43 protein-coding genes are annotated in these 41,201 nt (G+C 49.0%); 31 read left to right on the forward strand and 12 right to left on the reverse strand.

Translation table 11 applies throughout. The annotated features are described in order from the left end of the window. The first annotated feature begins 481 nt into the window (after positions 1 to 481). Positions 482 to 1,171 (forward strand): aquaporin Z, encoded by a 690-nt coding sequence (gene aqpZ / locus ABEA14_RS16420; protein ID WP_345341474.1) that lies wholly within the window; start codon positions 482 to 484, stop codon positions 1,169 to 1,171. A gap of 80 nt (positions 1,172 to 1,251) precedes the next feature. Here aqpZ and ABEA14_RS16425 read toward each other — a convergent pair whose 3' ends face one another. Both ABEA14_RS16425 and ABEA14_RS16430 read right to left on the reverse strand, forming a co-directional pair. Next, a complete protein-coding gene (locus ABEA14_RS16425; protein ID WP_345341476.1) occupies positions 1,252 to 2,511 on the reverse strand; it encodes a Kelch repeat-containing protein in 1,260 nt (419 codons plus the stop codon). Positions 2,512 to 2,869: 358 nt separating this feature from the next. Next, complete coding sequence (locus ABEA14_RS16430) at positions 2,870 to 3,781, reverse strand: DUF1684 domain-containing protein (protein WP_345341478.1); 912 nt, start codon at positions 3,779 to 3,781, stop codon at positions 2,870 to 2,872. A 137-nt stretch (positions 3,782 to 3,918) separates the two neighbouring features. Between ABEA14_RS16430 and ABEA14_RS16435 the strand changes: the two genes are divergently transcribed. Further along, entirely contained in the window at positions 3,919 to 4,284 is a 366-nt protein-coding gene (locus ABEA14_RS16435; RefSeq protein WP_345341480.1) for a cupin domain-containing protein, read from the forward strand. A gap of 19 nt (positions 4,285 to 4,303) precedes the next feature. On the opposite strand, the gene maiA is transcribed toward ABEA14_RS16435, so the two are convergent. Genes maiA through hppD form a run of 4 tightly spaced genes read right to left on the reverse strand, consistent with a single transcriptional unit; the run spans position 4,304 to position 8,251 of the window. Beyond that, complete coding sequence (gene maiA / locus ABEA14_RS16440; protein ID WP_345341557.1) at positions 4,304 to 4,957, reverse strand: maleylacetoacetate isomerase; 654 nt, start codon at positions 4,955 to 4,957, stop codon at positions 4,304 to 4,306. Between the two features lie 44 nt (positions 4,958 to 5,001). Continuing rightward, a complete protein-coding gene (locus ABEA14_RS16445; RefSeq protein WP_345341482.1) occupies positions 5,002 to 5,991 on the reverse strand; it encodes a fumarylacetoacetate hydrolase family protein in 990 nt (329 codons plus the stop codon). A 15-nt stretch (positions 5,992 to 6,006) separates the two neighbouring features. Further along, a complete protein-coding gene (locus ABEA14_RS16450) occupies positions 6,007 to 7,152 on the reverse strand; it encodes a homogentisate 1,2-dioxygenase (RefSeq protein ID WP_345341484.1) in 1,146 nt (381 codons plus the stop codon). Positions 7,153 to 7,156: 4 nt separating this feature from the next. After that, positions 7,157 to 8,251, reverse strand: coding sequence for a 4-hydroxyphenylpyruvate dioxygenase (hppD, locus tag ABEA14_RS16455; RefSeq protein ID WP_345341486.1), 1,095 nt, complete (start codon positions 8,249 to 8,251; stop codon positions 7,157 to 7,159). 443 nt (positions 8,252 to 8,694) lie between these two features. Between hppD and ABEA14_RS16460 the strand changes: the two genes are divergently transcribed. The 4 genes from ABEA14_RS16460 (at position 8,695) to ABEA14_RS16475 (ending at position 13,175) form a co-directional block, all read left to right on the forward strand. Further along, positions 8,695 to 9,054 (forward strand): hypothetical protein, encoded by a 360-nt coding sequence (locus ABEA14_RS16460; protein WP_345341488.1) that lies wholly within the window; start codon positions 8,695 to 8,697, stop codon positions 9,052 to 9,054. Positions 9,055 to 9,078: 24 nt separating this feature from the next. Next, positions 9,079 to 9,429 (forward strand): hypothetical protein, encoded by a 351-nt coding sequence (locus ABEA14_RS16465; protein ID WP_345341490.1) that lies wholly within the window; start codon positions 9,079 to 9,081, stop codon positions 9,427 to 9,429. A gap of 310 nt (positions 9,430 to 9,739) precedes the next feature. Continuing rightward, positions 9,740 to 10,384: a PEP-CTERM sorting domain-containing protein gene (locus tag ABEA14_RS16470; RefSeq protein WP_345341492.1), complete on the forward strand. Its 645-nt coding sequence runs from the start codon at positions 9,740 to 9,742 to the stop codon at positions 10,382 to 10,384. Between the two features lie 217 nt (positions 10,385 to 10,601). Beyond that, positions 10,602 to 13,175, forward strand: coding sequence for a TIM-barrel domain-containing protein (locus ABEA14_RS16475; protein WP_345341494.1), 2,574 nt, complete (start codon positions 10,602 to 10,604; stop codon positions 13,173 to 13,175). 70 nt (positions 13,176 to 13,245) lie between these two features. Here the strand turns inward: ABEA14_RS16475 and ABEA14_RS16480 are convergent, their stop codons facing one another. The 4 genes from ABEA14_RS16480 to phhA form a co-directional block, all read right to left on the reverse strand. Beyond that, a complete protein-coding gene (locus ABEA14_RS16480) occupies positions 13,246 to 14,460 on the reverse strand; it encodes a sensor domain-containing diguanylate cyclase (RefSeq protein ID WP_345341496.1) in 1,215 nt (404 codons plus the stop codon). A gap of 187 nt (positions 14,461 to 14,647) precedes the next feature. Continuing rightward, the gene (locus ABEA14_RS16485) at positions 14,648 to 15,169 is read right to left on the reverse strand and encodes a MerR family transcriptional regulator (RefSeq protein ID WP_345341498.1); all 522 of its coding nucleotides are present in this window, start codon (positions 15,167 to 15,169) and stop codon (positions 14,648 to 14,650) included. Positions 15,170 to 15,303: 134 nt separating this feature from the next. Then, the gene (locus ABEA14_RS16490) at positions 15,304 to 15,645 is read right to left on the reverse strand and encodes a 4a-hydroxytetrahydrobiopterin dehydratase (protein ID WP_345341500.1); all 342 of its coding nucleotides are present in this window, start codon (positions 15,643 to 15,645) and stop codon (positions 15,304 to 15,306) included. Between the two features lie 48 nt (positions 15,646 to 15,693). Further along, the gene (gene phhA / locus ABEA14_RS16495) at positions 15,694 to 16,482 is read right to left on the reverse strand and encodes a phenylalanine 4-monooxygenase (protein WP_345341502.1); all 789 of its coding nucleotides are present in this window, start codon (positions 16,480 to 16,482) and stop codon (positions 15,694 to 15,696) included. Positions 16,483 to 16,716: 234 nt separating this feature from the next. Between phhA and ABEA14_RS16500 the strand changes: the two genes are divergently transcribed. The 12 genes from ABEA14_RS16500 to ABEA14_RS16555 all read left to right on the forward strand — a co-directional run bounded on the left by ABEA14_RS16500 (position 16,717) and on the right by ABEA14_RS16555 (position 27,872). After that, on the forward strand, positions 16,717 to 17,910 hold the full coding sequence (locus tag ABEA14_RS16500; protein WP_345341504.1) for a pyridoxal-phosphate-dependent aminotransferase family protein: 1,194 nt from the start codon (positions 16,717 to 16,719) through the stop codon (positions 17,908 to 17,910). 122 nt (positions 17,911 to 18,032) lie between these two features. Next, the gene (locus ABEA14_RS16505) at positions 18,033 to 18,197 is read left to right on the forward strand and encodes a hypothetical protein (protein WP_345341506.1); all 165 of its coding nucleotides are present in this window, start codon (positions 18,033 to 18,035) and stop codon (positions 18,195 to 18,197) included. Positions 18,198 to 18,327: 130 nt separating this feature from the next. Then, positions 18,328 to 18,729 (forward strand): SMI1/KNR4 family protein, encoded by a 402-nt coding sequence (locus ABEA14_RS16510; protein ID WP_345341508.1) that lies wholly within the window; start codon positions 18,328 to 18,330, stop codon positions 18,727 to 18,729. A gap of 270 nt (positions 18,730 to 18,999) precedes the next feature. Further along, positions 19,000 to 19,362, forward strand: coding sequence for a hypothetical protein (locus ABEA14_RS16515; RefSeq protein ID WP_345341510.1), 363 nt, complete (start codon positions 19,000 to 19,002; stop codon positions 19,360 to 19,362). 80 nt (positions 19,363 to 19,442) lie between these two features. Continuing rightward, positions 19,443 to 20,135: a GntR family transcriptional regulator gene (locus tag ABEA14_RS16520; RefSeq protein WP_345341512.1), complete on the forward strand. Its 693-nt coding sequence runs from the start codon at positions 19,443 to 19,445 to the stop codon at positions 20,133 to 20,135. Next, entirely contained in the window at positions 20,132 to 21,016 is an 885-nt protein-coding gene (prpB, locus tag ABEA14_RS16525; RefSeq protein WP_345341514.1) for a methylisocitrate lyase, read from the forward strand. Before ABEA14_RS16520 ends, prpB begins: the two co-directional genes overlap by 4 nt. A 183-nt stretch (positions 21,017 to 21,199) precedes the next feature. Then, entirely contained in the window at positions 21,200 to 22,345 is a 1,146-nt protein-coding gene (gene prpC, locus ABEA14_RS16530; RefSeq protein WP_345341516.1) for a bifunctional 2-methylcitrate synthase/citrate synthase, read from the forward strand. A gap of 28 nt (positions 22,346 to 22,373) precedes the next feature. Further along, entirely contained in the window at positions 22,374 to 23,822 is a 1,449-nt protein-coding gene (locus tag ABEA14_RS16535) for a bifunctional 2-methylcitrate dehydratase/aconitate hydratase (protein ID WP_345341518.1), read from the forward strand. Positions 23,823 to 24,015: 193 nt separating this feature from the next. Continuing rightward, positions 24,016 to 24,201 (forward strand): hypothetical protein, encoded by a 186-nt coding sequence (locus ABEA14_RS16540; protein ID WP_345341520.1) that lies wholly within the window; start codon positions 24,016 to 24,018, stop codon positions 24,199 to 24,201. Positions 24,202 to 24,363: 162 nt separating this feature from the next. After that, on the forward strand, positions 24,364 to 24,669 hold the full coding sequence (locus tag ABEA14_RS16545; RefSeq protein WP_345341522.1) for a high-potential iron-sulfur protein: 306 nt from the start codon (positions 24,364 to 24,366) through the stop codon (positions 24,667 to 24,669). 185 nt (positions 24,670 to 24,854) lie between these two features. After that, positions 24,855 to 27,275, forward strand: a complete 2,421-nt coding sequence (locus ABEA14_RS16550; RefSeq protein WP_345341524.1) for a penicillin acylase family protein — start codon at positions 24,855 to 24,857, stop codon at positions 27,273 to 27,275. Positions 27,276 to 27,380: 105 nt separating this feature from the next. Further along, complete coding sequence (locus tag ABEA14_RS16555; protein WP_345341526.1) at positions 27,381 to 27,872, forward strand: FKBP-type peptidyl-prolyl cis-trans isomerase; 492 nt, start codon at positions 27,381 to 27,383, stop codon at positions 27,870 to 27,872. A gap of 51 nt (positions 27,873 to 27,923) precedes the next feature. On the opposite strand, the gene ABEA14_RS16560 is transcribed toward ABEA14_RS16555, so the two are convergent. Both ABEA14_RS16560 and ABEA14_RS16565 read right to left on the reverse strand, forming a co-directional pair. After that, positions 27,924 to 28,739 carry a mechanosensitive ion channel family protein gene (locus ABEA14_RS16560; RefSeq protein WP_345341528.1) on the reverse strand — a complete coding sequence of 272 codons (816 nt, stop codon included), beginning with the start codon at positions 28,737 to 28,739 and terminating at the stop codon, positions 27,924 to 27,926. Between the two features lie 210 nt (positions 28,740 to 28,949). Beyond that, positions 28,950 to 29,696, reverse strand: coding sequence for a hypothetical protein (locus ABEA14_RS16565; protein ID WP_345341530.1), 747 nt, complete (start codon positions 29,694 to 29,696; stop codon positions 28,950 to 28,952). A gap of 526 nt (positions 29,697 to 30,222) precedes the next feature. Between ABEA14_RS16565 and ABEA14_RS16570 the strand changes: the two genes are divergently transcribed. From ABEA14_RS16570 to ABEA14_RS16630, 13 genes are all read left to right on the forward strand, one after another. Then, positions 30,223 to 31,245 carry a DMT family transporter gene (locus ABEA14_RS16570; RefSeq protein WP_345341531.1) on the forward strand — a complete coding sequence of 341 codons (1,023 nt, stop codon included), beginning with the start codon at positions 30,223 to 30,225 and terminating at the stop codon, positions 31,243 to 31,245. A 45-nt stretch (positions 31,246 to 31,290) separates the two neighbouring features. After that, positions 31,291 to 32,562, forward strand: coding sequence for a pepsin-like aspartic protease (locus ABEA14_RS16575; protein WP_345341533.1), 1,272 nt, complete (start codon positions 31,291 to 31,293; stop codon positions 32,560 to 32,562). 131 nt (positions 32,563 to 32,693) lie between these two features. Then, positions 32,694 to 33,200 (forward strand): GNAT family N-acetyltransferase, encoded by a 507-nt coding sequence (locus tag ABEA14_RS16580; RefSeq protein ID WP_345341535.1) that lies wholly within the window; start codon positions 32,694 to 32,696, stop codon positions 33,198 to 33,200. Continuing rightward, positions 33,187 to 33,981 carry an SAM-dependent methyltransferase gene (locus ABEA14_RS16585; RefSeq protein ID WP_345341537.1) on the forward strand — a complete coding sequence of 265 codons (795 nt, stop codon included), beginning with the start codon at positions 33,187 to 33,189 and terminating at the stop codon, positions 33,979 to 33,981. Before ABEA14_RS16580 ends, ABEA14_RS16585 begins: the two co-directional genes overlap by 14 nt. An 85-nt stretch (positions 33,982 to 34,066) precedes the next feature. After that, positions 34,067 to 34,336, forward strand: a complete 270-nt coding sequence (locus ABEA14_RS16590; RefSeq protein WP_345341539.1) for a hypothetical protein — start codon at positions 34,067 to 34,069, stop codon at positions 34,334 to 34,336. Next, positions 34,336 to 36,108 (forward strand): tetratricopeptide repeat-containing diguanylate cyclase, encoded by a 1,773-nt coding sequence (locus ABEA14_RS16595; RefSeq protein ID WP_345341541.1) that lies wholly within the window; start codon positions 34,336 to 34,338, stop codon positions 36,106 to 36,108. Before ABEA14_RS16590 ends, ABEA14_RS16595 begins: the two co-directional genes overlap by 1 nt. Positions 36,109 to 36,226: 118 nt before the next feature. Beyond that, the gene (locus ABEA14_RS16600) at positions 36,227 to 37,213 is read left to right on the forward strand and encodes an acetylxylan esterase (RefSeq protein WP_345341543.1); all 987 of its coding nucleotides are present in this window, start codon (positions 36,227 to 36,229) and stop codon (positions 37,211 to 37,213) included. A gap of 122 nt (positions 37,214 to 37,335) precedes the next feature. Beyond that, positions 37,336 to 38,064, forward strand: coding sequence for an esterase family protein (locus tag ABEA14_RS16605; protein WP_345341545.1), 729 nt, complete (start codon positions 37,336 to 37,338; stop codon positions 38,062 to 38,064). 83 nt (positions 38,065 to 38,147) lie between these two features. Continuing rightward, complete coding sequence (locus ABEA14_RS16610; RefSeq protein ID WP_345341547.1) at positions 38,148 to 38,747, forward strand: DJ-1/PfpI family protein; 600 nt, start codon at positions 38,148 to 38,150, stop codon at positions 38,745 to 38,747. 31 nt (positions 38,748 to 38,778) lie between these two features. Then, complete coding sequence (locus ABEA14_RS16615) at positions 38,779 to 38,973, forward strand: YwbE family protein (RefSeq protein WP_345341549.1); 195 nt, start codon at positions 38,779 to 38,781, stop codon at positions 38,971 to 38,973. 165 nt (positions 38,974 to 39,138) lie between these two features. Then, positions 39,139 to 40,137 (forward strand): oxygen-dependent tRNA uridine(34) hydroxylase TrhO, encoded by a 999-nt coding sequence (gene trhO, locus ABEA14_RS16620; protein WP_345341551.1) that lies wholly within the window; start codon positions 39,139 to 39,141, stop codon positions 40,135 to 40,137. Between the two features lie 45 nt (positions 40,138 to 40,182). Beyond that, the gene (locus ABEA14_RS16625; protein WP_345341553.1) at positions 40,183 to 40,659 is read left to right on the forward strand and encodes a YchJ family protein; all 477 of its coding nucleotides are present in this window, start codon (positions 40,183 to 40,185) and stop codon (positions 40,657 to 40,659) included. Positions 40,660 to 40,699: 40 nt separating this feature from the next. Then, positions 40,700 to 40,978 (forward strand): polyhydroxyalkanoic acid system family protein, encoded by a 279-nt coding sequence (locus ABEA14_RS16630; RefSeq protein ID WP_345341555.1) that lies wholly within the window; start codon positions 40,700 to 40,702, stop codon positions 40,976 to 40,978. The last annotated feature ends 223 nt before the right edge of the window (positions 40,979 to 41,201 follow it).

Below are 41,201 nucleotides of genomic sequence, written 5' to 3' on the forward strand. Positions count from 1 at the left end.
ATACTCCACTTGAATACGGTCAGGAGCACTTCTAATGCATGTTTTAAGTAATCAGTCACCTTAAAAACCTGTATACACATAACAGTACTATTAGAGGGAAAGTTTCCTCCGATGTCAGGACGAAATTTTCCTTCTATCACTAATCCTTGATTTCACCTTATCAGCTAATTAGTTATCAAAACAGGTGGCTAGGTCACTACTTCAGCAAGTGGTTACCTTCTTAACCGGGAAACTTTCCTCCTATTTCTGAAAAAAAGAAAAACAAGCCTTTTTTGTACGGACGTACAGCAGTTGAGCCGGTTGTTTCACTTTGTTGTTACCTGAACCCGTTTGTCGGGTGAGGGCCGTTTGGTGATACGGCCTGATGAAGGGTATTTGCAAATAACTCCCTGAATTAACGAATCAAAAACTTCATTGCCATCTACACTAATGGCAGTGGCGCAGCAGTACGCGCATCTGCAACTAGCGTAGGGTTTTAAGGATGAAAAAGTATATTGCGGAACTGTTTGGTACTTTCTGGTTAGTGCTTGGCGGCTGTGGCAGCGCGGTACTGGCGGCAGCGTTTCCAGACGTGGGTATTGGCCTGTTAGGGGTATCGCTGGCATTTGGCCTAACCGTATTAACTATGGCGTATGCGATTGGCCATATATCTGGGTGTCACTTGAACCCGGCTGTGTCGATAGGTTTGTTTGTTGGCGGCCGTTTTCCAGCCAATGAATTGCTGCCTTACATTATTGCCCAAGTGGCTGGCGGCTTAATTGCAGGCGGTGTCTTGTTTGTGATTGCCAGTGGCGCGGCTGGGTTTGATGTGTCGGCTGGCTTTGCCTCCAATGGCTTTGGTGCCCATTCGCCCGGTGGATACTCTTTGGTTGCGGCCTTGGTTTGCGAAGTAGTGATGACCATGATGTTTCTGTTGGTGATCATGGGTTCAACCGATAAGCGTGCACCTGCTGGTATGGCGCCCATTGCTATTGGCTTGTGTCTGACCCTAATCCACTTAATCTCTATTCCTGTCACCAATACATCTGTTAACCCGGCCCGTAGCACAGGTGTGGCTCTGTATGTCGGTGATTGGGCGGTTAGTCAGCTATGGCTGTTCTGGGTTGCGCCAATTATCGGTGCTGCGCTGGGTGCATTTATCTATAAATTTATTGCTGACGAGGATAGTTGATCTGCTTTGATTTAGATCGGCGAGGCATCCAAAGAACCAATATAAAGGGCTCTAATTGAGCCCTTTATACTGTGTGTTAATTATTTAAAATAGCTGTAGCGCCAGACATCGTTGTCTACCCGCAGGTAGTTGTTGGGGTCACTGAAATCGAAGGTTTCTCGGTCTCCGCCAAAGGTATACAGGCTTTGGCGCTGTCCCCAATAGCCCTGTTTGTCGACGAGTACGTCAAAGTCGTATTTTATCTCATCGCCTGAAAGGGCGTTCCACGGCGTATCGTCTACTTGCTTCCAATCAGCCCCGTTGCGGCTAACCCAGATATCGTTTGGATTTTGTGGCAGGCCGAAACCGCCGAAACAAACAATGTGGTCATAAAGCACAGCACATTGATGACCAGGACGGGCAGACCATCCGGCATTAGCGGTCACCTGTTCCCAGTCTGTGCCGTTGCGGGTTCGCCATACATCGTTGTAGTAGGGCGGTTCACAGAAAGGCTGCGGTTGGCACAGGAATCCATCTTCACCGCCGAGCAGATAGATATAGCCATTTTTCACCAGGGCAACGGCACCGGAGCGAGGCGACCAAGGCGCGTCTTCTGTATGAAGTTTCCAGTGTTTACCGTTCTTTGAACTCCATACGTCATTGAAATAGATGCGTTGTGGGCCATTGGGTCCAACGATGGCTGAGTCATCGTTTTTAGAGCCAGCAAACACCCAGATACGGTTTCTAAATACCACGGCACTGAGCCCTGCACGGCCTTCCCATGGCGCGGCGTCGGTCATCTTTTTCCAGTTGATGCCGTCCTTGCTGCGCCAGACGTCGTTAAAGAATTCAGAGTTTGGAACTGGACCTTCGCATTCAGGTACAAAGGGAGGACAAGGTTCGAGCTTGAAGTTCTGGCCTCCCATCAGGTAGATGTAACGGTTTTTGGTGACGGCCTGAAAATAGGCGCGTGCTGGCCAGTGTTCCTGATCATTGGTGCCAAGTAGTTGATCCCAGGTAACGCCTTTGTTGTGACTGACCCAAACATCACCCCAGATCACGCTGTCGCCGGGAATAGGCGAGTTGTTCGGTGTTCGGCCGCCCATGATGTAGAAGCGCCGGCCAAGTTGAACAGCCTGTAATCCAGCCCTGGGTGACCAGCGAGCAGCGGCATTCACCTGACGCCAATGATACCGTTCAAAGGTAAGAATGGTTTGGTGGCCTTGTTTAACGATATGAGAAACGAGTTGAATAAGCAGGGCATTTGCGGCGGTTTGGTCGCCTTGCGCCTGGGCGGGTGCGCTGATGAGAGAAGATCCCACAAGCGCGAGAACGGACACTAGCGTGCGCAGAGAAGCCATAATTCAATACCTATCGTTTAGGCACTTCCCTATGACGGTAACTACATCTTGTTGTAGCTATGTCCCTGTAATTAAGACCCTGTAATCAGGGGTAAGGTTGCGTCTGGCTGTTCGGGGTCAACAGACCCGAGTACTGCTTCAAACAGTGTGGCTTTAATTAGGTTAAAAAATAGACAGGTAAAACTGAGATTGCCAGTAACCGAATGAAAAAATGCGCTTTTAATTGATATGGAAGGTGGCCGCTTATCGATACAGCTTGTGGCCGCAGTTTTACTGATGTTATTCGAGACTGTTTAAAGCCACTGTTTATCTGAGCCAGCTACTGTGTGGGCAGTAGCTGGCTGACCATTGATTTGGGTTAGGAGTCGTAACCATGGGGAAGCTTTTCTCCCGCTTCGATGGCGACGTCCAGTGACGGATCCCAGATGATAGGGCAGTTCCAGAAGGTACTGTGGGCACAGTTCAGATTGAAGGTGCGGTTGAAATCGACAACAAAGGTTTTGCTGCCATCTTTTGGCAGGTTCACGACCAACTCGCGACCCCCGCCGTAGGTGGTATCACCGTTGGTTTTGTCTTTAAACAGAAACAGCAGGTAATCCATCGGGGCTTTACCGTCACCATGATAGGCACTGAGTGACATCTCATCACCTTGGTATTCGAAAGTGACCTTACCGACTTTGACCAGGGTATTGGTCAGGCCCTGTACAGTTTGAAATGAAACCGTCTTGTGTTCTTTGGCAGGAATAAACTCACCCTCGACACGGGCGTCAAAGTTGTATTCGTAATAGTTGTGGCCTGCAAAGTTAACCACCTTTGCATGATTGGGATCGCGAATAAATGCGCGCAAGCCATTGTCATGCAGTTGGCCGGTCGTTACGAACAGGCTGTCATTTGGCAGGGGGTATTTTTGGTCACTGCTGAAAGGCGTGTATTTGCCTAAAGCTGAGATAAGTACGTTTTCGCCATCAAAGCTAAGCTGCAGGCGATCGTTAGGCGCGATCTGATACTCATCGTCCTGTTTGTACCAACGGATACTCTCTGACAGCGCGCTTAGGTCCAGCACTGCGTTGTCACCCGGACGCATATAAACCGCGTCGAGAATGTTAAGAAATGAGCGCTCCGGATCCCGGGTTTGTGCGTTCTCTGCTTCTACCCAAGCGGCCCATTCGTCGGCAGCTTTCAGTTGTTCTTCGGTAATGGTGGGCGAGCACGCGCTGATACTGATTACCGCCGAAAGGGAAGCTAACACTGCAACACTGCGATTCAACATCGTTTATCCGTTTCTAATATTTGTTTTATTTAAGCTAAATCATATTTTTAACGCTGACCAGTTAGAGAACCGCGCACTGTGATCTGATTTCAGTCCTATGCTTAAGGAGTGTATTGGTTGGATGTAGGTGTACCGTTATGAAATCGCACGATTTGAATGCGGTGATGAAAAAACAGGCGGACTGGGTCAGCGAAGATGGCGACGCTGAGTTCTGGATCCTTGACTCCATTGATGACGGCCGAGTTTGGATGGGTAGGTTCAAAGGAACATCGCCTTGGACATGCCACCCCGATGCTGACGCATTGATCCATCAGCTGGAAGGGGAGAGCGTGTTAACCGTGCGTGTTGCTGATACCAATACTCAGCAGGTCCTTAAACCTGGACAGATATTTGTAGTGCGCCGCCACCTCTGGTATCGGGTGGAATCAGGCGACTTGAGCCTTCAGTACGGCACCAGCCGCGGCGAAACCCTGCATTCAAAATTGCCAGAGCGCACACATTAAAGGCCAATATGCCTAAGTTTTAAGTCAGTAGCTTTGGATCGGCATCGGTCTGTTGCTCTGGGGCTGCTGATTTAAATGCATCCAGCTCGTTACATCGAGACCAGATCTCTTCAATGCGCGGGAATTTATCCAGCGGCACATGAAAACGCTTGGCGTTGTATACCTGCGGTATCAGGCAGATATCAGCCAGGGTAGGCGTATCGCCAACGGCAAACACACCACCCGTTTCGGCAATTTGATGCTCGATCGGCAAAAATCCCAAATGCATCCAGTGGGTCATCCACGCCAACTTTTTATCTGCATCAGCGTGATACTCACGGGTTAGATATTGCTGCACCCGCAGGTTGTTTAGTGGATGTGTCTCACAGCAAATATCCATCGCCAAGGCCCGACTTTGTGCGCGGTGAATAGGATCGGTCGGTAGTAGCGGCGGGTTGGGCGCTACCTCATCCAGGTATTCCATAATCGCCATCGATTGGCGCAGCACGCCGTCGGGGGTGGCTAGGGTTGGCACCAGCGAACTGGGGTTCAGATGCTGATACTGAGGTTTATGTTGCTGACCGCCATCTTTGACCAGGTGGATCGCCTCGGTGTGATAACTCAACCCCTTGAGGTTTAGCGCAATACGCACGCGATATGCAGCTGATGAGCGCCAATAGGAGTACAGTGTCAGTTCCATATTAATTACCTCTTTCTTTACTGCCGTACGTACCTACTTTATGCACCGGGGTATTGCTTAACGGTTTGCTCGATAGCACCGAACAGTGACTTGCCCTGTGGGTCGAACATTTCAATACGTACTTTGTCACCAAACGCCATAAACGGTGTGCTGGGTTTACCGTCGGCGATGGTTTCCAGCATGCGCTTTTCGGCAAGACAACTGGAGCCTGCACTGCGGTCATAGTTGCTGACGGTGCCTGAGCCAATAATAGTGCCTGAACCTAAAGGCCGACTTTTAGCTGCGTGTTCGACCAGTTGAGCGAAATCGAAAGTCATATCGACTCCCGCATTGGGTTGACCAAACAAGGTATTGTTAAGGTGGGTGGTCAGTGGCAGATGGACCTTGTTGTCGTGCCACGATTCACCGAGCTCATCGGGCGTAATAGCCACCGGTGAAAACGCACTCGAGGGTTTGCTTTGATAAAACCCAAATCCTTTTGCCAGCTCGCCGGGGATCAGGTTTCTAAGCGACACGTCGTTAACCAGCATCAGCAGCTTGATATGCTGACCGGCATCCTCACTGGTAATGCCCATTGCGACATCGTCAGTGATCACCGCTATCTCTGATTCAAAATCGATACCCCATTCGGTGCTGGCCATCGGAATATCATCTCGAGGGCCGATAAACTGGTCCGAGCCGCCCTGGTACATCAGCGGATCTGTCCAAAAGCTATCCGGCATCTCAGCGCCGCGGGCTTTGCGTACCAGCTCAACATGATTGACATAGGCGCTGCCATCGGCCCAGTGATAAGCTCGAGGCAGCGGCGATTCACAGGCGTTTTCAACAAAACTGAACGCCTCTGGCAGTTGCTTGTCGTTGAGTTGTTGGTAGACCTGTTGTAGCTCAGGTTCAGCGATCGCCCAGTTATCCAGTGCCTGCTGCATTGTCATGGCGATGTTTGTTACTGTGACGGCTTGCGTCAGATCCCGGCTAACAACCACCAGCTGGCCATCTCGGGTACCGTTTTTAAGTGTTGCTAGTTTCATTCAGTTCTCCCGCGTCTAGCCCAGTTCGTTGTGGTTGCGCCAGCTGTAGACATAATCAGGATTCTCCAACTCACAGGCTTTTGGTGAAACCTCCAGTGCGTCACGGGTGTCCACCATGACTGCGACTTCGTCGGTGAACTTGCGAGTGTATTCCTGACCCGCTTTATAGGCCTTAGGGTGGGGCCCATGTGGGAAGCCTGCCGGGTGCAGTGTTACCATGCCCTGGCCAATATTGTCCCTGCTGAAAAAGTCGCCTGCGTGATAGAACAAGACTTCATCAAAGTCGTCATTGCTGTGATAGAAGGGCACTTTTAAAGCGCCTGGGTCGCTCTCAATTGGGCGAGGCACAAAGGTGCAAACGACAAAACGCTTAGTCATAAAGGTGGTGTGTGCCGACGGGGGCAGGTGATAGCGATGACTCATCAGTGGGCGAATATCTCGCCAATTGAGTTTCACCACACTTAGATCACCGTGCCAGCCGACTGCATCCAGTGGGTTAAATGGGTAGGTGATCACCGAGATCTGCTGATGACGCTTGATATGCACTTGCCAGCGCTCTTCGTCCTGTTGTTCGAGGAACGCCTGGTCTATCTCCGGGGCTTTCAGTACGGCCGGGTCGAAGATTGCGTGACGGCCCACCATGCCTTTGTCAGGTAGCTGGTAGCTATCATCCGTGGCTTCAATCATCAGCAGGCGCATGGGGCGGCTGGGTGCCAGTCGCCACATGGTGCCGCGTGGGATCACCACGTAATCGCCTTCGGTAAGGCTCAAGTGGCCATAATCGCAGAACAGATCACCGTCGCCTTCATGCACGAAGAGTAGGTCGTCACCATCTGCATTACGTACCAGATTAACCATCGGCTGGGAGCAATCCCATAAGCGATATCGGCAATGGGCGTTATGCAACAGCGTCGGGGTTCGCCATGGACATGAAGGGGCGATATTGGTCAACTTTTGGAAGTTAAATGCACGAGGGCGTAGTGGGCCCTCCCAGGCCAGCCAGCCGGTAGGCGGGTGGCGATGGTTAATGTGACTTGCAGGACCGAAGAAACCATCTCTGCCTACTTCGCGTTCGTACAGGCCCTCTTCGGGGAAGTCAGCATGTGCCTGGTTAGAGCAATTGCCTTCAGTCCTTGGAAAGGTAATGGGCTTACTGGCCATCTTACTACTCCTCTTCGATCACGCCGCGGCGGATCTGATCCTCTTCAATGGATTCAAACAGCGCCTGGAAATTACCCTCGCCGAAACCTTCATTTCCTTTGCGCTGGATGATTTCGAAAAACACCGGACCGATGACGGTATCGGTAAAGATCTGCAGCAAAATGCCATCTTTTTCCGGTGCGCCGTCAATCAGAATGCGCAGCTGACGTAGGTGCTCTACATCCTCGCCGTGGCCAGGAACACGCTTGTCGACCTTTTCATAATAGGTATCTGGCGTGAACATGAAGTTGAGGCCACGATCCTTCAGGGTTTGCACTGTTTGATAGATATCATCTGTGGTCATGGCGATATGCTGAATGCCTTCGCCGTGATACTCGCGGATGAACTCTTCGATCTGAGATTTTTCATCCGATGATTCATTGATAGGGATGCGAATTTTGCCGCAAGGGGCGGTCATGGCGCGGCTTTTAAGCCCCGTGAGTTTGCCTTCGATATCGAAATAGCGGATCTCACGGAAGTTACCGATGTTTTCGTAGAAACCTGCCCATTTGTCCATATTGCCGCGCATGACGTTATGGGTCAGATGGTCCAGCTCATACAGACCAACCTGATGACCATCCATTCTGGTTTGCCAGTCAGGGTAGAAGTTGAAGTCGATATCGTAGATGGTGCTGTCGCCATAGCGGTCAACGAAATACAGCGTGCTTTTACCAATGCCATAGACCGCTGGGATCTTGAGCTCCATGGCGCCCAGATTACCAACATATTCGGTTGCGCCATTGTCCAGCGCGCGCTTAAGTGCGGCGCCTGCATCAGCCACACGAAACGCCATGCCACAAACACTGGGGCCGTGAATACGCGCAAACTGCTCAGCCTGAGAGCCCGGCTCGGCGTTAACGATAAAATTCAGATCGCCCTGTTTGTAGAGCCAGACCTCTTTCGATCTGTGTTTGGCAACTTCGGTAAAACCAAGGGACACAAACAACTTCTTTAATGAGTCTATGCCGTTGGCATCAGCGGCGGTGTATTCAACAAATTCAAAGCCGTCGGTGCCCAGCGGGTTGATGTTGGAATCGAGTACAGGGTTTACGTGGTTCATGGGAACTTCACCTCTAATTATTCGGGTGTTTTATTTTTCTGTTGATATAACAGTTAGAACCTAAGTTACGGTCATTTACGCCGTTACGTCCTGCGATTTGCTGAGAAGCTGAAGAAGGTGTTGTTGGTTAAATGGTAAACAATTCGTTACGTTAGATTTAAGTGGGTAAAGAGGCTTAATATCAGGGGGTTAGTAATCAATTCTTGTCAACATATACGGACAATGTGGCAAGCCAGCCTTTAAAATTGCGTGTCAGCATCTTGTCGGTATCACTCGCAAAGACAACTTAACTTCAAAGTTACGATGTGTTGGTTTGAACTGTCTGGGCGCAAAACTGTGAGTTTTGTTTAGGGGCAATGGCAAATGAGCGGTTGTGATGTTGATAAAGTGAGTTAGCATTGAAGGTGACGTAAGGAGTCATTTGATACTAAAGGGAATTTATTATGAAGTTTTATCCATACAATCATGTTTCTACCGATAACTTTAAGTGGTTACTCCTATTTGCTCGCGTGATCTGCGTGCTGGGTGTCACAGGGATTCTCATCCAACTCTTCTTCTCTACCTACACAGCATTTTTCGCGCCGACAGATTACCTGGTTACAGGTGATGCTAATAACCTGAACATGCAGCCCAGAGGCCATGGTCATGGTTTGAAAGCTTATCTTCAGAATCTGGGGTTTGTATTTTCCTGTATCTCGTTGATCTTCATCAGTGGTGTTATTGCGACGCTTGTTTCAATTGAGAGCAAGGTTTCAGGTTTCTCGCAAAAAAACATCGAAACATCAGATACATGTTATTTGTAAGTTAGGCTATTAGAAAGGATCTCTATGAAATCTAAAATTATGCTGTCGACTTTCGTATTGGTGGTTTTCCTGTTTGGTCTGGCTGGCGGCTTTTATGCTGGGGTCGTTGGTGGAGCGGCCAGCACGAGTGGCCAGTTGTACGCAGGTGCAAAAGAGATGCAGGTCGTTGCAAAGCTAATCGATAAGGCTGAATACGCCAAGGCTAAGGATGTGCTTTGTACTTCCTTAAAATTCCGCATTCAAGCATTAGCGCTTGTATCGCCCATTCAGCAGGCCTCGGAAAAACAAGAAATTGATAGGTTGGTAGCCTCTGTATTTGGTCTGCCATCGGAGCAAGCGACTGATGGACCCCCTCTTTGCGGCGATGCATTGTAAGTGTTGCTTAATTGCAAAAATATCCAGCGTAGAAGGGCTCTTAAGAAAAGAGCCCTTTATTACGTTTTCTTATCCATAAAACATAATAAATCATAGGGATAACATGCCTGTTTTGTGTAGGCAAAGTTTACACATCGATAAGACTAAACGGATTTTCTCCCTTTCAGATGTTTTTAACCCCTTTTAAAACAATAACTAAACTAGGCTGGTGTGGTTCCTGCTTATCCCTCAGCAGAGAAAGCCACGTTCCAATAAGAGGACAGGAAGTTTGAAATCACAACTCATTAAAAATATAGCTTTGGGAGCGGCCTTGACGCTTAGCGCTGCAAATGTATCAGCAGCGGTAATCTACGGAGACAGAGGCGTTTTCGAATCTCAACTGGGTGCTTTGATCACTGATGATTATTCGGCAGCGGGATATCTTGCTGGCGATAGTTTGGATTTAGCGACTTTCGATATCCATACCGATGGAAACATCAGTGCAGTATTGGGTGAAACTGATTACACCAGCACAGGCTTTGACGATAACAACCTGATCGTAAACCAAAGAGATGGTGATCCAGCGTATTGTGCTGGCTGCAACGGATCTTACGAACTGGGCTTTACCACGACCTCGATAGGTAATGCCGACGGCGTTTTTGGCGTCGGTCTTGATTTATTAGGCACGACTGAAGGCGTATTCGGTACAACCGCATTTGTTACCTTTGGTGATGGCTCAACAGCAAACTATGGATTGCCTGATCGTGTCGATACCTTTTGGGGTATCACTTCTGATCTGTTGATCAGCTCTATTCACTTTGGTCTTTTAGACGGTGCTGTAAACACTGATAACAGTGTGCAGCGCATGGGCCACGACAATCTGACAATAGGTGCAAAAGCGAGCGTGCCTGCTCCAGCTACGGTTGTGTTGTTAGGTTTGGCACTGATTGGATTGGCGTATCGCCGCCAGCGTTAACCCCGTCAAAAGTGGTTATGCAGAGCCCGGTAAAGCTAAAGGCTAACACCGGGCTTTTTTATAGTTGAAACTCAGCTGCCCCGATCTCAATTTAGTGTTTCCCGGTAAAAAATGTCAGATTTTTGAATGACGTAACGATCTGACAAAATCTTACGTTTTTTAATTTTTACTCATGCTAGCTTGATTCAAATTTCTCCGAAGCAATGGATAAATGCCCATGTCTGGTTTGAAGTCGATTACCCGGTTCACGCTATGTTTGTCTTTTGCCTCTGCCGTTGCGGCCCTAACAGGTTGCTCCAGCGGAAGCTCCGGTGGTACGTCGCAACCTATTTCTCAGGTGCAATACCTGCCATCTGAACAGCCACAGCTTCTGATCTCTTCAGAAGCAGGTGATGTCATGGTGACCCTGCTGGATGACGATATGGTGCATATTGCCTATCACGACGAACTCACCGCAGGACAACTCTTTTTCTCGCCTATGGTTGCGACCAGCGACTTCGGAGGCCCCGAAAGTTACCAATATGATGAATCTACTCAAACGCTGAGTTCAGCTTCGGTAAGTGTATCGATTGTTGACGGGTGTCTGCGCACAGTGGATTTAAGTGGCGATGAGCCTTTGACCTTAACTCAACTCTGTTTGCTGGAGCGAGGAGAGTCTCTGCAGGTTTCCATGTCGCAGGAGAGCTTCACACAGCTTTATGGTCTGGGGCAAAAGCTGGATTCATCGAATGAATATGCCAGCTGGATAGGTGAAGAGCGTTTTCCGGCCACACGCACGGGCAACGCGATGACTTACTCAGATATTGCGGCCTCTGGCGATACCCAGATCCCGGTCGGTTATGTATTGGGTGAGGGCACCGATAACTATGCTTTCTTCGTAGATACTCACTATCCATTAACCTTCGATTTCTCTGAGCCACAATGGACGATTTCAAGCAGTGATCCCTCTTTAGGTATGTTCCTTTTCACAGGCGACAACCTGAAACAACTGCGTAGCAAATACCTTGAGTTGACTGGGAAGCCACCGGTACCGCCACTTAAAGCGTTTGGCCTCTGGGTGTCTGAGTACGGTTATGACAACTGGGCGGAACTGGACAGCAAACTGGATACGTTAAAAGCTGCAGACTTTCCCATCGATGGTTTTGTGCTCGACCTGCAGTGGTTTGGTGGCATCAACAGTGGCTCTGAAAACACACAGATGGGTTCGCTGACCTGGGACCGAGCTGCGTTTCCAAATCCAGAGCAAAAGATGGCAGAACTCGCTGGTCAGAATATTGGCTTGGTACACATAGAAGAAAGCTATGTGGGTGCTGCATTGCCTGAGTTTCGTCAGTTAGCTGAAAAGCGCCAGTTGGCTATGGATTGTGAAGCGCCATGTATTGAAGCCAGTGTGTTGAGTTCCAACCCCTGGTGGGGGATTGGTGGCATGATCGACTGGACATCGGAATCAGCAAGGAAGGATTGGCATAACGACAAACGTGCGCCACTGATTGAAGATGGCTTTTTGGGGCATTGGACCGATCTGGGCGAGCCAGAACTATATGATTACAACAGCATTTATGCAGGTGTAACTTGGTATGGTGAGCAGCAAACCAGCCACCGCAGTGTCCACAACCTGCTTAACTTTTATTGGAGCCAGGGCATAGCTGACCATACGGCCGTATCTCACCCTGATCGTCGCCCATGGATCTTGAGTCGTTCTGGTACCGCAGGCAGTCAGCGTTTTGGTGTAGCTATGTGGTCAGGGGATGTAGCCAGCCGCTTCCTGTCATTGGAAGCCCAGATGCCGGCACAGACCAATATGAGTCTGTCCGGCTTTGACTATTACGGCTCTGATATTGGTGGTTTTCACCGTAACGGATTGCGCGGCTCCCGATTTGACGAGTTGTATACTCGCTGGTTTGCTACTGCAATCCTGATGGAAGTGCCGCTGCGTCCACACACTCAGAATTTATGTAACTGTGGCGAAACGGCGCCGGATAGGGCAGGAGACAGCAATAGTAATCTGGCTAACTTGCGTACGCGCTACAGCCTGACCCCTTATCTGTATAGCTTGGCACATCAGGCTTACACCGCAGGTGAAGCCATGTTCCCGCCTCTGGTTTATCACTTCCAGGAAGATGCGACTGCACGCAATGAAGATCGAACCAAGATGATAGGCGAGAGCCTGCTTTACACCGCCATCATTGATGATGAAGATCAGGTTTCGAGCTATCTGCCAGTGGGTCAGTGGGTTAACTACTATGACCGAAACGAAGTGGTTCAATCTAACGGTGCTGTTTATGACCGCGCGGTAGAAGTGGATGGCATTGTTCGCGCACCGTTATTCCTGAGAGCGGGCGCTATTGTACCAACGCTTGCCAATGACGTAGATAATCTGGGAGCCTTGCAAAGCGGGGATATCCAGTGGTTCGACGCACTCAATATTCTGGCGGTTGCGGATGAGCAAACACATGCCTTTACCTTGGTTGAAGACGACGGTTTGAGCCGTGGTTACGAACAGGGTCAAAAGGCCGAAACTAAGATTGAAACCCGCGTAGTAGCGAACGGTTATCAACTGCAGGTGATACCAAATTCAGTGGCTGCAGCGTCCTCTGCGACTCGTCAGTTAACGCTGACATTGGTATCGCCGGGTGCTACTTACAGCCAGGTAAGTGTTAATGGCAGTCTATTGTCACAAATTGCTCCTGAGAGCAGTGGTGCTGGTTGGTATTTGGAAGCCGGTGCCGTTGTGGTCAATGTGGGGTCTGTGGCGGTTGCTGACCAGCAAACCATCACTTTTGTCCGATAACTAATGTGAGATTAAAAAAGGCGAGCCATGGCTCGCCTTTTTTGTATTCAGGGCTTGCCTGTAGTGAGAGTTAGATGTCGATAGACAGAATCACGCGATTTCTACCACTGCGTTTAGCGTTGTAGAGTGCTTTGTCTGCCTCGTTTAACAGAGCATCTTCGCTTTTATCCGTTTTGCTGAAATCGACCGTTGCAATGCCCATGCTGGTCGTTGCGTGAATCGTGCCGGATTCAATCTGAACTTCTATGGATTCAATTTTTTGGCGGAGTCGTTCAGCAACAAACTGCGCAGTTTTAGCATCTGTATCGTCCAGTACAATCAAAAACTCTTCGCCGCCGTATCGTCCGATAGAGTCGCAGCCTCGTAACTGCTGTTGAATTTCATTGGCGACCGTTTTTAGCACCTTATCTCCGGCAGGGTGGCCGTAGGTGTCATTGATCTGTTTGAAGTGATCAAGGTCTGCCATCACAACAGAAACAGGGTGCTTTTGACGTTTCGCTGCACTGAGGCGCTGCTGCAGAAACTCCATCACCGCGCCTCGGTGGAAGATGCCAGTCAACGCGTCACGGCATGACTGGTCTTTAAGCTGCTGCATGGCATCAACCAACTGATCATTGAGGTCGCAGATATGTTGGTAAAGCCGGCCTTTTTCGATAAGTACGGAGATCTGTCTGGCGATGCTTAGAAAGATAGTTTGATGCACATCTTTGTAGGTGTTGACCTGCTTGCTGGAGAAAAAGATAAAGCCAATCGGTTTCCCTTCAACAATTAGAGGGCAGGTCAGACTCGAAAGAACACCCTCGGCAAGAATAAGCCGGGTGGAAGAAGATTTTGGATGCTTTTTTAAATGCTCTTTTAGGTCATTGATGATGCGTGGTTGCTTCGACTTAAGAATGTTTTCCAGGCTGCTTCCCGCAAGGTTAGCTGAATAGCCGTGGCAGATCTTAACGCGCTCAGGGTAATTAGTTTTTGCCCACTGCGCAGTCACTTTTTGGGTATCTTCATCGATAAGTGCACAGCCAATGCGATCGTATGGGATCAGGGAGTGGAAACTATCGAAGATGCGGTCCAGTACGTCACCAAGCAGGTTGCCTCTGCTGATATCTTCTGTGATCGCCTGTAACTTGCCGAACTCATCAAATCGACGCTCAAGCCAGTTTGCCAGGCCAAGCAATTCCTGGTCGAATTCGTTGAGAGGGTCGCCTTCTTCTCTTTCTGGCAATGTCAGTGTGAAGTCACCCAGCTTTAACTGCTGAATAGCACTGAGGTATCGAGTTAGATCCATTCCATCGGGCATAACTAAGCGTACTTACTATTTGTTAACAGCAGCAAGCATGTTATCGCATTACGCTTATATTATGCATGGTTAATATGTGTTTAGATTTTTGACCAAGTGTTGTTTTCGTGACCTATAGATAAGAAGTCAGGCAAGTGATTAAAGGGCAAGACAACTTGCTTGCCCTTTAGGGTGTTTAACCTTTGGACCATTTCCGGATCTTTTCGATTTCGGTGGCGTTGATACTCAACGACTCCAAAAACTCCTGGTGGGCTTGCGGCTCCATCGCTTCAAACTGTTTGTGCCAGTTATGCATATCTGTGTCATTCAGACCTGCGGCTCTCATAATCTCAACCCAGCGATCTTTGTTAATCATGGTTTGCTCCAGTAACTTGGGATGTTTAAGTAACAACACGATGGCTTCTTGCTGTTGACGCAGCTTTTGCACCTCTCGTTCGAGCGCGTAAAACTGCTCTCGCAATATCTGCTCCTGTGTTGTGTCGTCTGCGCGGTTAAGAAGGGAACCTATGGTTGCTATCGGCACGCCAGAGGCGCGAAAGCTCAATATGCTTTCCAAACGGCGAATCTCATCTCCGCCATACAGGCGATAGCCACTTGCAGACCGGCTTTTAGGTTCAAGTAACCCAGCGCGTTCGTAATAAAGCAGCGTCGTTCGTGAGATTTTGAATCGTTTGGCCAGTTGGCTAACCGTCAGCATAAGGTACTCCTTCAATCAAGCGCAGGCACATCCTCAGCCCTGCACCTGTAGACAGGTCAACGATTATATTTACAAATTTCTGCAGATATTAAAAAGCCGCCCAAAAGGCGGCCCAGATTAACACGACTGTCGATTTAACTTGTCGGAATCAGATCAGTTTTTGCCGCCATGATAAAATCGTTTTTGTGCAGGCCGCGGATTTTGTGGGTCCACCAGGTTACGGTGACTTTGCCCCATTCAGTGAGGATAGCAGGGTGGTGGCCGTACTCTTCAGCAAGGTTGCCGACCAGGTTACTGAACGCCATCGCTTTCTTAAAATTGCTGAAACTGTACTCCCGGCGAAGCATCAAAATGCCATCTTCCGACACCGCCGCCCAATCAGGGATCTCTTTTATCAGTGCAGCCAACTCGTCGTCAGTGACTTTTGGCGCATCGGCTCTACAGGCTTCGCATTGGCCTTTGGCTAGTTCAGTCATGCGGTGTCCTCTAAATGTTTAGTTGTTATCGTTTCAGTTGAAAATAGGCTAAAGCGCCTTGGCTTCGAATTTTGCTGGGAATAGCCCTAGTTGCTGCGACCGGGTCACCTTAGCCAGCAGATCCATTTCTGCAATATCAAGCAGTTCATCTATGTCATCAAGTATGTAGTAGATAGGTTGCATGATGTCTATACGGTACGGCGTGCGCATTGCGTCCAATATTTTTAATGGCAGTCTCTCGCACTCTTCACTTTCCAATGCGCGTCGGGTTTCACCCGGGGAGGAGAGTATGCCGCCACCATAGATACGTAAGCCGTTGTCGGTATTAACCAACCCAAACTCGACGGTGAACCAATAAAGCCTTGCTAAAAACACCCGTTGCTTTGGATCTGCAGCTAAACCCAGTTGGCCGTACCTGTGTGTGAAATGCGCAAAAGCAGGGTTGGTTAGGAGAGGGCAGTGGCCAACGATCTCGTGAAAGATATCGGGCTCCTGGAGGTAATCAAACTCGTCTCGGCAACGAATAAAGGTTGCGACAGGAAACTGCTTGTTAGCCAGCAGTCGAAAAAACTCATCAAATGGAATCAGTGCGGGTACCTGAGCAACCTGCCAGCCAGTGGCTTCCTTGAGCACTGCATTTACTTCTTCGAGCTGCGGTACCCGGTCTAATGGCAGCGCCAGCTCTTCCATACCTTTGAGGTACTCGTCGCAGGCGCGACCGGGCATCACCTTTTGCTGTCTCTCCAGAAGGTCTTTCCAGATAAGATTTTCGTCATCGCTCCATGCGATATGGCCGTTTTTGTCCGGCAATTTCGATACATAGCGACTCGTTTTCATCGCTTCCCCCTGAGTTGCGCTTTTCAACCGAATCGATGAATTTGGTCGGCAGCGCTTATATTTTTTGACTTAATCTAGGCAGTTTGGTTTGAAAGCCCAAGCCCGCGTATCAATGGAAAGCGTGTCAACTTGTACCTTTTTGTTTACTCATAGCCCCGAAAGCCGGATATTATGGGGGGATTGGCCCACTGAAAGTGTCGCAACCCAGGTTTGCGGTTGCACCGAGGATGTAACGTGTTAGTTCAAGCACCCACAGATATCGTATCGCTCGACAATATTTTGCCCGAAGAACCCCTATTGATGATGGGAGCAGGTCCTGTGCCTATTCCTGCACGAGTGGCGGCGGCAAATTCGATCGTTATCAACCACTTGGGTGACACCATGGCGCATATCATCGAACAGGTGAAGTCGATGTCGCGGTATGTGTTTCAGACTGAATCGCGGCATATTCTTGGTGTTGCTGGGCCAGGCTCCGCGGCGATGGAAATGGCGGTGGTAAACCTGATCGCGCCGGGCGACAACGTGCTAAGTATCTGTAACGGATTCTTCAGTCACCGACTGTCAGAAATGGCTGAGCGTAATGAAGCTCACGTGTCTCGCTATGTGGTGCCAGACGGCGAAAGTGCGGACCCTGAAAAAGTTGCCCAGTTGCTGGAAGAGTTAAAACCCAGCGCACTGACCATTGTCCAGGGCGAAACCTCCAATACCGTATACAACAGCCGTCTTCCTGAGATCTGCGCCTTGGCTAAGCAGCATAACTGCCTGGTGATTACAGATGCGGTATGTACGCTCAGCACCATGCCGTTGGCGATGGATGAGTGGGGTGTGGATGCGGTAATTACAGGTGGCCAAAAAGGCTTGTCATCGATTCCTGGCGTATCGCTGGTGGCATTTTCTGAGCGTGCCTGGGAGGTGATTGAATCTCGTCAGGGGCATCTACGTCATTGGTGCCTGGATGCCAAGCTGGCAGATCAATTCTGGTATAAAAAATCCTATCACTACACGGCGCCAGTCTCTGGGATTTTGGCAATGCATGAAGCGTTGCGTCTGATCTGCAGCGAGACACTTCAAGGCCGTTTTGACCGTCATGAGCGCTGCTCATTGGCGCTGCAGGGTGCAATTGAAGCCCTCGGTCTCAGTCTTTATGTCGCGCCTGAGAGCCGTTTGAATTCAGTGGTAGGCATTAACGTGCCTGATGGCGTGACAGGTCCGGAAATTCTCGCTTTGATGTCGGGTAAACACCGCGTCGAGATTTCAGGTTCGTTTGGTCCCAATATTGTCCGTATTGGTCAAATGGGGGAGCAATGTCGCACTCACCACTTGTTCCGAACCGTGCATGCCTTGGGTGCAAGCGTCAGGGAGCTTGGCGTGAACGTAGACTTGCCCACGGGCGTGGCTGAGCTCGAAAAGCGTTTACAGGTGTCCTGATCACCGGCCATAAAAGAATGTTAAACCAGTCATAAGTTTGTCATCTGTCTCTGTTGGAATGCTCGCGCATTCAAAAGTGACCCAAAAAATTCAGGGGTTACTGTTTCAGAGATAGGTGATTTATGACTGGCCGTGCATTCTTCCGACTTCTTCGTCAGTACGGGATCAGCATCGCGCAGTTTGCGGCGCACTGTAAAACCAAAGTCGACAATATCTACAAGTTGCAGAAGGTAGACCAGGTACCTGAGTACTATGAACGGCAGCTACAGCTTTTGACTGACTCATAACACCCCAGCGCCTCCGAGGCCTTTCCAATACAACACACTTGAATACAATGTTCGGACGGCGCACAATCCGCGTCGTCTGGATTCTGTCATGGCTGTGATCAGCCGATGACGTAAGGTGTTGGAGAGCAAAATGCAGGAAACAATCGATCAATTACGCGCGGTTAATCAGCCCGTACCTGTGCCAGTTGAGTTGCCAGATGATGACGATCTGGTGGTGATAGAAGAAGAGATCCTGATCCCTATCCCAAAAGATCTTAAAACCTTTCTCAAAGAGGTGAGTGATGTTGTCTATGGCAGTATTGAACCGGTAACTGCAGGCGACCCGTTTTTGCATACACACCTGCCGGAAGTCACTGCCAATGCCTGGGCTGAAGGGCTTGAGCGTCACTTGATCCCGATCTGTGCTGATCGCGGCAGCTATTACTGCATAACACAGGAAGGCGAGATTGTTCATTGGGTCGAAGGGGAATTGCTCGATGCCAGTTGGCAGGATATCTGGCAGTGGGCCAGAGAGGTCTGGCTACAAAGCTAAAAACTGGTCAGCGTTGTTGCTATCTCGCTGATATTGATAAGAAACCGTCGCTAAGGCGGTTTTTTATTAACTTTTCATTACGGCTTTCTAATATAAAGCTGCTAATCAAGTCTATCTTTAGTGGTAGTGTGGCTGAATGCATAGCCGCACTGCATCCTGTAGTAACCGCTAGTGCATTTCGGATGATCACAGGCGTTAGGTGCGTGAATAAGAATAAGTAGCTGCGTTCTGCCTTTGAATTAGAACGTAATCTCGCACTCGGAGCATCCCATGGCCCAGTTTCTACTGAGTTATAGCGATATCGCGACGCGCTTTTCTCAAGTACTTCAAGCGCAATATGTCGAGGCAGGAGAGCCTAAGTTTCATCTCAGTAAGATCCGCGAAGCGGTCTGCAAAAGCTGGGGTTACCAGAGTTTTGCCGATATGAAATCTCACGCTGTTGATGCGTCTGAGGCGTCAGAGTGGCATCTACTCAATCAAGACCCGTTTCCGCTGCAATATCTACAATGTGCAGATCAAAAAATGGGACCGTCACCGTTCCATATCCAAGCCTACAAAGCCACCGTTGATCACTTTGTCGCACAAAACTGCTTGATCTGCTCCATAGCTAAACCACCTAGACATGTAAATTAGCTCATATTGTTGACAATAAGGTTGTGATAGACCTTAATGAACGCCATCAAATCGGTTTGGCTAGGTTTATTGTCAACAATATGTCTGTGGATTCTCAAACAAGAACCAATGATGCGTTCCTGCGACTGCAAGAAGCGATAGTGAAAGGCGAGATCGCGCCAGGGAGTAAGCTGCGCGAAGCGGAGCTGTCTCAGGAGTATGGCATTAGCCGAGGTCCGCTGCGTGAGGCGCTCAATCGACTCGAAGGGCGCAGACTGGTGCGCAAGGTGCCACATGTCGGTGCTCAGGTGGTTGCCATGGATCTCAAAGAGCTTGCTGAGATCTACCTGATACGTGAAAACCTTGAAGCCTTGGCTTGCCGCCTGGCAGCGCAGCAGATGAGCGATGAAGCTTTGCATGCGCTCGGTGAACTGCTCAATACCCACGAGGACTATATCCATGCCCAGGACGGTAAGCGTTACTTCAACCAGCAGGGCGATCTTGATTTTCACTACCAGATTATTCTCGGCAGTGGCAATCAAAGTCTGGTTAACCTGCTGTGTGACGAGCTTTATCAATTGGTGCGCAGATACCGTTACACAGGAAGTCACCGTCAGTCCCGCCCAAATCAGGCATTAGCCGAACACAAACGTATCTACGAAGCCTTGGTTGCCCGCGATGGTGAGTTGGCAGCATTGCTGATGCAGCGTCATATTCAAACCGCTCGCCGCAATATTGAAGCAACGCTTCAGGCTGATACTGATAACAACAGATCCGTTAAGGAGGAACAATGACACTTTCAGCTGGCGCGCGTTTTCGTCAGGCGATCGCTCAACATAAGCCTTTGCAGGTCGTTGGTGCGATCAACGCTTATTGCGCCATGATGGCGGAACAAAGTGGTCATCAGGCGCTTTACCTGTCTGGTGCCGGTGTTGCCAACGCCTCTTATGGTTTGCCGGATCTGGGGATGACCTGCCTGGAAGACGTATTGATTGACGCCCGCCGTATCACGTCAGCTTCCGCTTTACCTTTGCTTGTTGATATCGATACCGGTTGGGGCGGGGCATTTAACATTGCGCGCACGATTACCGAGATGGAACGCGCTGGCGTCGCGGCGGTGCATATTGAAGACCAGGTGCAGCAAAAGCGCTGTGGCCACAGGCCCAATAAACAGATCGTGAGCCAAAGCGAAATGGTTGACCGCATTAAGGCTGCGGTAGATGCCAGGAATGATGACCAGTTCTTTGTGATGGCACGTACCGATGCATTTGCTCAGCAGGGCCTTGATGCAGCCATTGAGCGTGCTCAGGCATGTGTTGAAGGCGGAGCGGATGGCATATTCGCAGAAGCGGTCCATACCCTCGAAGACTATCAGGCATTTACTGAAGCGTTGAATGTGCCCGTGCTGGCGAATATGACTGAGTTCGGCCAAACCCCGCTGTTTTCACTGGAAGAGCTATCGTCGGCAGGGGTGGGCATTGCGCTCTATCCTTTGTCTGCGTTCAGGGCTATGAATGCCGCCGCGCTTTCCGTGTATCAGACGCTCAAACAGGTGGGCGACCAGCGCTCTCAATTGGACAAGATGCAAACGAGGGAAGAGTTATACCACTTCCTCAGTTATCACAGTTATGAACAGCATTTAGATGCACTATTTGAGTCGCAGCGCACAGAGTAACAGCATGATTTGTCTACCTTTAAATAGAGCTAGGGTAGATCTGAATTCGCAGGAGTAGATGTATCGTTTAAAAGCAGTTGTAGACATAAGGTCGCTGTACCCTACAACACAGCGACTTCCATATCGAAAAATAACGGTTGGCTGCAATGACAGACCACCACTTAAAAGATTATGGAGGAAACAATGGTTCAAAAAGCATTGGGTGGCGCTGGCTTGCGTGGTCAGGTCGCCGGAAAAACGGCCCTGTGTACTGTCGGTAAGTCAGGCTCAGGTTTAACCTATTGTGGTTATGACATTTCAGAGCTGGCGGCCCACGCTACCTTTGAAGAGGTGGCCTATCTACTTGTATACGGCGAATTGCCGACGGTGACCGAACTGGAAGCGTTCAATCATCGTTTGCGCCATCACCGCCGACTACCGCTAGCCCTAAAAGAAGTATTAGAACGGATCCCCGCCAATGCCCATCCGATGGATGTGATGCGCACTGGTTGTTCAGTGTTGGGTAATCTTGAAACCGAGGCCGATTTCAGCCATCAGGATGAAGCGATAGAACGTTTACTGGCAACCCTGCCAGGTATTCTCTGTTACTGGTACCAGTTCTCCCATCATGAGAAACGGATCGAAACGGCCACTGATGATGACAGTATTGGTGCCCATTTCCTTCACATGTTGCATGGCAAAAAGGCCAGTGAGCTGCATCAGGCCGTGATGCATGCGTCGTTGGTTTTGTATGCCGAGCATGAGTTCAACGCTTCGACCTTTACCGCTCGGGTGTGTGCTTCAACCTTGTCCGATATGCACTCTTGTGTCGCTGCCGCGATTGGTAGTTTACGTGGCCCTCTGCATGGTGGTGCCAATGAGGCAGCAATGGCGCTAATTGAAACCATGACTGACGCTGAGCACGCAGAAAAGGTCTTGATGGATAAGCTGGCCAGTAAAGAGAAGATCATGGGCTTCGGTCATGCCGTATACCGCACCTCCGATCCACGCAATGCCATCATTAAACAGTGGTCGAAACGTTTAAGTGAAGAAGCTGAATCGCCACGACTGTTTGATGTTTCCGAACGCTGTGAACAGGTGATGTGGCGGGAAAAAGAGTTGTTCCCAAATGCTGACTTCTTCCATGCCTCCGCGTATCACTACATGGGGATCCCAACCAAACTGTTTACCCCCATCTTTGTGATGTCTCGTGTTGCCGGGTGGGCAGCCCATGTAAAAGAGCAACGTGCAGATAACCGCATCATTCGTCCAAGTGCCGACTATACGGGCCCTGAGCCTCGCTCGTGGGTGCCAATCGAGCAGCGTGTAAGCGCGATCCCAACCGAATAACAAAAACAACAAAACGAGGAATTTAGAGATGAGCGCAAACGTAGAACTAAATGAAAGGCCTCCCTACGACGATATCCTGCAAGAGATCGCCGATTACGTTCTGAACTATGAAATCGAGAGTGAAGAGGCGTGGAACACCGCCCGTAATTGCCTTATCGACACACTGGGGTGTGGTTTGCTCGCCTTGCGTTTTCCTGAGTGCACCAAGCATCTAGGCCCGATTGTTGAGGGCACAACCGTCCCACATGGTGCACGGGTACCTGGTACACAATTGCGTTTAGATCCGGTCAAAGCGGCGTGGGATATCGGCTGTATTGTGCGCTGGCTGGATTACAACGACACCTGGTTGGCTGCGGAGTGGGGGCACCCTTCAGATAATCTGGGCGCGATACTCGCGGTTTCAGATTATCTCTCCCAGAAACGGGTGGCATCAGGCTTAGCTCCGCTGACTATGCGAGATGTGCTTGAAGCCATGGTGATGGCCCATGAGATCCAGGGTGTGCTGGCGTTGGAAAACTCGTTTAACCGCGTTGGCCTTGACCATGTAGTGTTGGTGAAGGTGGCTTCGACAGCTGTCGTGGCCAAGTTACACGGTGCTGACCGCGAACAGATGCTTGCCGCACTGTCACATGCATGGGTGGATGGTCAGGCACTGCGCACCTACCGACACGCACCCAATGCCGGCTCCAGAAAATCCTGGGCGGCAGGGGATGCGACATCGCGCGCGGTCAGGCTGGTAGATATTGTGACTCGTGGTGAGATGGGCGTACCGGGTGTGCTTACTGCTCCCGGTTGGGGTTTCTACGATGTCAGCTTTAAAGGCAAGTCGTTCCGGTTGCAGCGACCTTATGGCAGCTATGTGATGGAAAACGTGCTGTTTAAGATCTCGTTCCCGGCAGAGTTCCATTCACAAACGGCGTGTGAAGCCGCAGTGACGCTTCATCCCTCTGTGAAAGACCGTCTGGATGAGATAGACAAGATCGTTATTACCACCCATGAATCAGCGATACGGATTATTTCGAAACAGGGGGAACTGGCCAACCCTGCGGATCGTGATCACTGCCTGCAATATATGACTGCGGTGCCACTGATTTTTGGTGATCTGGTCGCTGAGCATTATGAAGATGAGTTCCACAGTGCTAACCCACTCATTGACGAACTGCGAGGCAAGATGGAGGTTGTGGAAGACACCCGATATAGCGAGGAGTACCACGATCCAGATAAACGCTCTATTGCCAATGCACTGCAGGTCTACTTCAAAGATGGAAGTTGCACCGACAAGATAGAAGTGGAATACCCAATCGGCCACCGCCGTAGAAGGGAAGAGGGCATTCCGGTGCTTGAAGCCAAGTTCCGCCGTAACCTCGAAACCCGCTTTCCTAAAGGGCGCTGCGACAAGATCATGTCACTTTGTTTAGACCAGAAAGCCCTAGAGGCTACCCCTGTCAATATGTTCTGTGAGCTGTTTGTGATCTAGACAGTTAAAACGGGTGTTTAATTTTTCACCTCTGTGATCGGGGCATTGAAAATGGCGAATTAGTATACGATTCGCCATTTTTTTTGAAGTATTTTTAGCTTTCCGATGTCAAAGCATATGAAAAAATTATTCGCAGGCGATTACGTTTTACGCCTAAATTCGAACTCAACTTCTTGATTTAGAGGAGGTTACCATGGCTAGTATGAGTAATTTCATCACTTGGCGCGAGCAAATCGCTCGTCTTGCTGCTGAAAATGACCCAACCATGGCAGACCAGGCTTGTCAGATGTCCCACCGTCAACTTGAGCCACTTTATCGGCGCGGATTGGAGGCAGAAGAGGTCGTTCACCAACTTTTCGAAGGCCACGGCCACGAATAAGAATCATTCTCCGATTTTAAGCCCGGCACCCGCCGGGCTTTTTCGTTTTTAAAAGCGGCTCGTTATAAAATCAACGAGTTATCTCACAATCCTCAGCGCTATATTGAACTATTCTTAACCGGCTACAGTACAAAACAGTGGTTATCCACGGAGAATAATAAAATGCCCGTTAATCAGAAAGATCGCCGCCGCTTCCTCAAATATGCCTCGTTAGGTTTGGTAGGGGTTACGGTTGGTACCCAATTAAGAAAAGTAGCCTATGCCGGTGACATGCCGCAGTTGTCATTGGACGATCCCACGGCAAAAGCACTCAAATATGTTCACGCCAGTGAAGTTGAAGGTCAGAATTGCGAAAACTGCATGCACCTGACCGGCAATGCTGGTGATGAATGGCGCCCATGTAATCTGTTCCCAGGCAAGCTTGTTGCTGCCGAGGGCTGGTGTGCCGGTTGGGTGAAAAAGCCCTAACTGATTATGCAACCCGCAGTGTAATGGCCCGTAAGGGCCATTTGTTTTTGCCCCCGCCGATGAGAGCCAGCACCGCTTTTCTTACATTGTCATAGAAAATTCCTACAACACCATTTTCAAGCTGTGTCAGTTCGGCTAGCTTTCATAACATATTTATTTCTATAAAAATTCCACGCGAGTTAATGATGAAATTAGCAAAGCGATTACTGTTTGCGATAGGGATTCTGATAACAGCCAGCCTCGCTGCTGTTTACTTTGTCGTGAGCGCCAGTTTACCCACCATCGAAGGTGAGTGGGCGTTACCCGGACTTGAGCACAGCGTAACGATTGAGCGTGACGCATTGGGTGTTCCCACTATTCAGGCGCAATCAGAGAATGATCGAGCATTCGCGCTGGGAGTGCTGCATGGTCAGGACCGTTTTTTTCAGATGGACCTCTTACGTCGAAATGCCGCGGGTGAGCTATCGGAATTGTTTGGAGAAGCTGCGCTAAGTTGGGACCAGGCGATGCGGACTCACAGGTTCAGAGCGCGTGCAACTCGCACCATCGCCGCCATGCCGGAACCGTTAAAACAGCAGCTGATTGCTTATACCCGGGGGGTGAATAGTGGACGGGATAGCTTGGCTGTCAGACCTTTTGAATACCTTTTGCTATCGCAATCTCCCCGTCCCTGGCAGCCAGAAGATAGCTTGCTCTGCCTGTTTTCCATGTACGTAGATCTGCAGAACCATGACGGCGGCTACGAACGCTCGCTGGCATTTATGCAGAAGCACCTACCCGCTGACTGGTTTGAATTCCTGAGGCCCCAACCTGTCTCGCAAACTGCATCAGGCTTGCCAACCTGGGAAGCGCCACTGGCGGGCAAGGTTACAACTGCTTTAACACTGCCGACTATACCCATGAGTGATCTACTCGCTACGCTGAGCGAAAACGATGATGATTCTAATGGCGATGATGAGCGCATGGCGTTGGCTTATCGCTGGCACGATGAAGGTGTTCCGGGTAGTAATAACTGGGGTGTCGATGGTAGCCGAACGTCTCATGGCGGTGCCATAGTGGCTGACGATATGCACCTGGGTATTCGAGTGCCCAATACCTGGTACAGAGCCAGCTGGTATTTGAAGGACGGTCGCCGTGTAACAGGCGCCACATTGCCTGGAGCGCCCGCCATGGTGGTGGGTAGTAACGGCGATGTCGCCTGGGGATTTACCAATAGTTACGGCGATTGGAGCGAAGTGATCCAGTTGGTTACTGACGACCGTCGTAGCCAATATTTAACCCCTGAGGGTTGGCAACCCTTTACCTACCACGATGAAACCATTCTTGTCGGACAAGAGACCACACGCTTTATTGTCAGGGACACCATATGGGGCCCAGTCATTGGTGAAGATGATGAAGGTAACTTGTTGGCCTATCGCTGGGTTGCCCATGATATCGAAGGTGCCAACTTAAACATGCTGGCAATGGTACACGCTAGAAATACAGAAGAGGCGCTGATTGTTGCGGCTAACAGTGGTGTACCCGCACAAAACCTGATGCTTGCAGATAAAGATGGTCGCCTGCACTGGTCAATCATGGGGCCTATTCCGCAAAGAGACTGGCAAGACAAGCAGTGGATACAGGATTGGTCTGAACAAAGCCTGAACTGGACGAGCTATCGCAGTGCTGATGCTTATCCCTTGGTCTCCTCAACGCAGCATAATGGCGTGCTGTGGACCGCCAATTCCCAAGTAGTGATGGATGAACTATATCCTTTGATTGGCGACGGTGGATATGACATCGGTATTCGAGCTGGTTCTATCGCCGAACAGCTAAAGCAAAAGCAGCAATTTACTGAGCAGGACCTGCTGGATATTCAGCTTAGTACTCACAACCGCTTGTATGATTTCTGGGCCGAGCATCTCAAGGCGGTTGTCGATATTCAACCGCAACCTCCTTTTAGCAAAGCGATTTTGGAGGCGTTGGCGAAGTGGCAAGGAAAAGCAGAAGTTGATTCGGTCAGTTATCGCCTTGTCAGTGCTTATCATGATGAAGTACTAAGCCGCACGCTTGGACCGATAGCCAAAGCGCTGGAAGATAAAGAGTACGAAGCTTTCAGTGTCCGCAAAATCGACAACCATATCGACAACGCATTGTGGTTGATGGTGACCGAGCAACCTGAACACCTGCTTAACCCTGAATACAAAACCTGGGAGGGTTTGCTGCTGGCAAGTGCCGAGGCAGCCTATCAGGCAACGTTTGTCGATGGTAAAGGTACTGAGCAGGCTGGTTGGGGTCAGGTGAATCAGCTTCATCTGCAGCATCCATTTAGCAAGGTCATCCCTGGTTTAGGCATTCTGTTAGATATGCCTAAACAACCGATGGCGGGCGATGGCAAACATGTGGTTCGCATTCAGGGCGAGAGTTTTGGTGCATCTCAGCGTATGGTTGTTGCACCGGGGCGGGAGCAGCACGGCATCTTCCATATGCCTACGGGGCAGAGTGGTCATCCGCTGTCAGAGTTCTATCGTGCTGGCCACGATGATTGGGTAAATGGTAACCCCAGCCCATTTTTGCCACAAAAAACCAAATACAACTTGAAATTGCTACCGGTTGACCCAAATTAGCAAAGGTAAGCCAACGTGAAGTTGGCGTCTTAAAACCAAGATTGTGTTGGTGTTTCCAATGCTATCGGCGTCACCAAGCTGACGATTAACCGCTAAGGACATTTGATGACAGTTGCAGAGAACAAAGTCGTATCTATTAACTACGAAGTAAAAGACGCCGATGGCCAAATCCTGGATGCATCTAATGAAGGTGCGCCTCTTGAGTATCTGCATGGCAGCGGCAATTTGATCCCTGGACTGGAAAATGCGTTGACTGGTTTGGAAGCGGGTGCGTCTTTTAACATCATCGTAGAGCCAAAAGATGGCTACGGCGAAGTGATGCAAGAGCTCATCCAGGAAGTGCCAAAGTCAGCTTTCCAGCAAACCGAAGAGATCCTCGAAGGTATGGCGTTTACTGCTGAAACAGAGCAGGGCCCTCTGCGCGTAGTTGTTACGGCGGTAGGTGACGAAACCGTTACTGTAGATGGTAACCATCCACTGGCTGGTAAAAAGCTGACATTCACCGGTTCTGTTGAAGCAGTGCGATGCGCACAAGACGATGAAATTGAACATGGCCACGTCCACCAGCAAGACAAAAAGGATTGCGGCTGCTGTTAGTTTGCCTGAAAGGTCCTGATAAAAAGCCGGCTGTTGCCGGCTTTTCTGTTTTTATGCCTGATGTACCACCCGTTGAGGGAAGGGAATTTGAACATTGTTTACTCTCAACGCATCCAGCACGGCTTTGTTTATCTCATACTTATGTGTGAAGTAATCCAGGCTGGGAACCCACACGCGATAGCCGATAACAATGGCACTGTCATCGAAACGATCGATACCTACTTCAGGCTCGGGTAGTTCTTCATCCCCTAGCGCTGATTCGATAGCCTGCTTAACGACGGCAAGCGCAGCATCCATATCAGAGTCATAAGCAACGCCCACTTCTGCTTCAATCACCCGGTCGGCCTGAGAGTTATGCACGATCTCCCCAACAATATGTTTATTGGGGATCATGATCAGCTCGCCATCCTCATTCTCAAGCAGGGTATGGGCGAGGTTAATCTCTTTAACCACACCATGAACGCCTTGCACCCGAATGGTATTACCGATGGTAAACAGACGGGTCAGAATGATAGTCAGGCCCGCCGCATAGTTGGACAACATGCCCTGAAACGCTAAACCTGCACCGAGAGATGCGGCACCAATGGCGGCAACAAACGGGGTGATGGCGATACCCAACTGGTTCAGGGTCATCACAACCACCATCACTATGATGGTTATCTTGACCAGGTTGGCTAAGAAATTTGCCAGGGTCACATCAACGCTGTGTTTTACGCATAAATTGTAGATCCAGATACCGACCTTCTTTGCTATCCAAAGGCCAATAAGCAGGACGACAATAGCACCTAGCAATTGAAAGCTGTATTCAACGAGAAAATCAGCAATCAGGTCATAATACTTCTGAAACTCTTCAATGTTTTCTTCCATCTCACTGCATTGCTCAGCTGTGGCGACTGTTGCTATTAAAAATATGTCAGTTCTGGGCTAAATGACAGAAAAGGAAAGGAAATTAGTGAAAGTCGCCGTTGGGAAATCGTAACCCCGCCATGTATGCTCAACGGCGTTCAAGCTGCAAAAGCTGCACATACAAAAAACCGGGCAAATAGCCCGGTCATGGTTAACTAGATAGAGAGAAAATCAGGGACTTTCGCGGTATTTAGTTAACGCAACAAACGCACGTTCGCTCACTTCGTCAGACTGGTCGCTCTGATAAAGCTTGTGCAAACGGGTTTCCAGTTCATCGCTGTAGGGTGCTGCGACCAGCACTTCCAGTGCGGCAAGGCGCACTTCGCTGCGGTCGCTGTCCAAAAGCATCACGACATTGTCCAGCATATGCTCTTCAGTGGCGCCATGAAGTAAATGGAGGGCTAAGACCTGTTGTTCTGGATCGGCTATTTGATGCAACTGCGTGTGAACATACTCAGCAACACCGGGTTGGCTGGGTTCGTTCTGTAATCGCTTCACAGCATCGGCTACGGTCAGCCTGTCTTTGATGCTCAGCTCGCTGTTGATGACGAGCCCGTTAAGGTATGTCGCCGCCAACGCTGGCTGACTCAGGTCATAGTTGGGTGCAGTTGCACCTTCTTGCTTTGAAAAATAGTCAGCCACCAGGAACCAACGCTCAGCATTACTCAGGTTTGCATCACTATCGAATGCGACCAGGTAAGATATTTGAGTTTCGGCAGCTTGGGGAGGGACTACTTCAATCGCTTGTTTTACTTCAACTTCGAGAGGTTTTTGCACAACAGTAGCTTCCATTGCTACGGGTTGTGTTACTGGGATTGCTTGAGCGATCTCCTCGGAATCACTGGAAACTGAGTTCACAAAGGTTGCAAACCCGGCACCAAATAGTACCAAGAAGATGTCTCTATAACTGAGAATCATTGTATTGAGCTCCTTGAAACGTCCGCAACAACATACTCATTCCTGTCGGGTACGTACCACTTTCTCCAATGTGTCCTTTTACACGCGATGCAAGGACATTCTTCTACTACATAGATGACTACCGAGCGCACAAATCACTTCGTTTGACCCTGAGCTTTCACAAGCGTTATTTATCTTGTGATAGCTAAGTACTTAACCCACAGGTTAGGAACGCAGGGAGAAAACGGGAGTGCGACTTGACGCTGCTCTACCAATTTCTTCCTTGTGGAACTTAAGTAGCCATCCACGGGATATTATAGGCGTTCTATCAGATGATGCCCACGGGTATTTTGATATTCTGTTACAAGTAACATAACAATTATGTAACATTTGACTGGTTGTCTAAATTTCTGACATTTAAATCAGCGAGTTAGAAGCATTCTTATTTAAGTGTTTGCTTTAGAAGAAAATAAAAAATTTTTTTTAATAGTGACCTTGGTTTTGTTCATATAACGCCATAACAATGGTTTAGCGATAACTGTCTTTTTTGCGATCACCGCTCTTTGGAGGCTCCATCGTCAGTCATTTTTGTTACGGGTCACATTTTTCTCGCTGGGGTTTAGTTGCACTGGCGTTGTTCGCCTTTGCCGGTAACTCGGTACTATGCCGTTTGGCATTGGCGGATTTTCCCAGAGATAGTGCGATCTCAGATCCCATCACCTTTACACTTATCAGGCTACTTTCCGGCACCCTGGTGCTATTCGTTATCTGTTTAGCTCTACCAAATCAGAAAACGGTAGCGACTCGCGAACCTGATGCTGCTGATAAAGCAGCGGTTAACAAGCCCAAACATTTCCTTTTGCGCTGGCTACCAGGGCTTTGGTTAATGCTATATGCCCTTGGCTTCTCGTTTGCCTACCAGTATCTGGATACCGGCACGGGGGCGTTTATTCTGTTTGCGACTGTCCAGCTTTCACTTTTTGTGGCGGCCAAACGGGGAGGGGAGCAGTTTGGTGCTTGGCAACTGGTTGGTGCGCTAACCGCTTTATTGGGTTTGTTCTGGCTATTGGTTCCGGCAGAGTTCGAATTTGCTGACTGGTCGCCCATGGGTGCGATGGGCATGTTTTTGGCGGGGGTTGCCTGGGCGCTGTATACCCTGGCGGGCAAACAAAGCGCCAAACCGATTTTAGATACCCGTAATAACTTTGCCATCAGTTTGCTCTGGCTGGTGCTGTTGCCACCCTTGCTTCTGTTTCTCTACAGCCTTGCCTCGGTAGACACCCATATCTCCTTACGCATTGTTATAGAGACAGAAGGTCTGTGGTTGGCGGTATTCTCCGGTGGTTTGGCTTCCGGTGTTGGCTATGCGGTTTGGTATAGCGCATTGGGTTATCTGAAAACCAGTGTCGCTGCCGTGCTTCAACTCAGCGTTCCGGTACTGGCAACTGCTGGAGGTGTGATCTGGTTGGATGAATTGCTCACCACACAGATGCTGGTTTCAAGTAGCCTTATCCTGTTGGGTATTGCGCTGACCATAGCGCCGTTTTCTTCCTCCAAAGCCAACAACTAAACGAACAACGAATACAAAACAACGAAAAGAACAAAGGAAAACTAGATGAGCAAAGCACAGGCACCCGTCGTTGTACCCATCACCATGGCTTACGCAGAGGGTGGCTACACAGCACCCATTTATGTGGGTAGCGAAAAACGACTGGTGAATGTGCTGCTCGATACTGGCAGTTCAGCGTTGGCCGTTAGGGCAGATAAAGTGCAGCCGGATCAGGATGCGCACCTGAAACCGACGCCGCTGGCACAAGCGATAGCTTACGGTGCGGGCGGTTGGGCTGGGCCCGTCGTGCATTCGCAAATCGGCATAGGCCATGACGAGCAACAGGTGGTGTTAGACGATGTTGCGTTGGCGCTGATTGTTGAAGAGCCGCAGCGAAACTTTTTTGAGGCCGATGGTATCTGGGGGTTGGCATACGCGCCACTCGATACCGTGCATGATATGTCAGACTACCTGCACCAGCAGGGCAGTAACCCGGCCCATACCTATCCCTGGCCGTTTAATGCGGTGGCGGATCACAGCGAACTAAAGAGTTTCCAATCCCTGTTTAAGCAATACCCAACTGTGCATATCACGCCGTACTTTACCGCGATGGAAGAGGATGGACGTTGCAGCAATAAATTCGCGCTGTATACCCAGCGCGCTTTCTATCACATGACAGAGTTGCACGAAGCCGAAAGTGAATTGCTTCATGACCCGCTGAATAAAGGCTACCTGATCCTGGGCGGTGGCGAGGAGCATACCCACCTTTACCACGGTGAACTGGAAGCGGTCTCAGTGGTACATGATGTCTACTACAACACCCGCATCAAGAAGTTTCAGGTAGACGGGTTTGAAGCGATGGATGTTGAACGTATTCAGCCCAAGTATGAAAAGAGCTACCAAAGCAATAGCATCTTTGATTGTGGCTCCAGCTTCCTGGTGTTGACCGATCCCATGTATCAGTACTTTACCGACTGTCTGAGCAAACTTGAGCCCGGCTTGCTGGATCTGGTCACCCAAGGCCAAAAAGCCGCCCGTCAGCTAAAAGGGATGCCAATGAGCAAACTGCATCTGCCACATTGGCCAGATCTACACTTTGTGATGGAAGGGGAATATGGTGACGTTACCTTAACTTGTCCTGCCACCCACTACTGGCAAATCAATGCGCCAGGTGAGGGCCAAGCCATGTTTACTGTGGTTGGTCAAATAGATGGCTGGGCTAATCAGTCCATTCTGGGGCTGCCACTGCTAAGTAACTATTTTTGTGTGTTTGACCGCAGCGAACATGAGTTGGGTGTTATTCGAACAGCTAAACGTGCGCAAGTTGAGGAAATTTAGTGATTTGCAGACACTTTTGGTGTTAGGAGATTGTTAACACCAGCATAGAGTGATAGAAAATACTGAGCATAACTTCAGCCCTTTTTGGGCAAGATGACAAAACCCGACATAAAAAGATCGGGGAGAGCTAAATGCAAGGCTTCGGGATCACACTAACACCATTGGCTGAAGAGGACTTTCCTCTGTTCCAAGAGCTCTATTCGCATCCAGATGTGATGCGCCATATCGCCTATCCGTTGACAACCAGTTCAGCGAAAGAGTTTTTTTCATCTGTTCTTTCTGAAGCAAGTAAATCTAATCCCGCTTTCACCTATTGGAGCATCACAAAAGACAACGATACTAAAGTTGGATTGATTGGGCTGATTTTTGGCTCTAAAGGTGAGCCTGAGATTGGCATCATGATGAGAAGGTATGTCCGATCGCCAAAGCTAGCTGATAAAGCAATGAGCTTCGTGCTTGAGCATGCATTTAGTGAATTGCAAAAAGATAGCGTTGTAGCCAACATCAAAGATTCAAATCTGGCAGCAATTAATCTTGGCAAACGTTTAGGTTTCCAATTTGACCAGCCTATTGCTAGCCATCCTCCAGCAGGCAAATGGATTATCAATAAGGAGTCATTTACCAGTGCACTCCATTAAATCGGGTAGGTTGTCTGTTGTTGGAACAGGCATGATGTTGGGGGCACATATTACGCCCATCGCGAAAAGTTATATCGAAGAGGCCGATATCGTTTTTGCGTCAGTTTCACACAGTGCGAGCGAGGCATGGCTGAGTTCATTAAATCCAAATTTTTATAGCTTGCAGCAGTTTTATGGCGAAGGTCGTTCTCGCGAGCAGACGTACGCATTGATGGTGGAAACAGTGCTCTCCGCCGTCAATGATGGCAAAAGCGTGTGTGCTGCATTTTATGGGCACCCTGGTGTGTTTGCTTGGGCGCCTCATGAGCTGGTTAGAGAAGCACGAAGGCTAAGCATCGAAGTCGCGTTTGAGCCGGGTATCTCGGCAGAAGACTGCCTTTATACGGATTTGGGCATCGACCCTGGTGATGTAGGGTGTCAGCATTTTGCTGCCAGTCAGTTTATGTACCACCAAAGGCGTGTCGATCCTTCTGCTTATCTTGTTATCTGGCAACCAGCTATGGCAGGTGACCTCTCGATGACAAGGTTTGAACCCGATGCGCGTTACCTTCGTCTATTGGTCGAACTGCTGCTAGAAACTTATCCTGCGGGTCACAAGGTTGTTTTATACGAGGCAGCAACACTGCCGTTTGCAGATATGCGTTCAGACGAAGTTTTATTGGAGAAACTGGCCGAGCAGCCTATGGCTATGCATACAACCTTGGTGATACCGCCCAGCCAGCCATTAAAACGTAACCTTGAGATGATAGAACGCATTAAATCTTTATCAGAAAAAGCTTAAATAATGAGTTTTAAAGTGGAAAGTGAAGTTTGCTTTCCATTCTAATAGAAACGGCCTTAGGCCAAAACACATAAAAGGAAGTGAAATGAGCAACCTTATTAAGTTTGCAGTTGAGTTTGGTTCAAGCGCAAAGCTTCGCGCAATGAGTGAAGCAGAGCTGATTGAAGTGATGGAGTCTTATGAGCTGACACAAGAAGAGCAAGCAGCAATTCTTAGTCGTGAGCCCAAGCGATTGGCAGACCTTAGCAATGGGGATGTATATTGCGTTCTTTTCCCTGAAAAACCCGAAGATGAAGAGGGCGAAGAAAAGAAAGAAGATAAAGAAGAATCACAGAACTTCTTGAAAGCAATTTAATGTTTATTCATTTTCTTAGAAAAATATGCGTGGTGGTAGCAGCAATGCTATCGCTCGCATTTTCTTTTTTGGCTCAAGCGCAAAATATTGACGAATTATTAGCTAATGCTGATTCTGCCAGAACAAAGGAAATTAATCTTTATAAAGATCTGTTGTCAAAAATATCTGACTCCAACTTTAATCTGAGCGCGAGTCAACAAGCTGATTATGATTACCTTTGGGCTTTCTACCTCTCAAGAACGGGGAAAACTCAAAATGCAGTAGACATATATGAGAGGGTTCTACACCAAGAGCATTCGACAAAAGCATCCTTTAAAAGCCTTATATCTTTATCAAATTTATATAGTGTTCTTGGAGAAACAGAGAAAGCCTATCAATATGCTTTATCTTTTTCTCATGAGAAATACTCGGATGTTGAGCCTGGTTTGAGGCACGATGCAACGTTGCTATTTGCTTATAATTTGCTCAGAACAGGCTTGTACAAAGAGGCAGATAACTTTATCAATAGCTTCGATCTAGATAACGTTGCAGAGCGAAGTCGGTGCTTGAAACTCACTGTGGATACAGAACTAGAGTTCAGACTTAAAAGAATGCCTGCCGATCAGAATTGGCGAAGCGATGATGTTAGATATTGCCATGACATAGGCGAGCATATACTGGCCTATATTTCGACTGTGTTTATTACTCATAATTTGGTTGAAAATAATCGCTCAATAGAGGCGCTTCAGACACTAGTCTCTGATTTAGAGGGTGTGATATCCACTAAGTATGATAACTTGTTGGGTTACTGGTATTCGACCATGGCAGAGGCTTGGCTTAAAAATGGAGGATTAGAACAAAGTATAAGATATGCAGAGCTCTCTCTCGAATATGATTCAGATAAAAGTAATTATAATTCTCAAATAAATGCTTATAGGGTTTTGTATCAAAGTTATGAACGTCTTGGAGACAAAAAAAACGCGCTAGAATATTTAAAATCCTACCAAAATGTTTACGAAACTGCACAACACACACGCGTTACATCTGCAGTTGCGTTTTATTCAGCAAAGCTTAAAGCCGAAGAGTCACTGAGAAAGATTGAGACATTAAATGAACAGTTAGCTTTGTCAGACCTAGAAACCAAAGTCTCCAAAGTAGAAGCAGAAAATAATCGTCTTTATTTAATGATGACCTTAATGGTTGTTGTTGTCCTTATTCTCTGGGTTTATAAAACCAAGTTACACCAGCTGAAGCTGAAAAAACAGGTTGAAATCGATGCGCTGACTGGCGTGCTATCGCGCCGTTATTTCACCGAAAAGCTGGATAAAGCGCTGCAGGTGGGTAAAGCCAGCAATCAGAACGTCGCCTTTATTATCTTCGACCTGGACCACTTTAAACGTATCAACGACAGCTTTGGTCATCCGGCGGGTGACTGGGTATTACAGATGGTAGGTGAGGTGTGTGCCAGCAGTGGCCGTCGTGCTGATTTGGTTGGCCGTTTGGGTGGCGAAGAGTTTGGTATTTTGCTGCCGGATTGTGATGTTGAAAATGCCGCCCGTGTTGCGGAGAAGTGCAGAGCGGCGATCGCCCGTATCGACAGCACTCCATCGGGTCACAGCTTCTCTGTTTCCGCCAGTTTTGGCGTGTCGGCGGCATCGGTTGCTGGATTTGATAGTCGTGCAGTGATCTCCGATGCGGATAAAGCACTATATCTGGCTAAGAAGCACGGACGTAACCGGGTGAGCGTATCGCCTAAGTTTGATGGACTAAACAACCTGGGAGCCGGTATTTGATAGGCCTGTTTTAATTGCTATTTGTGGGAGCCTTGTCAGGTGGAGCTTGTTATATTAGTTGATACTGAATGCGACTCCACTGATAGCTTCACCGTGTTTAAGGGTAGGACGGGTCATCGTGCTTGAGTTTATTGAAGAAGATGATGCGCTGATTAAAGAGCATCCCTACAAGTTTGACCCCAGCTACGGCTACAGTCTGAAGCAGTTGCTGACTGTAGAGCCGTCTGACGAACCTTCAGATTTCGACCGGTTCTGGCAAAAGCGCTACCAATACGCCATGAACTGGTCACCACGCCCCACGCTTCGAGACCTAGACAGAGATTGGCTGGGTTGGCGCGTTTGCGAAATTGAATATACCTCCACCGAGAGCTTTCCTATTCGTGGCTGGCTGTTACTGCCGCGCTCCGGCAATGTGCGCCGCGCGTTTGTTATTGGTCATGGTTACGGCGGTCGTGATGCGCCGGACTTTAACCTGCCGTTTACTGATGCAGCGCTACTATTTCCCTGTTTTCGTGGCTTGTCGCTGAGCCAAAAAGCGCCAATATCCAATGATCCTCAATACCATGTTTTGCACAACATTGATGATCCAACACGCTATGTGATTGGCGGCTGTGTTGATGATGTATGGCTGGGTATTTCCTCGTTGCTCAGGTTGTTCCCGCAAGTCGAAGGACATATAGGTTATTTGGGTATCAGTTTTGGAGGTGGCGTTGGTGCCATGGCCACCGCGTACGACCCGCGCATAACACGTGCTCATTACAACGTGCCTACCTTTGGTCACCAACCGTTACGTTTAACGCTGCGTACCCGTGGCAGTGGCCAGGCCGTGAGGCGTTTCTATCGTCATAATCCTGAAATAACTTTGCGTACACTGGGGTATTTCGATGCGGCTACTGCAGCTAAACGGATCAAGGTGCCAGTGCATTTTGCCTGTGCCCGTTTTGACCCTGCAGTTGCGCCTCCTGGCCAGTTCGCCGTTTACAACGCAGTACCCGGAGAGAAAGAGTTGATGGTATTGGATGCGGGTCATCACGAATATCCGCGTCAGGCGATTCAAAACAACGAGTTGATGGACCAGTTGAATCGCTTTTTTAGTTCACTATAGGGTTAAGGGATTAGTGAATCTCTAATCCAACCCTCTTGAACTCTCTTGGGGAAGAGGGCTAGGGTAAGGGGTGTTCATCACCCACAACAGATTATCTAACGGAAGGAAGCAGGGATGTTGCAATGAACCGGGAGTATCACAAGTGGTGGAGTGATCGGTTAGGTCGGGATATGGAATTACTGGTGTTTGGTCATGCCGGCGCCAAGGTCTTGGTATTTCCAACCCGGGGTGGGCGTTTTCATGAATATGAAGATATCCGCATTGTTGAATCGGTTCGACACAAGATTGAAGCTGGGCAGTTACAGCTGTTCTGTGTTGATAGTGTTGATACCGAGAGTTTCTATTGCTGGTGGGCCCACCCTCAGGGTCGTATTGACCGCCAGAAAGCCTACGAAGAGTACATTCTTAATGAAGTGATGCCGTTTATGCAGATGAAAAATCAGCATGAATGTGTCATCTCTCACGGTTGCAGTCTCGGCGCCTTCCACGCCGCAAACATCGCCTTTCGGCATCCTCATCTATTCAAAAAGCTCGCCGCGTTTTCGGGCCGTTACGACCTGACACTGAACGTGGAGTATTTTAGTGATCTGTTTAGTGGTTTTTACAACGAAGATATCTACTACCACACGCCGACCCATTTTTTGCCTAATCTGGATTGTGGGTGGCGTCTGCACCATTTGAAGCAGATGGATATTGTGTTGGTGATAGGGGAAGAGGACCCTTTCTACGACAACAATCGTTTGCTCAGTCAGATCTTGTGGAGCAAAGGTATCGCTAATCAGCTGCATGTATGGGGTGAGCGCGCCCATCGTGGCTATTACTGGCGGCGAATGGCGCCCGTGTATTTGTAAACCAGAAATTCTGTAACCCTGTGTATCGATAACCAAGTTATCTTGAATCAGAGTGCTGTCAGAGGTTAGGAAACGGAGTTGCTATGGCGAAGTATCGTTTGCTGATGTTGATGTTTGATGGTGTTGAAGTGTTGGATTTTGCCGGTCCTTTTGAAGTGTTCAGTGTGACCGATGAAGAGCAGGGTGGCGAGCTGCTGGACGTTAAACTGGTATCGGTTGACGGCATGTGTGTCACCGCCAGAAACGGTTTGTCGGTGAATGTCGACGCCGCATATTCTGATTATGATGAAGCCGATATTCTGCTGCTCCCCGGTGGTAACGGCACACGCGCACTGCTGAGTGATGAAAAGCTACTGGCTTGGATAGACGGCGTTTCCAGAACCACGGTGCATACTCTTACTGTTTGCAGTGGTGCTCTGGTATTGGCTAAGACGGGCTTACTGGCTGGATTAGACGCGACAACTCACAATGACTGTTTCGAGTTGCTGGCAGAGTTGGCTCCCGATGCTAACATCAAAAAATCAGCACGCTTTACTGATAATGGCCATATCGTTACGTCGGGCGGGATCTCCGCGGGTATCGACATGAGCCTGTATATGGTTGCCAAATTGTTTGGTGAACAAGCGGCAGAGCAGACTATCAAGGTGATGGAATACCACAGCGATGCCTGGCGGGCGGAGTAAACGACCAGAGGTTAAGAGGAGTCGGCGTATTATGGCAGTACCAAATCGCAGTCAGTTACATCCTGGATTACCTGTGGCTATTGTTCAGAAGCAGGACCAACGCAGCGGTAAGCTGACTGAGGGCGTTATTAAAGATCTATTAACCCGTTCCCCAACACACCCTCATGGCATTAAGGTGCGCCTGGACAGTGGCGAAGTTGGGCGGGTGCAGGAGATTATCGAATAGTCTCTTCATGACTGGCTTTTATATTATTTATACTTCTATTTTAACCGCCGGTTGTTCACCCTCCGCCGTTATCATTTGTTCCTTTCTACGATTCCCCTATAATACCCGACCAAATTGCTCTGGAATTACGCTCCAGTTGGCTGTGAATATTTGTAGGAAGTTGTTGTGTCTCAGATTGTTGTTTGTGCCCTGTACAAGTTTGTTCGTTTAGATGATTACCAGGCGATCCGCCAACCATTAACCGATGCCATGAATCAATATCAGGTCAAAGGTACCTTGTTGCTGGCAAGTGAGGGCATAAACGGCACTGTGGCGGGTTGTAGAGAAGGTATCGACAATCTGCTGGCATGGCTGAAGCGCGACTCTCGACTGGCCGATATTGAATACAAAGAGTCATACACGGAAGAGGCGCCTTTTCACCGTACCAAGGTGAAGCTGAAAAAAGAGATTGTGACCATGGGCGTTGAGGGCATCGATCCGCGCCATGTGGTAGGTACCTATGTTGAGCCAAAAGACTGGAATGCACTGATCAGTGACCCCGATGTACTTTTGGTTGATACCCGTAACGACTATGAGATCAACGTGGGTACGTTTCAGGGAGCTGTGAATCCAAACACAGAAAGCTTCCGTGAATTTCCCGAATACGTTGCGAATCAGCTAGACAAAAACCAGCACAAGAAAGTGGCGATGTTTTGTACCGGCGGCATCCGTTGCGAAAAATCGACCGCTTACCTGAAAGAGCAAGGGTTTGATGAGGTCTATCACCTGAAGGGTGGGATTCTTAAGTACCTTGAAGAGGTACCTGAAGAGGAAACGCTTTGGCAGGGTGAATGTTTTGTATTTGATGAGCGCGTTACTGTAGATCACCAGTTAAATAACGGCAGCTATGAGATGTGTAATGCCTGCCGCCTGCCGATCACTCAGGAAGACAAACTCAGTGATAAGTTTCAGCTGGGTGTGAGTTGCCCGCACTGCTACGACAAAACCACACCAGAGCAACGCGCCCGCTTTGCTGAGCGTCAGAAACAGGTGGAGTTGGCAAAGCGCCGGGGCGAGTCCCACATCGGAAGCGAAGCCAGTCAAACCCTGCAGGAACGTAAAAGCGATAAGGCGCGCAAGAAACAACAGCAACAACTGGCTGCAAAAGTGGGCGCAAACAAGTAAAGTGCTCGCCTGATCCTCGTTTTACGGCTGTTTAATAGAGAGAAGATGCAAAACCCGTTATGCCCATGCGGCTCTCAGCAAAGTTATCAGCAGTGCTGTGAGCCATACCACCTCGGTGAGCAACACCCCCAAACCTGCGAACAACTGATGCGCTCTCGTTATAGCGCGTTTGCTATGGCAAAGGGCCAGTACCTGTTTGATACCTATCACCCCGATTTTAGGGGCGATGACCAGCCGGAAGATTTTGCTGAGTCAGCCCGACGTAGTAAATGGCTGAAGCTTGAGGTGGAAGCTGCGCAGGGCGGTGTGTTGGATGAGTCTGGCTGGGTTAAGTTTGCTGCCTGGTTCTACGAGGGGAAACGGGTGATGGTGCATCGAGAGCATTCCCGCTTTGCAAAACTGGCGGGTCACTGGGTCTACACAGACGGCGACTTCAAACAGCCCGATACGCTCAATATTGGCCGAAATGATAGCTGCCCCTGTGGCAGTGGCAAAAAGTTTAAGCGCTGCTGCGGCAGTTAGCCTTGGTTAAAACCAAGGCAAGACCTTTAAGGAAGAAAATATGGCAACAATTTTGGTAGTTCGCAGCCACGAGTTGGGACACGAAAAAATACGCGAACTCAGCGAACAGATTGCAGGCAAGTTGGCGGAAAAATACGGGATTGAATGGGCGTGGCGCGAAGAACATCTGGTGTTTCGCCATGACGGTGGTGCCGATGGCCACCTGAAACCGACTGCAACTGATCTGGAAATCTCCATCAAGCTAGGGTTTATGCTGTCGATGTTCAGAGGCAGTATTGAAGACTCTATCAACGAGCAATTGGATAAACTTTTAGGCTAAGTTTTGAGCGGGCACAGCCAAATACGCTGTGTCCTGACTGTTCAGACCAGAACTTTAGCTATCGCTTTTTTAAAAGCTAATACACTGAAATAAATAATTAAATCTCTTCTTCTGTAGTAAAACGCTACGTTCAACATTCTTTTTCTTGAAAACTGTCATTAACCATTCATTTACATCCGTGTAACAACAGCATAGCCTGTATGTGATATCGCTCACATAATAC

This window comes from Corallincola platygyrae (assembly GCF_039544265.1).
Taxonomy (GTDB): domain Bacteria; phylum Pseudomonadota; class Gammaproteobacteria; order Enterobacterales; family Neiellaceae; genus Corallincola; species Corallincola platygyrae.

Excerpts from the sequence above, each read along its gene's own strand:
- ABEA14_RS16480 (WP_345341496.1), bottom strand. The coding sequence starts at position 14,460 with ATGGATCTAACTCGATACCTCAGTGCTATTCAGCAGTTAAAGCTGGGT.
- aqpZ (WP_345341474.1), top strand. The coding sequence starts at position 482 with ATGAAAAAGTATATTGCGGAACTGTTTGGTACTTTCTGGTTAGTGCTT.
- ABEA14_RS16485 (WP_345341498.1), bottom strand. The coding sequence starts at position 15,169 with ATGCTGACGGTTAGCCAACTGGCCAAACGATTCAAAATCTCACGAACG.
- ABEA14_RS16625 (WP_345341553.1), top strand. The coding sequence starts at position 40,183 with ATGCAAAACCCGTTATGCCCATGCGGCTCTCAGCAAAGTTATCAGCAG.
- ABEA14_RS16505 (WP_345341506.1), top strand. The coding sequence starts at position 18,033 with ATGACTGGCCGTGCATTCTTCCGACTTCTTCGTCAGTACGGGATCAGC.
- ABEA14_RS16535 (WP_345341518.1), top strand. The coding sequence starts at position 22,374 with ATGAGCGCAAACGTAGAACTAAATGAAAGGCCTCCCTACGACGATATC.
- ABEA14_RS16490 (WP_345341500.1), bottom strand. The coding sequence starts at position 15,645 with ATGACTGAACTAGCCAAAGGCCAATGCGAAGCCTGTAGAGCCGATGCG.
- ABEA14_RS16590 (WP_345341539.1), top strand. The coding sequence starts at position 34,067 with ATGAGCAACCTTATTAAGTTTGCAGTTGAGTTTGGTTCAAGCGCAAAG.
- ABEA14_RS16450 (WP_345341484.1), bottom strand. The coding sequence starts at position 7,152 with ATGGCCAGTAAGCCCATTACCTTTCCAAGGACTGAAGGCAATTGCTCT.
- ABEA14_RS16555 (WP_345341526.1), top strand. The coding sequence starts at position 27,381 with ATGACAGTTGCAGAGAACAAAGTCGTATCTATTAACTACGAAGTAAAA.
- ABEA14_RS16565 (WP_345341530.1), bottom strand. The coding sequence starts at position 29,696 with ATGATTCTCAGTTATAGAGACATCTTCTTGGTACTATTTGGTGCCGGG.
- ABEA14_RS16510 (WP_345341508.1), top strand. The coding sequence starts at position 18,328 with ATGCAGGAAACAATCGATCAATTACGCGCGGTTAATCAGCCCGTACCT.
- ABEA14_RS16560 (WP_345341528.1), bottom strand. The coding sequence starts at position 28,739 with ATGGAAGAAAACATTGAAGAGTTTCAGAAGTATTATGACCTGATTGCT.
- ABEA14_RS16515 (WP_345341510.1), top strand. The coding sequence starts at position 19,000 with ATGGCCCAGTTTCTACTGAGTTATAGCGATATCGCGACGCGCTTTTCT.
- ABEA14_RS16430 (WP_345341478.1), bottom strand. The coding sequence starts at position 3,781 with ATGTTGAATCGCAGTGTTGCAGTGTTAGCTTCCCTTTCGGCGGTAATC.
- ABEA14_RS16545 (WP_345341522.1), top strand. The coding sequence starts at position 24,364 with ATGCCCGTTAATCAGAAAGATCGCCGCCGCTTCCTCAAATATGCCTCG.
- ABEA14_RS16465 (WP_345341490.1), top strand. The coding sequence starts at position 9,079 with ATGAAATCTAAAATTATGCTGTCGACTTTCGTATTGGTGGTTTTCCTG.
- ABEA14_RS16540 (WP_345341520.1), top strand. The coding sequence starts at position 24,016 with ATGGCTAGTATGAGTAATTTCATCACTTGGCGCGAGCAAATCGCTCGT.
- ABEA14_RS16575 (WP_345341533.1), top strand. The coding sequence starts at position 31,291 with ATGAGCAAAGCACAGGCACCCGTCGTTGTACCCATCACCATGGCTTAC.
- phhA (WP_345341502.1), bottom strand. The coding sequence starts at position 16,482 with ATGAAAACGAGTCGCTATGTATCGAAATTGCCGGACAAAAACGGCCAT.
- prpB (WP_345341514.1), top strand. The coding sequence starts at position 20,132 with ATGACACTTTCAGCTGGCGCGCGTTTTCGTCAGGCGATCGCTCAACAT.
- ABEA14_RS16580 (WP_345341535.1), top strand. The coding sequence starts at position 32,694 with ATGCAAGGCTTCGGGATCACACTAACACCATTGGCTGAAGAGGACTTT.
- ABEA14_RS16630 (WP_345341555.1), top strand. The coding sequence starts at position 40,700 with ATGGCAACAATTTTGGTAGTTCGCAGCCACGAGTTGGGACACGAAAAA.
- ABEA14_RS16425 (WP_345341476.1), bottom strand. The coding sequence starts at position 2,511 with ATGGCTTCTCTGCGCACGCTAGTGTCCGTTCTCGCGCTTGTGGGATCT.
- prpC (WP_345341516.1), top strand. The coding sequence starts at position 21,200 with ATGGTTCAAAAAGCATTGGGTGGCGCTGGCTTGCGTGGTCAGGTCGCC.
- ABEA14_RS16445 (WP_345341482.1), bottom strand. The coding sequence starts at position 5,991 with ATGAAACTAGCAACACTTAAAAACGGTACCCGAGATGGCCAGCTGGTG.
- hppD (WP_345341486.1), bottom strand. The coding sequence starts at position 8,251 with ATGAACCACGTAAACCCTGTACTCGATTCCAACATCAACCCGCTGGGC.
- ABEA14_RS16435 (WP_345341480.1), top strand. The coding sequence starts at position 3,919 with ATGAAATCGCACGATTTGAATGCGGTGATGAAAAAACAGGCGGACTGG.
- ABEA14_RS16475 (WP_345341494.1), top strand. The coding sequence starts at position 10,602 with ATGTCTGGTTTGAAGTCGATTACCCGGTTCACGCTATGTTTGTCTTTT.
- ABEA14_RS16460 (WP_345341488.1), top strand. The coding sequence starts at position 8,695 with ATGAAGTTTTATCCATACAATCATGTTTCTACCGATAACTTTAAGTGG.
- ABEA14_RS16550 (WP_345341524.1), top strand. The coding sequence starts at position 24,855 with ATGAAATTAGCAAAGCGATTACTGTTTGCGATAGGGATTCTGATAACA.
- ABEA14_RS16520 (WP_345341512.1), top strand. The coding sequence starts at position 19,443 with ATGTCTGTGGATTCTCAAACAAGAACCAATGATGCGTTCCTGCGACTG.
- ABEA14_RS16595 (WP_345341541.1), top strand. The coding sequence starts at position 34,336 with ATGTTTATTCATTTTCTTAGAAAAATATGCGTGGTGGTAGCAGCAATG.
- ABEA14_RS16615 (WP_345341549.1), top strand. The coding sequence starts at position 38,779 with ATGGCAGTACCAAATCGCAGTCAGTTACATCCTGGATTACCTGTGGCT.
- ABEA14_RS16610 (WP_345341547.1), top strand. The coding sequence starts at position 38,148 with ATGGCGAAGTATCGTTTGCTGATGTTGATGTTTGATGGTGTTGAAGTG.
- ABEA14_RS16605 (WP_345341545.1), top strand. The coding sequence starts at position 37,336 with ATGAACCGGGAGTATCACAAGTGGTGGAGTGATCGGTTAGGTCGGGAT.